At 45.8% G+C, this 56,781-nt stretch carries 56 protein-coding genes and 1 pseudogene (1 of these 57 running past the window's edge); 26 read left to right on the top strand and 31 right to left on the bottom strand.

The genetic code is table 11. From position 1 onward, the window contains the following. A pseudogene (locus QUA56_RS01010) lies at positions 1 to 475 on the top strand (hypothetical protein); the annotation flags it as partial. A gap of 68 nt (positions 476 to 543) precedes the next feature. Then, positions 544 to 1,299, top strand: a complete 756-nt coding sequence (locus tag QUA56_RS01015; protein WP_333352044.1) for a DUF4142 domain-containing protein — start codon at positions 544 to 546, stop codon at positions 1,297 to 1,299. Between the two features lie 292 nt (positions 1,300 to 1,591). Here the strand turns inward: QUA56_RS01015 and QUA56_RS01020 are convergent, their stop codons facing one another. Further along, positions 1,592 to 1,960 (bottom strand): Lin0512 family protein, encoded by a 369-nt coding sequence (locus QUA56_RS01020; RefSeq protein WP_333352045.1) that lies wholly within the window; start codon positions 1,958 to 1,960, stop codon positions 1,592 to 1,594. 286 nt (positions 1,961 to 2,246) lie between these two features. Between QUA56_RS01020 and QUA56_RS01025 the strand changes: the two genes are divergently transcribed. Next, complete coding sequence (locus tag QUA56_RS01025; protein WP_333352047.1) at positions 2,247 to 3,161, top strand: branched-chain amino acid transaminase; 915 nt, start codon at positions 2,247 to 2,249, stop codon at positions 3,159 to 3,161. Positions 3,162 to 3,359: 198 nt separating this feature from the next. Here QUA56_RS01025 and fghA read toward each other — a convergent pair whose 3' ends face one another. Together fghA and QUA56_RS01035 are read right to left on the bottom strand one after the other, a co-directional pair. After that, positions 3,360 to 4,211, bottom strand: coding sequence for an S-formylglutathione hydrolase (fghA, locus tag QUA56_RS01030; protein ID WP_333352049.1), 852 nt, complete (start codon positions 4,209 to 4,211; stop codon positions 3,360 to 3,362). A 126-nt stretch (positions 4,212 to 4,337) separates the two neighbouring features. Continuing rightward, positions 4,338 to 5,447: an S-(hydroxymethyl)glutathione dehydrogenase/class III alcohol dehydrogenase gene (locus QUA56_RS01035; protein WP_333352173.1), complete on the bottom strand. Its 1,110-nt coding sequence runs from the start codon at positions 5,445 to 5,447 to the stop codon at positions 4,338 to 4,340. 88 nt (positions 5,448 to 5,535) lie between these two features. Between QUA56_RS01035 and QUA56_RS01040 the strand changes: the two genes are divergently transcribed. From QUA56_RS01040 to sppA, 3 genes are all read left to right on the top strand, one after another. Further along, positions 5,536 to 6,219, top strand: coding sequence for an SDR family oxidoreductase (locus QUA56_RS01040; protein WP_333352051.1), 684 nt, complete (start codon positions 5,536 to 5,538; stop codon positions 6,217 to 6,219). Between the two features lie 146 nt (positions 6,220 to 6,365). Beyond that, a complete protein-coding gene (fni, locus tag QUA56_RS01045) occupies positions 6,366 to 7,415 on the top strand; it encodes a type 2 isopentenyl-diphosphate Delta-isomerase (RefSeq protein WP_333352053.1) in 1,050 nt (349 codons plus the stop codon). Between the two features lie 159 nt (positions 7,416 to 7,574). Continuing rightward, positions 7,575 to 9,395 carry a signal peptide peptidase SppA gene (sppA, locus tag QUA56_RS01050; RefSeq protein WP_333352054.1) on the top strand — a complete coding sequence of 607 codons (1,821 nt, stop codon included), beginning with the start codon at positions 7,575 to 7,577 and terminating at the stop codon, positions 9,393 to 9,395. 379 nt (positions 9,396 to 9,774) lie between these two features. On the opposite strand, the gene QUA56_RS01055 is transcribed toward sppA, so the two are convergent. After that, complete coding sequence (locus QUA56_RS01055) at positions 9,775 to 10,044, bottom strand: GlsB/YeaQ/YmgE family stress response membrane protein (RefSeq protein ID WP_172187816.1); 270 nt, start codon at positions 10,042 to 10,044, stop codon at positions 9,775 to 9,777. Between the two features lie 428 nt (positions 10,045 to 10,472). Between QUA56_RS01055 and QUA56_RS01060 the strand changes: the two genes are divergently transcribed. Continuing rightward, the gene (locus QUA56_RS01060) at positions 10,473 to 11,660 is read left to right on the top strand and encodes a tetratricopeptide repeat protein (protein ID WP_333352057.1); all 1,188 of its coding nucleotides are present in this window, start codon (positions 10,473 to 10,475) and stop codon (positions 11,658 to 11,660) included. 133 nt (positions 11,661 to 11,793) lie between these two features. Here the strand turns inward: QUA56_RS01060 and QUA56_RS01065 are convergent, their stop codons facing one another. Continuing rightward, positions 11,794 to 12,504, bottom strand: coding sequence for a carbonic anhydrase (locus QUA56_RS01065; protein ID WP_333352059.1), 711 nt, complete (start codon positions 12,502 to 12,504; stop codon positions 11,794 to 11,796). A 620-nt stretch (positions 12,505 to 13,124) separates the two neighbouring features. Here QUA56_RS01065 and QUA56_RS01070 point away from each other — a divergent pair. Next, positions 13,125 to 13,940, top strand: coding sequence for an MOSC N-terminal beta barrel domain-containing protein (locus QUA56_RS01070; protein ID WP_333352061.1), 816 nt, complete (start codon positions 13,125 to 13,127; stop codon positions 13,938 to 13,940). A gap of 246 nt (positions 13,941 to 14,186) precedes the next feature. Continuing rightward, positions 14,187 to 14,318 (top strand): hypothetical protein, encoded by a 132-nt coding sequence (locus QUA56_RS01075; protein WP_333352063.1) that lies wholly within the window; start codon positions 14,187 to 14,189, stop codon positions 14,316 to 14,318. Positions 14,319 to 14,385: 67 nt separating this feature from the next. Here QUA56_RS01075 and QUA56_RS01080 read toward each other — a convergent pair whose 3' ends face one another. From QUA56_RS01080 to QUA56_RS01090, 3 genes are all read right to left on the bottom strand, one after another. Then, the gene (locus QUA56_RS01080) at positions 14,386 to 15,999 is read right to left on the bottom strand and encodes an adenylate/guanylate cyclase domain-containing protein (protein WP_333352065.1); all 1,614 of its coding nucleotides are present in this window, start codon (positions 15,997 to 15,999) and stop codon (positions 14,386 to 14,388) included. 72 nt (positions 16,000 to 16,071) lie between these two features. Next, positions 16,072 to 16,929, bottom strand: coding sequence for a ribosome biogenesis GTPase YlqF (ylqF, locus tag QUA56_RS01085; protein ID WP_333352067.1), 858 nt, complete (start codon positions 16,927 to 16,929; stop codon positions 16,072 to 16,074). A 158-nt stretch (positions 16,930 to 17,087) separates the two neighbouring features. Next, positions 17,088 to 17,501 (bottom strand): universal stress protein, encoded by a 414-nt coding sequence (locus tag QUA56_RS01090; RefSeq protein WP_333352068.1) that lies wholly within the window; start codon positions 17,499 to 17,501, stop codon positions 17,088 to 17,090. Between the two features lie 184 nt (positions 17,502 to 17,685). Between QUA56_RS01090 and QUA56_RS01095 the strand changes: the two genes are divergently transcribed. Beyond that, complete coding sequence (locus tag QUA56_RS01095; RefSeq protein ID WP_333352070.1) at positions 17,686 to 18,885, top strand: phosphoglycerate kinase; 1,200 nt, start codon at positions 17,686 to 17,688, stop codon at positions 18,883 to 18,885. A gap of 182 nt (positions 18,886 to 19,067) precedes the next feature. Then, a complete protein-coding gene (locus QUA56_RS01100; protein WP_333352072.1) occupies positions 19,068 to 19,793 on the top strand; it encodes a pentapeptide repeat-containing protein in 726 nt (241 codons plus the stop codon). A 226-nt stretch (positions 19,794 to 20,019) separates the two neighbouring features. Here the strand turns inward: QUA56_RS01100 and QUA56_RS01105 are convergent, their stop codons facing one another. The 4 genes from QUA56_RS01105 to QUA56_RS01120 all read right to left on the bottom strand — a co-directional run bounded on the left by QUA56_RS01105 (position 20,020) and on the right by QUA56_RS01120 (position 25,192). Next, positions 20,020 to 20,685 (bottom strand): response regulator, encoded by a 666-nt coding sequence (locus QUA56_RS01105; protein ID WP_333352074.1) that lies wholly within the window; start codon positions 20,683 to 20,685, stop codon positions 20,020 to 20,022. 313 nt (positions 20,686 to 20,998) lie between these two features. After that, positions 20,999 to 22,345: an EAL domain-containing response regulator gene (locus tag QUA56_RS01110; protein WP_333352076.1), complete on the bottom strand. Its 1,347-nt coding sequence runs from the start codon at positions 22,343 to 22,345 to the stop codon at positions 20,999 to 21,001. 454 nt (positions 22,346 to 22,799) lie between these two features. Continuing rightward, on the bottom strand, positions 22,800 to 23,066 hold the full coding sequence (locus tag QUA56_RS01115; protein ID WP_333352078.1) for a hypothetical protein: 267 nt from the start codon (positions 23,064 to 23,066) through the stop codon (positions 22,800 to 22,802). A 230-nt stretch (positions 23,067 to 23,296) separates the two neighbouring features. After that, on the bottom strand, positions 23,297 to 25,192 hold the full coding sequence (locus QUA56_RS01120; protein ID WP_333352080.1) for a serine/threonine-protein kinase: 1,896 nt from the start codon (positions 25,190 to 25,192) through the stop codon (positions 23,297 to 23,299). A 303-nt stretch (positions 25,193 to 25,495) separates the two neighbouring features. On the opposite strand from QUA56_RS01120, the gene QUA56_RS01125 reads away from it, so the two are divergent. From QUA56_RS01125 to QUA56_RS01135, 3 genes are all read left to right on the top strand, one after another. Continuing rightward, on the top strand, positions 25,496 to 27,049 hold the full coding sequence (locus tag QUA56_RS01125) for a phenylacetate--CoA ligase family protein (protein WP_333352081.1): 1,554 nt from the start codon (positions 25,496 to 25,498) through the stop codon (positions 27,047 to 27,049). Between the two features lie 85 nt (positions 27,050 to 27,134). Then, the gene (locus QUA56_RS01130; RefSeq protein WP_333352083.1) at positions 27,135 to 27,551 is read left to right on the top strand and encodes a XisH family protein; all 417 of its coding nucleotides are present in this window, start codon (positions 27,135 to 27,137) and stop codon (positions 27,549 to 27,551) included. Beyond that, positions 27,539 to 27,874 carry a XisI protein gene (locus QUA56_RS01135; protein ID WP_333352085.1) on the top strand — a complete coding sequence of 112 codons (336 nt, stop codon included), beginning with the start codon at positions 27,539 to 27,541 and terminating at the stop codon, positions 27,872 to 27,874. The genes QUA56_RS01130 and QUA56_RS01135 overlap by 13 nt, the downstream gene beginning before the upstream one ends. 41 nt (positions 27,875 to 27,915) lie before the next feature. On the opposite strand, the gene QUA56_RS01140 is transcribed toward QUA56_RS01135, so the two are convergent. The 6 genes from QUA56_RS01140 to QUA56_RS01165 form a co-directional block, all read right to left on the bottom strand. Beyond that, a complete protein-coding gene (locus QUA56_RS01140; RefSeq protein WP_333352175.1) occupies positions 27,916 to 28,653 on the bottom strand; it encodes a Uma2 family endonuclease in 738 nt (245 codons plus the stop codon). A 153-nt stretch (positions 28,654 to 28,806) separates the two neighbouring features. Beyond that, a complete protein-coding gene (locus QUA56_RS01145) occupies positions 28,807 to 29,895 on the bottom strand; it encodes a Rho termination factor (modular protein) (RefSeq protein WP_333352087.1) in 1,089 nt (362 codons plus the stop codon). A 409-nt stretch (positions 29,896 to 30,304) separates the two neighbouring features. Next, entirely contained in the window at positions 30,305 to 31,234 is a 930-nt protein-coding gene (locus QUA56_RS01150) for a ParB N-terminal domain-containing protein (RefSeq protein WP_333352089.1), read from the bottom strand. Then, entirely contained in the window at positions 31,234 to 32,736 is a 1,503-nt protein-coding gene (locus QUA56_RS01155; protein ID WP_333352091.1) for an AAA family ATPase, read from the bottom strand. The genes QUA56_RS01150 and QUA56_RS01155 overlap by 1 nt, the downstream gene beginning before the upstream one ends. A 182-nt stretch (positions 32,737 to 32,918) precedes the next feature. Beyond that, positions 32,919 to 33,971, bottom strand: coding sequence for a fatty acid desaturase (locus QUA56_RS01160; RefSeq protein WP_333352093.1), 1,053 nt, complete (start codon positions 33,969 to 33,971; stop codon positions 32,919 to 32,921). Between the two features lie 258 nt (positions 33,972 to 34,229). Then, positions 34,230 to 34,511, bottom strand: coding sequence for a hypothetical protein (locus QUA56_RS01165; protein ID WP_333352094.1), 282 nt, complete (start codon positions 34,509 to 34,511; stop codon positions 34,230 to 34,232). A gap of 120 nt (positions 34,512 to 34,631) precedes the next feature. Between QUA56_RS01165 and thrC the strand changes: the two genes are divergently transcribed. From thrC to purU, 3 genes are all read left to right on the top strand, one after another. Further along, positions 34,632 to 35,756 (top strand): threonine synthase, encoded by a 1,125-nt coding sequence (gene thrC, locus QUA56_RS01170; RefSeq protein WP_333352096.1) that lies wholly within the window; start codon positions 34,632 to 34,634, stop codon positions 35,754 to 35,756. A 137-nt stretch (positions 35,757 to 35,893) separates the two neighbouring features. Then, a complete protein-coding gene (locus tag QUA56_RS01175; RefSeq protein ID WP_333352098.1) occupies positions 35,894 to 36,514 on the top strand; it encodes a Uma2 family endonuclease in 621 nt (206 codons plus the stop codon). 113 nt (positions 36,515 to 36,627) lie between these two features. Further along, on the top strand, positions 36,628 to 37,482 hold the full coding sequence (gene purU / locus QUA56_RS01180) for a formyltetrahydrofolate deformylase (protein ID WP_333352100.1): 855 nt from the start codon (positions 36,628 to 36,630) through the stop codon (positions 37,480 to 37,482). Positions 37,483 to 37,619: 137 nt separating this feature from the next. On the opposite strand, the gene QUA56_RS01185 is transcribed toward purU, so the two are convergent. Both QUA56_RS01185 and QUA56_RS01190 read right to left on the bottom strand, forming a co-directional pair. Next, a complete protein-coding gene (locus tag QUA56_RS01185; protein ID WP_333352102.1) occupies positions 37,620 to 38,606 on the bottom strand; it encodes a mechanosensitive ion channel family protein in 987 nt (328 codons plus the stop codon). Between the two features lie 309 nt (positions 38,607 to 38,915). Beyond that, entirely contained in the window at positions 38,916 to 39,551 is a 636-nt protein-coding gene (locus tag QUA56_RS01190; protein ID WP_333352103.1) for a hypothetical protein, read from the bottom strand. Between the two features lie 254 nt (positions 39,552 to 39,805). Between QUA56_RS01190 and QUA56_RS01195 the strand changes: the two genes are divergently transcribed. Further along, complete coding sequence (locus tag QUA56_RS01195; protein WP_333352105.1) at positions 39,806 to 40,831, top strand: YihY/virulence factor BrkB family protein; 1,026 nt, start codon at positions 39,806 to 39,808, stop codon at positions 40,829 to 40,831. 44 nt (positions 40,832 to 40,875) lie between these two features. On the opposite strand, the gene QUA56_RS01200 is transcribed toward QUA56_RS01195, so the two are convergent. Further along, a complete protein-coding gene (locus QUA56_RS01200) occupies positions 40,876 to 41,064 on the bottom strand; it encodes a hypothetical protein (protein ID WP_333352107.1) in 189 nt (62 codons plus the stop codon). Between QUA56_RS01200 and QUA56_RS01205 the strand changes: the two genes are divergently transcribed. Then, entirely contained in the window at positions 41,063 to 41,725 is a 663-nt protein-coding gene (locus QUA56_RS01205; protein ID WP_333352108.1) for a hypothetical protein, read from the top strand. The two genes, QUA56_RS01200 and QUA56_RS01205, sit on opposite strands and share 2 nt — an antisense overlap. A gap of 166 nt (positions 41,726 to 41,891) precedes the next feature. Here the strand turns inward: QUA56_RS01205 and QUA56_RS01210 are convergent, their stop codons facing one another. From QUA56_RS01210 to QUA56_RS01220, 3 genes are all read right to left on the bottom strand, one after another. Beyond that, positions 41,892 to 42,584, bottom strand: coding sequence for an MAE_28990/MAE_18760 family HEPN-like nuclease (locus tag QUA56_RS01210; protein ID WP_333352110.1), 693 nt, complete (start codon positions 42,582 to 42,584; stop codon positions 41,892 to 41,894). A gap of 112 nt (positions 42,585 to 42,696) precedes the next feature. Further along, positions 42,697 to 43,230, bottom strand: coding sequence for a DUF262 domain-containing protein (locus QUA56_RS01215; protein ID WP_333352112.1), 534 nt, complete (start codon positions 43,228 to 43,230; stop codon positions 42,697 to 42,699). A gap of 204 nt (positions 43,231 to 43,434) precedes the next feature. Beyond that, complete coding sequence (locus QUA56_RS01220; protein ID WP_333352114.1) at positions 43,435 to 43,668, bottom strand: hypothetical protein; 234 nt, start codon at positions 43,666 to 43,668, stop codon at positions 43,435 to 43,437. Between the two features lie 205 nt (positions 43,669 to 43,873). Between QUA56_RS01220 and QUA56_RS01225 the strand changes: the two genes are divergently transcribed. The 3 genes from QUA56_RS01225 (at position 43,874) to QUA56_RS01235 (ending at position 45,376) form a co-directional block, all read left to right on the top strand. Beyond that, positions 43,874 to 44,050, top strand: a complete 177-nt coding sequence (locus tag QUA56_RS01225) for a ribbon-helix-helix domain-containing protein (RefSeq protein WP_333352116.1) — start codon at positions 43,874 to 43,876, stop codon at positions 44,048 to 44,050. 569 nt (positions 44,051 to 44,619) lie between these two features. Then, a complete protein-coding gene (locus QUA56_RS01230; RefSeq protein WP_333352118.1) occupies positions 44,620 to 44,910 on the top strand; it encodes a hypothetical protein in 291 nt (96 codons plus the stop codon). 7 nt (positions 44,911 to 44,917) lie between these two features. After that, positions 44,918 to 45,376 (top strand): hypothetical protein, encoded by a 459-nt coding sequence (locus tag QUA56_RS01235; RefSeq protein WP_333352120.1) that lies wholly within the window; start codon positions 44,918 to 44,920, stop codon positions 45,374 to 45,376. 81 nt (positions 45,377 to 45,457) lie between these two features. Here QUA56_RS01235 and clpB read toward each other — a convergent pair whose 3' ends face one another. Further along, positions 45,458 to 48,073, bottom strand: a complete 2,616-nt coding sequence (clpB, locus tag QUA56_RS01240; RefSeq protein ID WP_333352122.1) for an ATP-dependent chaperone ClpB — start codon at positions 48,071 to 48,073, stop codon at positions 45,458 to 45,460. Between the two features lie 195 nt (positions 48,074 to 48,268). Between clpB and QUA56_RS01245 the strand changes: the two genes are divergently transcribed. Further along, a complete protein-coding gene (locus QUA56_RS01245) occupies positions 48,269 to 48,517 on the top strand; it encodes a type II toxin-antitoxin system RelE/ParE family toxin (RefSeq protein WP_333352124.1) in 249 nt (82 codons plus the stop codon). A 19-nt stretch (positions 48,518 to 48,536) separates the two neighbouring features. Continuing rightward, positions 48,537 to 48,758 (top strand): type II toxin-antitoxin system prevent-host-death family antitoxin, encoded by a 222-nt coding sequence (locus QUA56_RS01250; RefSeq protein ID WP_333352126.1) that lies wholly within the window; start codon positions 48,537 to 48,539, stop codon positions 48,756 to 48,758. A gap of 62 nt (positions 48,759 to 48,820) precedes the next feature. On the opposite strand, the gene QUA56_RS01255 is transcribed toward QUA56_RS01250, so the two are convergent. The 6 genes from QUA56_RS01255 to polA form a co-directional block, all read right to left on the bottom strand. Then, positions 48,821 to 49,204, bottom strand: a complete 384-nt coding sequence (locus tag QUA56_RS01255) for a hypothetical protein (protein ID WP_333352127.1) — start codon at positions 49,202 to 49,204, stop codon at positions 48,821 to 48,823. Between the two features lie 3 nt (positions 49,205 to 49,207). Further along, entirely contained in the window at positions 49,208 to 49,414 is a 207-nt protein-coding gene (locus QUA56_RS01260) for a hypothetical protein (protein ID WP_333261877.1), read from the bottom strand. An 85-nt stretch (positions 49,415 to 49,499) separates the two neighbouring features. Further along, a complete protein-coding gene (locus tag QUA56_RS01265) occupies positions 49,500 to 51,215 on the bottom strand; it encodes a HAMP domain-containing sensor histidine kinase (RefSeq protein WP_333352129.1) in 1,716 nt (571 codons plus the stop codon). Positions 51,216 to 51,469: 254 nt separating this feature from the next. Beyond that, positions 51,470 to 51,991: a hypothetical protein gene (locus QUA56_RS01270; protein ID WP_333352131.1), complete on the bottom strand. Its 522-nt coding sequence runs from the start codon at positions 51,989 to 51,991 to the stop codon at positions 51,470 to 51,472. A 553-nt stretch (positions 51,992 to 52,544) separates the two neighbouring features. Then, a complete protein-coding gene (locus QUA56_RS01275; RefSeq protein WP_333352133.1) occupies positions 52,545 to 53,117 on the bottom strand; it encodes a thermonuclease family protein in 573 nt (190 codons plus the stop codon). Positions 53,118 to 53,128: 11 nt separating this feature from the next. Then, on the bottom strand, positions 53,129 to 56,176 hold the full coding sequence (polA, locus tag QUA56_RS01280; RefSeq protein ID WP_333352135.1) for a DNA polymerase I: 3,048 nt from the start codon (positions 56,174 to 56,176) through the stop codon (positions 53,129 to 53,131). A gap of 137 nt (positions 56,177 to 56,313) precedes the next feature. Here polA and QUA56_RS01285 point away from each other — a divergent pair, with 137 nt between their 5' ends. Further along, on the top strand, positions 56,314 to 56,580 hold the full coding sequence (locus tag QUA56_RS01285) for a hypothetical protein (RefSeq protein WP_333352137.1): 267 nt from the start codon (positions 56,314 to 56,316) through the stop codon (positions 56,578 to 56,580). Positions 56,581 to 56,766: 186 nt separating this feature from the next. Next, a protein-coding gene (locus tag QUA56_RS01290; protein ID WP_333352139.1) for a hypothetical protein crosses the window boundary here: on the top strand, positions 56,767 to 56,781 show its start. The gene runs 252 nt beyond the window's last position; only the first 15 of its 267 coding nucleotides appear in the window; its start codon is at positions 56,767 to 56,769; the stop codon falls past the right edge of the window.

Raw genomic sequence — 56,781 nt, forward strand, 5'->3', positions numbered from 1 at the left:
CACTGGTACAAGCGGTACAACCGGTACGACAGGCACTGGTACAACGGGTACGACAGGCACTGGCACCGGCACCAGCGGTACAACCGGTACGACAGGCACTGGTACCGGCACCAGCGGTACAACCGGTACGACAGGCACTGGCACCGGCACCAGCGGTACAACGGGTACGACAGGCACTGGCACCGGCACCAGCGGTACAACCGATACAAGTGGTACCGGCACCAGCGGTACAACGGGTACGACAGGCATCGGCACCAGCGGTACAACCGGTACGACTGGCACGGGTACAACCGGTACGACTGGCACGGGTACAACCGGTACGACAGACGGTACGACATCGGCGCCGACTGAGACAAATTCTGAAGTTTTGAGTGTTCGGCGCGATCGCCCCAACAATTTGGGGTGGCTGGGTATCTTGGGCGCGTTTGGTTTGATCAACTTGTTTCGGAAAGGCGGTACACCCTCCCATCGCTAGTTTCGGGCGATTCCCTACGGGATAGCTTCGCTTCACGTAATTTTGAAAACTTAGAGGCTTAGAAATTCATGACTTCACTCAATCGCAAAAGTTTGTTCAATAAATTGGTAACAGTTGCCGGAATTGCCGGCGTTAGTTCCTTGATAGCTGTGCCGGGATTCGCAGAATTAAACCGCCAGACTCACAGCTTCAACCAGTCGGGCGATCGGGCTTTCGATCTTGCTAATAACGCTGCAGGCGAGCGTACTGCTCCTCGCCCTCCTTCTACCGATCTGAACAACAATAACAATCCGGGCCGTTCTCCCAGCACTCCAACTACTCCCAGCAATAACAATCCCGGTCGTTCTCCCAGCACTCCAACAGGCGAAACTTCGCCTAATTCTCTCAGCAGCACAGACACAAACTTTATCCTGCAAGCAGGTCAAACTGGTATGCTGGAAGTGCAGCTCGGCCGATTGGCCCTGCAGCGCGGTTCTAGCGCTGGTGTGAAACAGTACGGGCAAGAAATGGTTGAGGAACACACTCGGGCAAATCAAGAACTGATGCAGTTAGCAATGCAAAAAGGCGTAAAGCTGCCAACCGAAATGAGCAGCCAAAACAAAGCTGTGACCGATCGACTTTCGGGACTCTCCGGTACAAGTTTTGACACCGCTTACAAACAGGCTATGATCGACAGCCACAATCAAGCTATTGCTTTGTTTAAGGCTCAATCTCAAGAGGGACAAGATCCCGAGTTGAAGGCTTGGGCCACCAAGACTTTGCCGAACCTTCAGGCGCACTTGCAAATGGTTAACCAAATGTTGGCAGATACCATGCAGCCGTAATATGAGGTAGAGTTCGATCGGGTTTTAGCCGATCGGACTCGGGAGCATCTCAGTTTTGCAAAAAGCATTTTTTTTATTATAGTGCGAGCTTAAGAGCTCGCGTATTCTACAAATCGCGAGCTCTTAAGCTCGCACTATAAATGCAAAACTGAGATGCTCCCATCGCACTCTACCTTTGCCGATCGGAGACTTAGCCTAAATTAATCATTTTTGAACAGACAGGCGTTCGATCGCCCGATCGCGGAAACAAGCAAGTGCGATCTGGCGATTTATTCAAACAACAAACAATTAGTTAATCCTGAGTGTCCACAAAAACAGTCACAGCCGCCACAGCGATTAACATTTCATCATTTTTATCATTCAGAGAGGCGATCGCCCTGCCTGCTACAATCATGCCCCCTTGTTCGACAATCAGAGTTTTGCTGCCAAAAGGTAGCACCGCCAACACCTCCTGTTCCCGCACTTGTTCCGGGTAAGGAACCGCCACCTTAACCTCAACAATCATCTGATTCGGGTCAGTCAAACCCGCCACTTCCCAGACGCCTAGGAGAGCATTGTGGGCGATCGCATTCCGTACAGCCCTTGCACAGGCTACAGTCGGTTCCTGTCCGTGCTGGTCTATACCCATCCCCATTTCGATGATGAAACATTTACGTGCCATACTTGCCCTTTGGTTGATTTTTATTTTTAGTCGATCGGATTTTTTCCCAAAACAATTATCAACCCAAATGACCGCATTTTATATTATTTTATCGCTCTATCGAATCAGACAATAATCATCTCATTTAATAAAAAAAAGGTAACTTTAGACAACCTCTAAACTTATATCAAATCAGTCCTTGTAAATCTAAAATTTAAAATCTAAAATCTAAAATGGTATAACTTATGCTAATATAACCAAATTCAGCTTTCCTAGCGGACTGCAAAACTCATCGCCAGCTTGAATCATGGATAGTTTTCTGCCAATTGCCTACTTTCAAAACCAATTTCTCCCATTTACCGACGCCAAAATTTCCATAGCCACCCACGCACTGCACTACGGAACCGGAGTTTTAGGCGGGTTGCGGGGAATTCCCGACCCCCAAAATGCCGATCGAATATTGCTATTTAGATTAGACCGCCACTGTCAAAGATTAAGTCAAAGTGCCAGCTTCCTCCACTGCGATTTGCCAGCCAGCAAAATCCAACAAATAATTATTGATTTTGTCCAGAAAAACCAGCCAACAAAATCATTTTATATCCGCCCTTTTATCTACACATCCAGTTTAGGAATTGCCCCCCGACTGCACAACGTAGAAACCGACTTTTTTGTCTACGGATTAGAACTTTCAGACTATTTGCCCAAAGAAGGAGTCAACTGTAGAATTAGCTCTTGGTACCGCCAAGAAGACCGCAGCTTGCCTTTAAGAGGTAAAATTAGCGGTGCTTACATCACCTCAGCTTTAGCCAAAACAGAAGCAGTAGAATCCGGCTTCGACGAAGCAATTATGATGAATTCTCAAGGAAAAGTCAGCGAAGCTTCAGGAATGAACATATTTGTCGCCAGAAACGGTAAATTAGTTACTCCCGGTTTCGAGCAAGATATTCTCGAAGGAATTACCCGAGACAGCGTAATCACAATCGCCCGAGACTTAGGAATTGAAGTCATAGAAAGACCAGTTGACAAATCAGAATTGTTGATTGCAGACGAGATTTTCCTCTGCGGAACCGCAGCCAAAATTACCCCAATTAAGCGAGTGGAAAACTATCACTTGCCCAAAAACCGACCCATCACCGAAAAGATTTTGGACAAACTGACGGAGATTATCGAAAATCGCGACAGCAATTATAAAGAATGGGTATTTCCGATTAATCTTAATTAACGCGAGACTCAAGAATCAAGGAAGTAAATTAACCAGATTCACTCGTTACCAGGCTCTGCCTGGTAAAGCAGATCGGGAGGCTCTGCCTCCACATTTCAAGGCAGCCATTCGAGGCAGAGCCTCTGAATATCGGTTCCCAGGCAGAGCCTAAGAACCAGTTGTTGTGGAGCAGGCATCTTGCCTGCTTCCTGCTAGGAACTACCCGCACAAAACAGCCGCATGATGGCGAATATGATCCTCCATAAAACTCGCAATAAAATAATAGCTGTGATCGTAACCTTCCTGCATCCTTAAAATTAGCGGCTGTCCCGCTTTTTCACAAGCCTCCGCGAACACTTCCGGCAACAACTGCCCGTCAGCAAGAAACGAATCAGCAGTGCCGCAGTCAATCAAAATCGGACGATTGTATTGCGCTGCAACAACCAATTCACTAGCATCCCAAGCCCTCCAAATCTCTCGATCGCCACCGAGGTAGTGCCCGAATATTTTTTGTCCCCAAGGGCAGCGCATTGGCGCGGAAATAGGCGCAAAAGCGGAAACTGAAAGATAGCGATCGCCATTTTTTAAAGCGCAAATTAAAGCTCCGTGTCCGCCCATCGAATGACCGAAAATTCCCTGTTTTTCCGGTAGCGCTGGAAAATTTTCGGCGATTAAATTCGGCAATTCATCAACCACATAACTGTACATTCGATAGTGAGAATTCCAAGGTGCGGCTGTCGCATCCACATAAAAACCCGCACCACTTCCTAAATCCCAATCGTCATCTTCCCCAGGAATGCCAGTATTGCGCGGGCTAGTGTCGGGCGCAACCAGCATTAACCCGTATTTGGCCGCAAATTGTTGCGCCCCCGCTTTTGCCATAAAGTTCTCTTCTGTGCAGGTTAAACCTGATAGGAAATACAGGACGGGTACGGGTTGAGATAAAGCTTGCGGTGGCTGGTAAACAGCGAATTTCATCTCGCTGTTGCAAGCGGAGGATTGATGGCTGTAAAAGCCGAGTTTGCCACCGAAACTTTTATATTCTTTGTGCAGTTTTAGGGATTCAGACATGGGAATGGGGAATGGGGAATGGGGAATGGGGAATGGGGAATGGGGAATTGGCAATTGGTAATTGGTAGCCCTTGACAAACAACAAATAAGAACTAACAACTGCCAACTGCCAACTGACAACTTACTTCAAAATGTCAACACTGTACGAATTACTTCGCCTTTGTGCATTAAATCAAAAGCTTCGTTAATTTGCTCGATCGGCATTACCCGAGATACCAAACTATCAATATCAATTTTACCGTCCATGTACCAATCAACAATCTTAGGAACATCTGTTCTGCCTTTTGCGCCGCCAAAAGCCGTGCCTTTCCAGACTCTGCCAGTTACTAGCTGAAACGGGCGGGTACTAATTTCTTGACCGGCTCCCGCTACCCCGACAATTACGCTCACGCCCCAACCTTTGTGGCAGCATTCCAAAGCTTGGCGCATCACATTAATGTTGCCGATACATTCAAAACTGTAATCTGCTCCGCCTTTGGTTAAATCTACTAAATAAGGCACTAAATCGCCTTCGACTTCGCGGGGATTGACAAAGTGAGTCATGCCGAATTTTTCCGCCATCTCTCGCTTGTCGGGATTTAAGTCTACGCCGACAATCATGTTAGCTCCCACCATGCGAGCCGCTTGAATTACATTCAAACCCACGCCGCCCAAACCGAAAACTACCACATTAGAACCAGGTTCTACTTTCGCCGTATTGATGACAGCGCCGATGCCAGTTGTGACGCCGCAGCCAATCAAACAAACTTTATCAAAAGGAGCATCTTCGCGAATTTTTGCTACTGCAATTTCTGGCAATACTGTATAATTAGCAAAGGTAGAAGTTCCCATGTAATGGTAAATTTTCTGCCCGTCTATAGAAAACCTGCTCGTGCCGTCTGGCATCACTCCCTGGCCTTGAGTCACGCGAATTGCTTGACAGAGATTAGTTTTGCCGCTCAAACAATATTCGCAGTTGCGGCATTCAGGAGTGTATAGAGGAATTACCCGATCGCCCACTTTGACACTCGTTACTCCCGCCCCAACTTCTGCGACAATCCCGGCTCCCTCGTGGCCTAAGATAGCCGGAAACAAACCTTCAGGATCGGCACCGGAAAGAGTGTAAGCATCAGTGTGACAAACACCCGTGGCTTTAATTTCCACCAGCACCTCTCCAGCCCGCGGCCCATCCAGATCCACCGTTTCAATGCTCAAAGGTTGACCGGCACTGCGAGCAACTGCTGCTTTTACTTTCATGCTTTCTCCCTGCGATCGATTTGTTAATTGACACGTCAATATGTATTGTATTACTTAACGTCAAAAACGTCAAAATTGCAGCAACTCTATGACAAAATTAATTGTAATTACCGGAGTCAGTCGCGGTCTCGGTCTTGCCATGACCGAAAAGTTTATTGAATTGGGACATACAGTTGTGGGATGCGCCCGTTCTTCCGAAGCCGTGGAAAAACTCAACCAAAAATATAGTCCGCCACACCATTTTACTTGTTTGGATGTCACCAACGACGATCGAGTAAAAGCTTGGGCAACAGAAATGCTGGCAAAAAAGGAGCCTCCCGATTTGCTCATCAACAATGCAGGTTTAGTCAACAATCCCGCGCCGCTTTGGTTGGTCAGCAGCGAAGAATTTTCGCAGCTAGTAGATGTTAATATTAAAGGTACGGCTAATGTGATTCGCCACTTTGTCCCGGCAATGATTGCTCGAAAAAGCGGCATAATTGTCAACTTTAGTTCTGGTTGGGGAAGGTCAACTTCGCCGGAAGTCGCGCCCTATTGCGCTTCTAAGTGGGCAATAGAAGGACTGACGCGATCGCTCGCACAAGAATTGCCCCGAGGTATGGCGGCGGTTCCTTTGAATCCGGGGATAATTCACACGGATATGCTGGACATTTGTTTCGGAGAAGATGCGGCAAATTACACGTCTGTCAAAGCGTGGGTGGAAAAAGCAGTTCCTTTTTTACTGAAGTTAAAACCTTCCGATAACGGAATGCCGCTGACTGTTCCTGGATAACATAGCAACAGAAAGCAGGATTTGCAAACATCTCTCTTTTCTTCTCCTCTGCGCCCTCTGCGCCCTCTGCGGTTAAATAAAAAAACTCAAAAATGAAATAAAATTGGTATATTCCCAAATCAAAACTCTTTCCCCAAATAGCCACTGTGAACTTGCCACTAACCTCCCCGTCGCAAACCGAAACCCGCAAAGCAGACCACCTGCGGATCTGCCTCGAAGAAGACGTACAATTTCGCGAAACTACCAGCGGCCTCGAACGCTACCGTTTTGAACACTGCTGTTTGCCAGAACTCGATCGCACTGAAATCGACTTAACATCCACATTTCTCGGCAAAAAACTAGCCGTTCCCCTGCTAATTTCCTCGATGACCGGCGGCACAGAATTAGCCCAGACAATCAATTATCGCCTCGCCGATGTCGCGCAAGAATACAAACTGGCAATGGGAGTCGGTTCCCAGCGAATCATCGTAGAAAAACCTCAACTAGCTCCTACATTTGCCGTCCGCCGCCGCGCTCCTGATATTCTGCTATTTGCCAATATCGGAGCAGTTCAATTAAACTACAATTACGGTTTGGAAGAGTGCCAAAAAATTATCGATCTTCTCGAAGCAGATGCCCTAATTTTGCACCTCAATCCGCTGCAAGAGTGCGTTCAAACCGAAGGCGATACTAACTTTAAAGGACTGCTAGATAAAATTGCCACATTGTGCGATCGATTACCAGTACCAGTTATTGCTAAAGAAGTCGGCAACGGTATTTCAGGAAAGATGGCAAAGAAATTGCTCGCCGCCGGGGTAGGTGCGATCGACATTGCCGGAGCCGGAGGCACTTCTTGGGCGAAAATAGAAGGAGAGCGAGCTAAAGATGGCAAGCAGCGGAGGTTGGGCGCAACCTTTGCCGACTGGGGAATACCGACAGCCGAGTGCATTGTCAGCACCCGCGCCGTAGCGCCGGACGTTCCTCTGATTGCCTCTGGCGGCTTGCAGAATGGGTTGGATGCAGCGAAAGCCCTCGCCCTCGGCGCGGATATCGCGGGACTGGCGCGGCCGTTTCTACAAGCCGCAGCGGAATCGGAATCAGCCGCAGGCCTTCTAGCTGAGGTTTTAATTGCAGAAATCGCCACCGTGATGTTCTGTACGGGCTGCGGTAATTTGGATGAGTTAAAACATTCTGGGGTTTTGGAAAGGTTAAGATAAAAGTGAGTCAGTTGGCAGTTGGCAGTTGGCAGTTGGCAGTGGTTAGTTGTTATTTGTTATTTGTGAGTTGCTACCAATTACAATTACCAATTACAATTACCAATTACCAATTACTAATTACCAATAACCAATAACCAATAACCAATAACCAATTATCTAATGAGAGATTTCCTAAAATATACCTGTGCAAGTTTGCTGGGAACCTTCCTAGGACTGTTGCTGCTCGGCAGCATCGGATTGGGGGGACTGGTACTGCTAATTGCTGTCGCCGCATCGTCGTCTAAAGATTCAGGCCCGCAAGTTAAAGATAAGTCGGTATTGGTATTAGACCTTTCTTTAAATATCACCGACAGCAAACCGAGCCGCAGCACTAGCGCGGCGATTGAAGAAGTGCTTTCGGAAGATTCCGGCGATACAGTGACTCTGCGGACTGTTTTAGACGCGATCGAATCTGCTAAAAAAGACCCGAAAATAGTTGGCATTTATCTCGAAGGTAGCTCGGATTCGAGCAGCAGCGGGTTTGCCAACCTCAAAGAAGTTCGATCGGCATTGCAGCGTTTCCGAGATGCCAAAAAACCCATTTTTGCTTACCAGATGGACTGGAACGAGCGAGATTATTACCTCGGTTCCGTTGCTAATACAATTGCTGTCAATCCTTACGGCGCTTTGGAACTCAACGGTTTTAGCAGTCAGGCAATGTTTTTGAGCGGTGCTTTGGAAAAATACGGCGTGGGAGTGCAAGTGACTCGCGTCGGCAAATACAAGTCAGCCGTTGAACCGTTTTTGCTCAAAAAAATGAGTCCCGAAAATCGCCAGCAAACTCAAAAATTGCTCGGAGATATGTGGGGAGAATACCTGAAAACTGTCGGCCCGAGCCGCAAAGTGACCGTTCCGCAACTGCAAGCGATTGCAGATAATGGCGGAACTTTGATGGCTGACGAAGCTCTCAAAAGCAAATTAGTTGATAAAGTTGTATACTTTGACGAAATTACGAGCGAACTTAAAAAACTCACAGGAACAGATCGAGAAAACAAATCTTTCAAGCAAATTAGTTTGAAAAACTACGCGAGAATTGCTGAGGTTAAAAATTCAACTCGCGCTGACAAGAAAAACCAGATTGCTGTACTTTACGCCGAGGGAGAGATTGTAGACGGCGAAGGGGGCCCGACTCAAGTCGGAGGCGATCGCATCGCTGAAGAATTGCGGAAAATCCGGGAAGATGACGACGTAAAAGCAGTGGTTTTGCGCGTTAACAGTCCCGGAGGCAGCGCGACGGCGGCCGAAGTCATCGGGCGCGAAGTGGTGCTCACGGGCAAAAAGAAACCAGTTATCGTTTCGATGGGCAATTTAGCAGCATCCGGCGGCTATTGGATTTCGATGGGTTCCAGCAAAATCTTTGCCGAACCGAATACGATTACCGGTTCGATCGGCGTTTTTGGAATGCTGTTCAACGCCGAAAAGTTGGCTGCTAATAACGGCCTGACTTGGGACGTGGTGAAAACCGCCCGCTTTGCGGATACTAACACGGTTTCCCGCCCGAAAAATCCTCAAGAATTGGCGAATATTCAGAGGATAGTCGATCGCATTTACGATCGATTTATTACTAAAGTTGCCGACTCCCGCAAACTGCCGAAAAACAAAGTACAAGAAATTGCTCAAGGCAGAGTGTGGTCCGGTACGGCCGCGAAACAGTTGGGTTTAGTCGATGAAATTGGCGGCCTTGAAGATGCTGTTAGAGAGGCGGCGAAGCAAGCTAAACTCGGCGACGATTGGCAGTTGGAAGAATATCCAAAACGCCGCAGTTTGGAGGAGCGAATTTTGGAAAGACTTTCAGGCGTTCGCGTTTTGAAACCAGCCGCCAAACTCGACCCGCTGACTGCTGAAGTTAAGAAAATGCAGGATGAATTCGCTGCGATTAAGTCGATGAACGACCCGCAGGGGATTTACGTTCGCTTGCCTTTCAATTTGCGGATTGATTAATTAATTGATACCAAATCCGGGATTTTTACCCCTTGATTCTTCAGTCCCCCTCTGTGCGGACGAACGTTTTGCTCTTGAACCGTTGCAAGCGCTGAGTCTAATAGGGGTTTTTAACCCGGATTTGGTAAAAGTAGGCTGACCAAGAATTTCTTGATGGTACCCGCCACGTGATTTATCCGTGGAATCAATCCAAAATCCAAAATCCAAAATCCAAAATCCTCAAGCCCCCGCATTGATCCGTGGGGTCAATCTAAAATCTAAAATCTAAAATCTAAAATCGATTGACGCATCCTACAAACAAGTGAAAAACCCGGTTTCTTGAAGAAACCGGGTTTATGAATACCCTAAAAGTCGATCGACTGGGAATTGGCAATATTTGTTATGCAGCACGCTGAGTTAACAATCCCCAGATGAAAAGTACCACGATCGCACCTACGACTGCAAAAGCTATGCTGGGTAGAGATATTACTCCGAAGGAAGCTCCCCCGCTCGTCCCGAGCAAGACTTGACCTAGATAACCTCCCACTAGCGCGCCCACAATTCCTAAGCCTGTTGTGGCAAGAAAACCGCCGCCTTGAGTTCCCGGATAAATGGCTTTGGCGATCGCACCGGCAATCAGTCCTAAAACAATCCAAGCAATAATTCCCATTTCCTTTCTCCTGATATCTTTAACTTTTGTGGTGCCTTGTCTTAATGTATTTAGAATAACAACTCCTATCCCGCCCTTACCTCTACCGTAGGGAAGAATCGAAAGTGGTAGGATTTCTGATGAATCGTCCGAGTTTGAGGTTTTTTAATATCTCAAAAGAGTTAACCTCACATCTTGCACCATTCTCAACAACAGGGCCGACGGCCTGTGAAGCGAGAAAATTCACTCTTCGCTTCAGAGGTCGGAAAGCCTGTTCGTAAAAAGCTTATTGAGAATAGTGCAACATCTCAGTTAACCCGATTTTTCTAGGCAAGAAAGGTACTTGTGCTCAAGGCCAAAGGGAGATAGGAGAATCTTTTCTGGGACTTTTTGTGTTTTACTGGTAAAAAATTACAATATTTCTGTGAAACGAGGAAAGTTTGCGCCCGATGAATCTGACTCTGTGCACGATCGTGAAGAATGAAGAGGCAACACTGGCGCGGACTTTGGACAGCGTTAAGGGTGTTGTGGACGAAATGGTGGTGGTGGATACGGGATCGGGCGATCGCACCCGTGAAATTGCCCGAGGATATGGCGCGAGGGTTTATGACTTTGAATGGTGCGACGATTTCGCAGCGGCGCGCAACGAGTGTCTGAAGCACGCCCAGGGCGACTGGATTTTGGTGTTGGATGCCGATGAGGTTTTGGTACCGGAGATTGTACCTCTGATCGAACAGGCAATGGGGAGCGATCGGCTGCTGCTAATCAATCTCATCCGCCAAGAAATCGGTGCCTCTCAATCTCCCTATTCCCTAGTGTCGCGCTTGTTTCGCAATCGCCCCGACATCCGCTTTTCTCGCCCTTACCACGCAATGGTAGACGACAGCGTGGCTGAGATTTTGCAGAGGGAACCAAAATGGAAAATAGCTGCTCTCCCCGATGTGGCGATTTGGCACTCTGGTTATCAAAAAGATGCGATCGCAGCAAAAAGTAAATTCCAAAAAGCTCAAGCAGCAATGGAACGCTACATCGCTTATTATCCAAACGATGCTTATGCTTGTAGCAAATTAGGTGCGCTGTATGTAGAAACCGGGCAACTTGCGCGGGGAATTAATTTATTAACCAAAGGCTTGACTGCTGCGGCAATTGATGATTCTATTGTTTACGAACTCAACTATCATTTGGGAATTGCTTACCGCCAGCAGCAGCAGTTTGTCAAAGCAAAAGAACACTATCAAGCGGCAATTAATACAGATGTTTTCCCGGCACTCAAGTTAGGCGCTTACAATAATTTGGGCAATTTGTTCAAAGATGAAGGAGATTTGAAATCTGCTGAAAAAGCTTACAAAGCAGCCTTAAAAATTGACCCCAATTTTGCAGCAGGTCACTACAATTTGGGACTGACGCTGAAGGCAGCCGGAAATTTAGCAGATGCGATCGCCTATTACCGACAAGCCATTAAAATCGCTCCAGAACACGCCGAAGCTCATCAAAACTTGGCAGTAGCGCTGCTGAAAATTGGCAAAATGCCAGAGAGTTTAGCCGAATTCAAAAGAGCGATCGCCCTTCACGAACAGCGTCGCCCATTTGAAGCAGAACGCCTGCGCCGGGGACTGCAAGAAATGGGTTTGATGTAACTGAGATTATGGCTTTTATGGGCGGGCAGGATGCCCAACCCCTACTCCCCACAATCAAATTCTCGGATTGTAGAACAGGCCGGAAAGCCTGTTCATTAAAAATATTCCAAGATATGAGATGCAACAAGCAAAATCAAGCAATTATCTCTACTTTGCCGCTATCCAAATCGTAGCGGCCCCCAACAACTTTAAGCTTGCCCGCTTTGACTGCTTCAGCTAAAATAGGCGACGAGGATTGTAACTTATTTACATTGATTTTCACATTAGCTCTGACTGCGTTATCCCAGGCATCGCCTAGGTCACCTTTTGTGGCATAAACTGCCGGTTGAATCGCCGCCACCAAAGTGCTAATGTGACCCGGCACAGCTTTGCCATCTAAAGCTGCTTTAACAGCACCGCAGCGTTCGTGACCCAGAATTACTAATAGCGGCACGCCTAATTCTACTGCGGCATATTCCATATTCCCGAGCACCACATCGTCGAGAAAATTTCCAGCTACTCGGATATCAAATAAATCCCCCAATCCTTGGTCGAAAATAATTTCGGGAGCAACCCGCGAATCAGAACAAGCCAGGATGGTTGCAAACGGATGTTGACCCTCTGCTACTTCTACAATTCGCGATCGAGCTTGGTCGGGAAATGTCCGTTTTTGATCGATGTAGCGTTGATTCCCTTCCATCAATTTCTTGAGAGCACCGTCGGGAGTAAGGTCAGAGATTGCCTCTGCCTTTGCGACTTGGGCTTGTAAAAGCGCTGGTGCAAAGCTTGCCGCCAGCATCCCTGCACCAGCCTTCAACATTAAATTGCGTCGCGAAACTATGCCTGTTCTTTCGCTTTTAGTCATCAGAAAAATGGGTAGAAACCCCGTCCTTCTAGGACGGCTTTACATTGTTTTTTGATTTACTACCGCCTTGGAATTGGTTAATTCGGTGTACCTTTGTGTTGTACTTTCAACGGGACAGTTACCGTTTCAAATCTTCCAATCCTGTACGCATAGTATTTTGCTCTTTCGAGCCTCCCTTGCGGGGTAATGTTAGCTTCGCCAATGTTTTAAGAGCTTTTTATACTTGCAGCACTGTTTCAGGGACCTTAAAACTGTTTAACTGCAAATGACAGAGCGGAAAACTAGCTTCGCATTCTCCGGTGTCGTGACTCAAAAAACGTAGTCAGTTAAGACTTAGGCTGGTCAGGACGGCTTTTGAGATTTCTCTTCCAAGCCTCACGCCTGATAGCTGAGGTTCCTGACTGCTTGCAACTCGGTTCAATTGTTTGTATTTTTTAGCATAATATATACCGCAAGCTCAAGCAGACTTCTTTAATTTTTCTTTACAAGCAGCTCCGGCAAAATGTAAACTTCAAAAAAGTTGCCCCTTTTTCTTTGATAAAGCTAACTGCGGTCATCCTTCTGACGGCAGAGGATGCTAGAATGTATCTAAAACGACAATTATTTCTCAATAAATCGAAATGTCTTACGTCGCCAGCATTCATGTCTATCCAGTCAAGTCCCTTGACGGCTTAGCTGTCAGTCAAGCAACTATTCTGACCAGCGGAGCTCTAGAAGGCGATCGCTCTTTTGCAATCTGCGATGCAGCAGGAGAATTTGTTAACACTAAGCACAACAGCGGAGTCCCTTTTCTGCGCTTATCCTTTGACACCAAAAAGAGAATTGCCTGCCTGAAAATTCAAGACACCGAACAAGAATTTTTTTTTCATGTAGATAGAGAACGCCCGAGAATAGAATCTTGGTTGAGCAACTACTTCGGTTTCTCCGTCAAGTTAATTGAAAACTTGCTGACAGGCTTTCCCGACAATGCCGCTGCACCAGGGCCAAGCATTATCAGTACCGAAACAATTGCCGAAGTTGCATCTTGGTTTCCGAGAGTTTGCGTTAACGAGATGCGCCATCGCTTGCGAGCTAATATTGAAATAGGAGATGTCCCGGCTTTTTGGGAACACCAACTTTTTCCACAAGCCGATGAAATTGTCAGGTTTAAAATAGGGACAGTAATATTTGAAGGTATTAATCCCGGTCAGCCCTGTATGCTATCTACGCGAAATTATGCAGCCAAAGAAGCTTATCCAAATTTTCAAAATGTACTAACAGCCAAGCAGAAGGAAATCAGACCTGACTTGGTAAAAAAATGGCATTTAAATCACTTGAGTCGGCTGATAGTTAACACGCGAGTGCCACCTCAATCAGCAGAAAAAATAGTACACATAGGAGACGAAGTTCAAATTCTCAGATTCAGCAACTCCGTATTTAATACCATTTCTGATTAATTCAAAATATTTCATTAGGACTTGCATTCCTCACTTATAACTAAATCCTTCTGACTTAAACGTCACAATTACCAATTACCGATTCCATGACTAATTACTAATATCAATCATGAAAAAATACGCAACAATATTTGTAGGGTATGTCGCCATAAAAAATCCCTAAATTCAATCGACAATCTGACTGCGACGCACCTTACACTTCGGGCCAGGGGAAACAATCCCAAAAATTGTGTAGCAAGAGTTTTCATGAATTGTATAAGGTGCGTCGCTGCTCGAAAAGTCGATCTTTATTTAGGGATTTTTGGTGGCGACGCACCCTACGGCTACGAATTCCTAAATACTTCTGACTTAAACGTCGCAATGACTAATGACCAATGACCAATGACTAATGACTAATCACCAATGACCAATTACCAATGACCAATTACCAATGACTAATGACCAATTACCTTTGATTTCGGTTGGTATGATAGACTGCGATCGGTCTGTCAATTCCTTTAAAGCGGAAATTTCCCATCGGCTCAAAACTTTGGGGCAATCGCAGCAACTTGTAAGTAGCTTCGCTCACAACGCATTCCCCAGGCAGACAAATTCCCTCCATCCGAGCGGCCAGATTAATTGTCGAACCCAACACAGTATAATCAACTCTTTTAGAACTGCCGACATCACCAATTATCGCCTTGCCGCTGTTAATAGAAATCCGCAATTGCAGCGGTTCGCCCAAACTTTTATTGGCATTGAGTTCGTCAAGACGGTTGAGCATTCCCAAAGCTGCCACCACAGCGCGATCGGCATGATCCGGTTGAGGTTCCGGCGCGCCAAAAAATGCCATAATACAATCTCCAATAAACTTATCTAAGGTTCCTCCTTCCCCAAAAACTTCTTGCAGCATTTCCTCAAAAAAACTGTTGAGCAATCCCGCAATTTCAGGGGGACTCAACCGTTCCGACATCGCAGTAAAGCCAACAATATCTGCAAACAAAATACTGATTTCGCGTTCCACAGGTGGCAGGCGGTGATTAATTAAAGTTCCCGTATTCATTAAATGCTGCACCACAGCCGGAGAGTGATAGCGTTCCAATCTTTGCCGCATAGTTTCTTCGGTGCGGAGTTTCTGTGTCAGCAGCCACCGCTGCACGCTGGAAGCGACGATATTTCCTAATGCTGAAAAAAAGCTCAAGTCTTCATCTCCTCCCTGATACCACTCTCTAGAAGTTAATTGAGCGTCGCCGTAAAGCACTCCAAAAACTGTATTTTCATCCCAGAGAGGAACAGCTATCGCCGTGCGAATTCCTTTATCGATCATACTCATATTGTCGTCAAACTGTTCGTCAATCTGAGCGTCGGCAGTTTTGAGAGCAACTTGTTCGTCTAATACTTTGCGGCAAATAGTGCGGCCGATCCAACTGCCGTCAGCGGGAATATATTTATTTTTAGCTGTGGGTCTGGCGGCGGTTTTAACTACTTCCAGTTCGCCGTTATTTTGGAAGTCTATTAATAGCGCTAAACGTTCGATGTTTTTGATGTCGCGGAACACGATTTGCTGGACTTGTTGGAAAATTGCTTCGATGGATTCAGCGGTGTTTAAATACTTAGCGATATCGAATAAATATTTTAAACGCGAGATAGCTTGTTCGTAGTTTTTTTCAATTTTTGTGTCTGGTTCTATCCACTGTTTTTGCAGTTCTTTCGCTTTGCCGAGGATGGTAACTCCTTCGGGCATGGTGCCGATTTCGGGAAGTTGGGGGTCGGAGCGATCGGGCAAAACCACAATCAGATTGATCCGGTGTCCCAAATAAATAATATCGCCCTGATTGACTAAGTGAGGGTGGTTGATGGGACTGTTGTTCAGTAGCGTCCCGTTGGTACTGCCCATATCCTCAACTAGCCACTCGCCTGAAGCTATTTTAAACAAGCGGGTGTGGTGACGAGAAATGTCAGAAAAAGGCAGTTGTAAATCACATTCTAGCAACCTACCGATAATAAATTGCTCGCCTTCGACAGGCACGGTTTTTTCGATGATTCCATTAATTTGAAGTTCCAGATTCAGTTCATTCATAAACAGCACCGCTGTTGAATTTCTAAGGCTTTGATAAGACTTGATTTCCTCAGATCAAATCTCCCATGAGTCTTATCCAGCCGGCGGCAACTCCAAAGCAAGCTGACCCAACACACCCGTTCTAAAATCGTTTAACATCTGCCGCGCCGTTCGTTCGACATCTCCTTTATACCTGTCTTTTGCTACCTCGTGCAAATAATCTTCACCATTACTAGACCCTACATCTAATTTATACCTGGATTTGAAACCAGATACTGATATCAAAGTGTCATCAGCCGCCTCAAGCCCTAGGAGCAAATCTACCATCGCTGCTGCTACTACCTGATTGTCGTAAGCTGCTTCGCCAATATCTTCGCAAATAGCTAATTTTAGGGCATTTTCTTGATTGTTAATTCGGGTTGGGATGACTCCCGGGGCGTCTAATAATTCAATTTCGTCAGAAATGCGAATCCATCGGAGCGATCGAGTTACTCCAGCTCTGCGGGCACTGTCTACCACTCTCCGCCCTAACAGCCGATTAATTAAAGCAGATTTTCCGACATTTGGAAATCCCATCACCACAGCCCGGACTGGACGGGGCAGCATACCTCGATCGAACCTTCTTTGATTTAGCTGCACCCCAGCATTCTGCACGGCATCCGCCACAGCGTCTACTCCTTGACCGTGCTCGGCATTAGTAAAATACGCAGTTTCCCCCTGGGCATCAAACCATGTTTCCCACGCCTCGCGCGATCGAGCTGTAATCATGTCCATGCGGTTGATGACCAATACTCGCGCCTTGCCGCCCACCCAACTCGGCATTTGGGGGTGGTAAGTAGCCAGTGGAATGCGGGCATCTCGGACTTCGAGCACCACATCTACCCGCTTTAGCTGTTCTTTTAATGCCCGTTCAGCTTTGGCAATGTGACCGGGATACCAGTGAATTTTCATTAGTTATTAGTTATTAGTTATTAGTTATTAGTTATTAGTCAGTTGGCAGTTGGCAGTTGGCAGTTGGCAGTTGGCAGTTGGCAGTTGGCAGTTGTCATTCAACCAATAACCAATAACCAATAACCAATAACCAATAACCACTGACTAATGACTAATAACTAAGGCACAATCAAAACTGCACAAGGAGACAGATTGATCACCCGATTGGTAACGCTGTCAGACGCCCCATCATCGGTTAAACCCATCCCCCGACAGCCCATTACAATCAAATCGGCCCCAATTTCGTCAGCCACATCACAAATCGTGAAAGCCGGTTTGCCTTCTCGCTCAATGATTTCAGCTTCGATTCCCTTCTGGGAAAACATCGATTGAGCCTCAGACAACAGTTTGGCGACTGCTTCCGGGGAACTCATCACCTCTCGCGGCGGGGAGTCGGACTCCTCGGCTGGGGGTTCGACTACCGACAGAATAACTAAACGAGAGTCGTAGGTTTTCACAATATTGACAACCTTTTCCGCGGCTTCGCGGGCTTCTCGGCTTTGATCGACAGGAAATAAGACAGTCTTGAACATAGTGCGCATCTCCCGGACGCGGACTCCGATAAAATGTTTACGTTGAGCCAATCAGTGCCGTTTGTTTCATCTTCCGTTTTTTGTACGGACGCGGTTGAATGCGTCCGAGGCCCCAAGTGCAAGTGACCAGTGCCGCCATTTCAACGGAATTCGACAAGAACACACATATTAGGAGGTTAATCCTGTGACCAAAAAAACTGTAGCAAATTTATCGGCATCGGACTTATCGGGCAAACGGGTACTGGTGCGGGCGGACTTTAACGTGCCGCTCGACAACGGCAACATCACCGATGATACTCGCATCCGGGCTGCTCTGCCGACAATTCAAGATTTAGCGTCCAAGGGTGCTAAGGTCATTTTGTGCAGCCACTTCGGCCGTCCCAAGGGTGTGACTGAGAAGTTGCGCTTGACGCCGGTTGCTAAGCGGCTGTCGGAATTGTTGGGGAAAGAGGTCAAAAAGACTGACGACTGCATCGGCGATGAAGTTGCTGCGACAGTCGCGGCGATGCAAGATGGCGATGTGGTTTTGCTGGAAAATGTGCGCTTCTACCCAGAGGAGGAGGCAAACGACCCGGAATTTGCTAAGAAGTTAGCTTCTGTGGCCGATTTGTATGTCAATGATGCTTTTGGTACGGCTCACCGGGCTCACGCTTCTACTGAGGGCGTTACTAAGTATCTGAGTCCTTCTGTGGCTGGGTTTTTGATGGAGAAGGAACTGCAATATCTCGGCAGTGCGATCGACAATCCTCAGCGTCCTTTAGCTGCTATAATCGGCGGTTCTAAGGTTTCCAGCAAGATTGGAGTCATTGAAAAACTGCTCGAAAAGTGCGACAAATTGCTGCTGGGAGGCGGCATGGTTTTCACCTTCTACAAAGCTCGCGGTTTGAGCGTTGGCAAGTCTTTGGTGGAAGATGACAAGCTGGAACTGGCGAAGTCTTTGGAAGCTAAAGCGAAGGAACGGGGAGTTACTTTTCTGTTGCCTACTGATGTGGTAGTTGCTGACAAGTTTGCTGCTGACGCCAAAACTCAAACTGTCCCTGTTGAAAGCATCCCCGACGGTTGGATGGGTTTGGATATTGGCCCGGATTCTGTGAAAACTTTCCAAGATGCTTTGGCCGATTGCAAAACGGTTATCTGGAACGGGCCGATGGGCGTGTTTGAGATGGAGAAGTTTGCTGTGGGAACCGAAGGCATTGCCCATTCTTTGGCGGGAATTACTAAAACGGGTACTACCACAATTATCGGTGGCGGTGACTCGGTGGCGGCTGTGGAACAGTTAAATTTGGGCGAACAAATGAGCCACATTTCTACTGGTGGCGGTGCTAGTTTGGAACTGCTTGAAGGTAAGGAATTGCCTGGTGTTGCGGCTTTAGATGAGGCTTGATTGAATTGAGTAGGGCGGGCCATGCCCGCCTTGCTAAATTCAAGTCTAAATCGTTGGTTCCGAACGAGATTTTTTTTAATGAACCGCAGAGACCGCAGAGCAAGAGAAAACAGCGAAAAAAATGGGTTGCAATTCTACTGTTTACGAGTACGATATATCTGAAGTGGCAGTGAGGTTTGTTTGTGAAACTTAAAATATTGGCAAGTGTAACGGCAACTGTAGCAGTTTTAGCCCCGTTTTTGCTAGCAGCTCCCGTCAAAGCTCAAAATCCCGATCATGTCCGGCAATTGCTGGAAAGTAAAGAGTGCGAAGGCTGCGATTTGAGAAATGCTGATTTGTTTAAGGCGAGTTTGTACAGAGCTAATTTAAGAGGAGCTGATTTAAGCGGAGCAAATCTCTATGAAGCTAATTTGCTAGAAGCGGATTTAACTGATGCTAATTTGGCAAATACTAATTTAGTTAATGCCGAGATGTACGGGGCTGACTTGGAGGGTGCTAATTTGCGAAATGCGGATTTGTCTAATGCTTTTTTGGGGCGAGCTAATCTGACGAATGCTGATTTGCGCGGTGCTAAACTTTTTAATGCGAATTTGGGCGAAGCTTATCTGCTGCAAGCTAATTTGTCGAATGCGGATTTGAGGCGTTCGCTGCTGTTTAGAGTTAATTTGAATCGCGCGAATTTAAGCGGAGCGGATATGTCTTTCGCGGATGTGCGCGATACTAATTTACAGAATGCTATTTTGTCAAATACTAGGCTTCCGAGAGCTCAATTGACGGGGACAAATATCGATGCTGCTAATAACGTGCGGCAGGCTGATTTGGAACGTGCCAACTTGCGGGGTACGAATTTGGGGCCGGGGGTTTGTGTGGTAACTAATTTTCCTTATTGTGTTTTGAATTTGGAATAATCTGTCTGCTGAGTGCGTCAGCCTCCATTATTTGGCAGAAGAGAGGAGTTTTTGACCCCGCCCAAAAACGGATACAAGCCCCGGACTTAAGTCGTGGAAAGATCAAAATTTTAGGCCCTAGTTCAAGCTCCCAGATTCATTTGTGGAGTAAATCTCAAATCTCAAATCTCAAATCTAAAATCTAAAATCGACTGACTGGTTGGCGCACCCTAGGTTGAGATCCGAGCTAAGTTTGAGGTGGTTTGTATCCCCTTTCTAGGGCAAATCTCACAAGCTGTGCCCGATTTTCTAGCTGTAATTTGCTGAAAATGCTGCCTAAATGAGCTTGCACAGTCCGGGGACTAATAAACAGCCGATCGCTAATTTGTTTGTTAGTATAACCCTGGATCACCTCCCAAAAAACTCTTTCCTCGGCTGGTGTTAAAGGCAAAGGTGCAGGTGCGGGCAATACTACCAGAACTTTTGGTTCCACCGCCCTAGCGGTAGAAGTTTGAAGCAGTCGGACAATCTCGGCGTGAATGCGGTGAGAGCGCTCTAACTGCGACTTTACCTTAGCTAAGATTTCTTCAGACTGAAAAGGTTTTACCAGATAATCGTCAGCTCCGATCGAATGACCTTCCACTTTTGACTCAATTTCACCTTGACCAGACAAAAATATAAACGGGACTAACTGTCCCAAACGGGTAGTTCGCAAACGGCGACAAAACTCAAACCCGTCCATTTCCGGCATCATGACATCTGAAATTACCAAATCTAGCGGCGCATTTTCAAAAATCGATAGCGCCTCAACCCCTGAATTAGCGCATTCAACCCGATATCCTTGGCTTTCCAGGTACATTGCCAAGACTGTTTGACAGTCTGCTTCGTCGTCAACCACTAATATTCTTTCCATGACAGATTTGCACCAATTCCAGTTGACAGTTCTTGAAACTGCAGGTTCCAAAGTAGGAACTTAAATCAGTTTACCTGCTGCAACTTGATAAAGGCTCGCAATTTCAAGACGCGACAATTCCTCAAATATTCCAATTACGGGCGCCGATCGCCTAAAATTAGAAGAAGTAGAGGAATATTGGGTAAAATCTCCTTCTTTAAATTCGCTTATCCAAAAAAACTACAACTTTTTAGGAGGAGTCGTCAACTTTTTTGCATAAAATAGAAGGTAAAAGAAATAATTTTGTTTTATTATACAGAAATGTCGGTCGCACTTACACTATTCCTAGACCCGACATGGAAAGGTTTTTAGATTTTTCGGGTTCGGACACAGGTACAAAAGGGATAACGCGAGCAGGTACTGCTGCTAGAGGCTGCTCGAACAAACGCCGCTCGGCAACCAACATACTTTCAATTATCGGTGCGGGTTGGGGGGGGCTGAACAGATACCCCTGCATGATATCGCACTGGTGCTGTTTCAAAAAAGCTAATTCTGCTTCTGTTTCGACCCCTTCAGCAATTACTGTCATATTCAAACTGTGACCCAGTAAAATTACTGCTGTAGTAATAGCAGCATTTTGAGTATCTTCGTTGGCATTGCGGACGAAAATTCGATCGATCTTTAAACTGTCAAAGGCAAATTGCTTGAGATATCCTAAAGTAGCGTAACCGGTGCCGAAGTCGTCAATAGCAATCCGAATTCCTAGAGCTTTTAGTTCATTTAAAGTAGCGCCTGCGACTGTCGCATTTTCTACCAAAGCGCTTTCGGTCATTTCTAATTCTAAATTAGCAGGCTCCAAGCCTGTAGTTTCCAATATTTGCACGATTCGCGCCTTTAGTGCCGAGTCGGACAACTGCCGGGCCGACAAATTTACTGATATTCTAAAGGGCGAAAACCCTTCCGCCAGCCAACTAGCGGCTTGAGCGCAAGCTGAAAGCAGTACCCATTCGCCAATCTGAATAATTAAACCTGTTTCTTCTGCTAACGGAATAAATTCGCAGGGAGAAATTATGCCTCGATCGGGATTTTGCCAGCGCACCAAAGCTTCGGCGCCGACAACTTGTCCGGTAGCAATATCCACTTGTGGCTGATAGTAGACCTGAAACTCACCTTGTGCCAAAGCGCGGCGCAGCAGAGCTTCCAAAGCCAACTTTTCAGGAGAGAGGGTGGAAACCTTGGTCGATTCGTTAACTAAATCTTTGAGTCTGGCTTCTGCTTGGTGAAGCGCGACTGTCAGCGGTTGAGTAATAGTTTGGCGTTTCAAGACGCGAGAAGCAATGGCACCCAACAATTCAGCCTTGGTAAACGGCTTTGTCAGGTAATCGTCGGCTCCCAATTCCATCCCCCGACGAAAATCGGTTTTGTCACTTTGAGCCGTGAGAAAAATAAATGGAATTGTTGCAGCTAGGGAGTTTTGCCGCAGCGTCCGCAACACGTCATAACCGTCGAGTTCCGGCATCTGAACGTCGCACAAAATTAAATCCGGTATCTCCGAAAGTGCCACCTGCACCCCAAAGCGACCGTTTTCTGCTACAATCACCCGGTAGCTTTGAGATTCCAGGAGTTGCAGAAGAGTTTCCCGGATTAATTCGTCGTCCTCAATTACCAAAATTTTGAGCATGATACTTAGATTACAGATGGCACTATATATCAGAACCTGACTAACTCTAGCATATTCAAACTAGCGAATTACTGATTCGGCCAATTAGCCAATAAACCATTAGCCAAATGGCTGAATATTTTCCCTCGATTCTTAAGTCACAATAAAATAACTGGCAAAATAGGGAAAAGTTCGAGTTCTTTCAAGAGCAGAAAACTGCTGCGCGAGACTCGTTTGATAAATTTTTATTACAAAATATCCATAATTTATCATAAAAAAAATGCCGCCAACATTGTCACGGCGCGGATGGTGGCAATCACTCAGGCAATCATTTATATGATGTCCGGCTAATTGCTCGTAATTAGCCCGTGTTTGTACTGAGGACTTTTTATCTCGATGAATAAATTAGAACGCAGCGTCCTGGCGGAGAAATTAATTATGGTTGTATAACCGGACATCATAATTATGCACTGTTTTAATTCACAGGCTTAGTGGAATTCGCGCAAAATTTTTCATCTACAATTGCAGAAGTGATACTGACAGCCTGCATTGATGACGGAACGATCTGGTTTTGCGGAACTACCACAGTCTTTTTGCAAACAAGCTCGCTGCTGCCTACAGAGGCAAAGTTCCAAGCATAAAATTCGGGATTGCTGACTGTCGCATTGGCCGGATGTAAACCTAGTGCAGTCACCAATACTAATCCCAAAGTTACTAAAGCTACGATCGCGAATCTCAGCATATTCTTTTTTTGAACCGGACAACTTACCCGATCGGTATTGCCTTATTATTGCCTGGGTCGATCGAGAGCGTCAATCGATTTTAGATTTTAGATTTTAGATTTTGGATTAAAGAATTGAAGAAAGCGACCCCAGTAATAAATCCGGGGGCTGGTGAGGAGGATTCGGGTTTTTTTTCGCTTCAGGGATAAATCCGGGGATTGTCACTAAATTGCTGGATTGTCAATAGCAGTTATTCAGCGGTCAGGTTCAACTCGTAAGCGATCGGCTCGGATGCCTGAGAAACAACCACGAATTCATAATAACCAGCATCATCGAGCAATCCAGACCAACTAAGCCCCTCTGCATCTTCCAGCAAAGCTCGCGCGCCCTTTGTCCGCCCCGGAGTATAAATTGACAGCAGAGTAGATTTGCGCGGTGCTTGCAAATTCACGCGCAAAGTTTGATTTTGAGCGAACCGGGCAATGTAAGCTTTCCCTTCTCCGGGTTTGAGATTGCCTGTGAGAGTTTTGCTGTTCGAGCGGCGTTCAAATTCAACGCTTTCGACAGTGGCTCCAGCTTGCAAAGATGCGAGGGCGTCGGCAGTAATTGCTTGCCAAATTTGTCCGATCGGCAAACCGATGAGATTGCGATCGCGCGGCTGTTGTGGAAACCAATAAAAGAACTTGGCATCAGCCAAATCGTACAAAGCCCGACTGCTCAAATTCAGCTTGTTAACCTCAGTTTTCCAGCGATCGATATCGGCGGTGTTGTAACTGCCCAACCGCGCTCTAGCGTCGCTGCTGAGATTTTCCAGCTTATCGAGCAACTCGTCGCCGATTTTCTGCCACCTTTCGCGCCACTGGCGATCGTCCTCGCCTTCTTTTAACAATCGTCCGCCCAATTCCGGGTATTTGGCATAAAAAGTCTCGTCCACAAGATTGACGTAACCGCTATAGAATCGATCGTCAATTTTGAGCTTGACAAAGCGATCTTGCAAAGCATCTTCTTGCTGCTGCTTCGGGCTCGGACTCTGGGGAATTTTCTGCACTTTTGATTGCAGATTTAACAAATAATTGCCCGCAAACCAGCCAACTCCCCCCATACTTGAGAGCACCGCCACCACGAACAAAACCATTTTCCAAGCAGGCATCTTTTGATGATTGCCAATAGCAGCTCGCACCGGAGTTCCCGGCAGTTTCGGGGCGGGCACTGGTATAGGCGAGAAATCCGGCGGCTGCGTGGGCCCAAAATCCGGGGCTGCTGGCAAAGGTGGCTGTAAAGGCGGATTGCCGGAGAGAGCGAGCATTACCTCGCGAGCCGAGGAGTAACGCTGGCTCGGCTGTTGAGCAAGCATTTTATCCAGCACCAGGGACAAATTCGGAGACAGAGAACATTCCGCCCGCCAGTTCCAATTGAGCGTCTGGCTGTCGAGCAACTGATGCGGTTCCTTCCCCGTCAGCAACACCAAAACCGTGGCCGCCAGAGCGTACAAATCGCTGTGGGGATAGACGATGCCCATCTGCATTTGTTCGACGGGAGCATAGCCGAGCTTGCCGATGCGAGTCGCGGGGGCGGGAGTGCCGTTAGCCTCAGCGAACAGAGACTCTACGGTGGCGGCAAGTTGTTTTACTCCGCCGAAGTCGATCAGGACGGGCATCCCGTCAGAACTCCGCAGAATCAGGTTGTCCGGGGAGATGTCGCGGTGAATCACTCCCAAAGAGTGAATGTATTCGAGCACGGGCAAAATCTGGATCAGCAGTTGATTGATTTCTGCCTCGATGAACCGCAAACCCTGACGTTTGCGGGCGTCCAGCAGGAAGCGGTAAGTTTGACCTGGCACGTAGTCTTGAACGAGAAATAGGTAGCCTCGATCGCTGATACTGACGCGGAAGAGTTCGCGGAAGCGCGGGATTTGATTGTGTTGCAGCTTGTAGAGCACTCCTGCTTCCCGCTCGAACAGTTCCTCGGATTTTTGTAAAGCGTAACTTCCGTGTACTTGGGGCGCAAATTCTTTTAAAACGCAGGGTTCGTTAAATCGGTGGGCATCTTCAGCGAGGTAGGTGCGCCCGAAGCCTCCGTGTCCCAATTCGCGGACGATGCGGTAGTGGTTGTTGAGAGTTATGCCGGGGTAGATGGGATTGTTCATTTGAACTTGCTGCGTCGGATTTTCACGCTTGACTGAGACTGAGGATTTTGGGCGATCGCTGAATTAATCTTGCCATAGTGTGTCAGTGTTTATTAGTCGATCGGCAGCTTGGCTATCCCCTGTGGTTATTGTGAAAACAGCGGTTTCGTGCTATAGAAGTTTATCGACTGCGCCATCTTTTCGATCGACCTCAAAATGTGTTCAAATTTTTAGTGTCCGACCCAATGTGCGATCGGGGCGTTAGCGCTACTAATTTAATCTTGAGCGATCCAGGTGCAAAATACGCATTTTAAGGAGCAAATCATGCAGCCAGAACAGCGTCAGCGAGCAATTGGGGCGTTTGAAGAGTATTTGAGGGCGCCGCTTGAGGAACGATTGCAACAGCAGCAGAGTCGAGTTGCCGAAGCCGGGGCGATTCCCTACGGGATAGCTGCGCTTCACGCGCTTTTTCAAAAAGTCGCGGCCACAGTACCAGCTTACCAGACTTTCCTAACTGAACATAACATCAATCCCGCCTCAATTCAAACCTTTGAAGACTTCCAAAAATTGCCGCTAATTACCAAAGAGAATTATTTACGCTGTCACCCGCTACCTCAGTTGTGCCACCAGGGCAAATTAGAAACTTGCGATTTCATTGCTGTTTCATCTGGTTCGACAGGAAACCCGACATTTTGGCCGCGTTTTATCAGCGACGAGTTGCAAATTGCCGCTCGTTTTGAACAAATATTTCACGACAGTTTTTCCGCCGATACTCGCTCAACTTTAGCTGTCATTTGCTTTGCGTTGGGAACTTGGGTTGGGGGAATGTACACGGCCAATTGCTGCCGCTATCTAGCGAGTAAGGGTTATCCCGTTACAGTTGTGACGCCTGGGAATAATAAGACTGAAATATTGCGAGTTGTGCAGGAACTTGGGGAGCATTTTGAGCAAGTAGTATTGTTGGGATATCCGCCGTTTATCAAGGATGTGATTGATAGCGGAATTGCTGGGGGTGTGGAGTGGCAAAAATATCGAATTAAGATGGTGTTTGCGGGGGAAGTGTTTAGCGAAGAATGGCGGAGTTTGGTGAGCGATCGCACTAATTCTGACAATCTATATTACAACTCTGCCACCCTTTACGGTACTGCCGACGCGGGCGTTTTAGGGAACGAGACACCGCTGAGTATTTGCATCCGCCGCTTTTTAGCAAACAATCCCGAAGCAGCACGCAATTTATTCGGGGAATCGCGGTTGCCAACGCTGGTGCAGTACGATCCGAAAAGCCGCTTTTTTGAAGTTAATAATGACGGCACGCTGTTATTTTCTGGCGACAACGGCATCCCGCTAATACGCTATCACATCTCCGATAACGGCGGTTTAATTTCTTACGAAGCAATGCTCAATTTTTTGGCTGAATGGGGGTTTAACCCGGTGGCAAGTTTGCAGCAAGCAGCAGCTATGAAAGTTTCTGATTTCCCCAGAGGAATTCGCTGCTTGCCATTTGTTTATATATTTGGGCGATCGCACTTTACCGTTTCCTACTTCGGTGCTAACATTTACCCGGAAAATGTCACCGTAGGTTTAGAAGTTCCCACCATTCGGGAATGGGTGACGGGAAAATTTGTGCTGCAAGTCAAGGAAGATGCGGATCGAAATCGGTTTTTATCGGTGGTTGTGGAATTAGCAGCGGGGGTGGAGGGCGACGAGGAGATGCAGGAGGCGATCGCATCTTCAATTCTCGCACAATTGCGGCGGCTAAACAGCGAATTTGCTAATTACGTGCCGCCAGAATATCAGTTACCTGTGGTGACATTAACTGCGACGGGCGATGCGGAGTATTTTCCGATTGGGGTGAAGCACCGATACACGCGGCAGTAAGTAGTTTGAATTGATGAGTTATCAGTTTTCAAAAGTCTTGTGTTATTCTATAATAAGGGTGAGCTTTGATGGTTCAGCATAGAATATGCCAGCAAAAGACATCTACCACAATACTGTCAGAACAGCTCTAGAAAAAGACGGGTGGACGATAACAAACGATCCGCTACCCTTAGAAATTGGCGGTCGTTCCCTATTCGTCGATTTGGGTGCAGAAAAACTATTTGCTGCCGAAAAGCAAGGTCGCAAAATTGCTGTAGAAGTCAAAAGTTTTGTGAGTGATTCACCAGTTCATGACTTAGAAGAAGCTCTGGGACAGTATATTGTCTATGAAGATATTCTAGAGTTTTCAGAACCAGAACGGAATATATATTTGGCTGTTCGGGAAGAAGTTTATCTAGATATTTTCTCTGAGCCAATTGGGCAACTTTTGTTACGCAAAAAAAGACTCAAACTAATTGTTTTTGATTCATCAAAGGAGATAATTGTAAGATGGATAGACTAGATGAATATCGCCAATTTATTCACAATATTTTAGATAGTTATGCCAGGATTCCTAACAGTTACGGACAAGTTAAAAACAGCGTTATTGTCGATCGCGAACAAAACAATTTTTTACTGATGCACGAAGGCTGGCAAGGGCCTAAAAGAATTCACGATTGTATCGTTCATGTGGAAATTATCGACGGCAAAATCTGGATTCAACAAGATGGTATAGAAACGGGAATTACCGCAGAACTTGTAGAGTTAGGAGTGCCTAAAGACAAGATAGTTTTAGGGTTTCATCCGTATCACGTTCGGCAGCATACGGGATATGCGATCGCCTAAACCAGCTTACAATACAGGAAACTTGAATGAAAGGACGATCGCTAAATTGTATCGGGGTCAACATTTAATTCTCGCAGTTTCGCGGCCAGGCGATCGGCTCGTTGAGCTTCTTGTCCGGCTCGTTGAGCTTCTTGTCCGGCTCGTTGAGTCTCCCTTTCTGCAACCTCTTCTGAAGTAGGGACAAGCTCTCCTTCTGCAGTAAAGAAACGCAATTTTCCCCCACAAATTCCGAGACTCAAATCGAGCTGTTGACTCCGCAGATGCCCGGATTCGTTTGGTGCGATTGCTTCATATTCCCCGTCAAGTAAATGAAACCCAACTAATTCTAAAGTTTCTGGATCGAACCAAAAGTAATCGTGAGTGCGAAAAGTATCTTGATAGAGTTGTTTCTTAAAGTTTTTGTCTGTATCCGCTGTTTTGGGCGATAGGATTTCTACGATAATATTGGGGTACTTTCCGTCTTCATCCCAAACAACCCAGCTTTTTCGAGTTTTGCGTTCAGTTCCGAGTACCACAAAAAAGTCTGGGCCTCGGAAGTCTTTCGATTTGAGTTGCTTGGGACTGTAATAAATGGTGAGGTTTCCAGCAGCATAGAAATCATTTCTATCTCGCCACAGCCATTCTAGACAGTTGAGGAGTAGGATTATTTGTCGGAGATGCAGTTCTGTTTCCACGGGAGGTTCGTCACTGTATAAATCGCCTGAAGGAAAGATAACATTTTCCGGTATCTCTTGTTCTGGTATCTCTTGGGTAGTAGCTAATTCTGCGGTTGCGGACATGGCTGCTGGGTGAGGAGTAAGAGGTTGTGTGTCTATTTTAGCAAGCTTTTCATATCTCTGCCGAGGACTATTGTGAAAGCCCGATCGCGCTTTTTGCCGAAAAATGCGATCGAACACCAAAAAATTAGTCTTTAACTATTAGCAATTATCGTTTTATTGACCGTCAGTTTGTCTGAGAGCTACCAGAATTTCCGGTCGTTTCATGCGCGCGTAGCCCCGAATTTTCCGGTCTTTGCCGATCGCCTTCAAGCGCCTCAGCGAAAGACTTTCGTAGTCTTCCTCTGGGGACGGAAACGGCAACTCCAACTGCAACTGCGGTAGCTGAGGTTTCTGCTGTGCTTTCGACTGCTTCTTGGGCTGTGTTTTTGACGGCGTTTTAGGTTGTGCCTCGGGCTGTATTTCTGAGTGCGTCGCGGCGGTTCCCAGTTGGTGGCGGAGCGTTTCGATTTGATTTTTCAGGTCGTTTTCTACATCTTCGATCGCGTCGGAAACAAACTGATTAATTGTCTGAACTGTGCGTTCTAATTTTTTTGACAGTAGTTTTTCTAGTTCATCTAACTGTCTCAACGCACCTTCAAGATTTACCTCAGAAATAACAGCCGATGTCGGCGGACTGTTGCTGCTCGATCGTTCAATTTTTTTAGCCATTTTATCTACCTTTTCATGAAATGTTTTTTCAACTTGTTCGAGCAAACGCTTAATCTGTTCTATTTGCTCGCGATCGAAGTTATGCTCAGTTAGAGCTTTTACTTGCTTTTTAAGCAGGTCTTCATTTTTTTTTACAGATTGTTCTATTTGTTTTGTGAGAGTTTCTATCTTTTTTTGAAATGATAGCTCAAATTGTTGCAGTAGAGTCTCAATTTGTGCAGTTTTCTGAGTCGGTTGCGGAGCTAAATGTTCCATTTCTGCTCGAGCAACAGCTACCTCCTCGTCGGTCATTTCAAATACCCAAGCCCACATTTGCTCAATGCCGAGTTCTTTAGCAAGAATACACCAATCTGAGCCGCAGACAACTTCATATTCTTCTTCGTTGCTGTAAGCTTCAGTGCGACGCACAATTAAAGGAATCAAGTTGCTGCCTTGCTCGATGAGACTTCTCCTGATAGCTTCGCGGCGTTCGCGGGGAATTTCCCCCCGCTGAGGCTCTGGTACTGCAATTTGGGAAGTGTAAATCTGAGTATGACTAATTGGCTTAATCCGCAAATATTCAACTATGCGGTTTTGATCGGACGATCGATCCATCTTGTTACAAGTCCCCTTTTGTCATTTAAATCTGGTGTGTAGGTATTTATGTATATTTGTACTTTACAGCCTCAGTTTTAAGTGCTGCTGAACTAACCCAAGAACTCTAATTGTCGGGTGCGCCACAAGCACTTTACGAGAACTGCGATCGAACTCGGTTATCTGGGGAGATATCGCCTTGCTGCTGTACCTGTGCGGTGACAGCCCTGGCGATGGCGTCCCGCCCTCGCCCGTGCTACGGCAAAAGTTATTGCAATTCCTAAAAAAAACCGACTGTGATGAGTTTAACTGGCTGTGGGACACCAATGATACACTGCTTTACTCATCTTTACTTTTTTGGCGTCAGGGCGATCCTCTTCGAGGGCTTCGCTAACGGGCTGGCGTTGCGAGTTGCGGCAGGAGTTGCTATTTATGAGTATTTTTGCCACTTGTCAATTATTTTAATCATTGTTTTATCGGTTAACCCTTTAGTACGTTCCACCACATTTGCAAATGACACGAACGGCTGCACATCTCGCTCTTTGAGGATTATTTGAATTATTGGAGGCTTCAAGCCAGCATCTTTCAAATTCGCCGACAGTTGATTTTTATCTAGACTATTGAGTGCTTCCAACAGCGACATTGGTTGGGAAGTTACGTTTTTAACTTCTTGTACCCCTTCTAGCAAAGTCTGTTTTTCAGATGCAGAGTCTAATTTCAACTCATTAATTTTGTTTGCCAACTGCGCTTCAATTAACAGAGGTACTTGTTGTAATATTCGGTTTTCAAGTTCTTGTATACTCTGCGCTAAAACTTTTTGTTCGCGGGCGTACTCGGCTTTTAATTCATTAATTTGACTTGCAAACTGGGCTTCAATATTTGTTAGTCGCTGTTCTAAACTAGATGACTCTTGGGGAGTTTCATTTTCACATAAATTAGGGACTTCGACCAAACAAACCGGGTTTTTTATTGAATCTGCGGGCTGCGACGAAGTATTTTCGTGAAAAAACCCGGTTTCTTGATTCTCAACTAAATTCTCAGTGATGGCGGTTTTTCTGAGAATTTTAAGCTGTTCCAGTAAAATTTCTTCATTTTCTTCTTCCAGGATGAATGCTCCGATTGTCTCGCCTTTGAAAGGTTCTATTTCCTTTGCTCTCGCCGCCGCGTAGTATTCAAAATCTCCGTCTACTATTTCGTAGGCATCCATACCGTTTCGGCGGACAATTATCGGATTAATCAATCCTCCTGACTCTAAAATCAGTCTCGCTAATTTCTCCAAATCCGGCTCTGCAAAATTGGAACGGGGAACTGCGGACGTAATTCTTTTCACTGCAACCAGTGACGGAAATAATTTTTTCATTAGTTTTTACCTATTTTTTCCAAAACTTCGAGTGCTAGCATTTCAAATTCTTGGGATGCGGTGCAATCAGGCTTAAAGTCTAGCACTGAAATCGGATCGGCAATTTCCATATTTCCCACGATTTGAAATTGTTCTGCACACTTTGCTAAATCGTCTCTCTCGTAAATTACGCTGTCCATGATTTCAAGGTCGTACCGTTTGGGAATTGCCTCCCTCCGCTTGGCCAAACTGTACTGTACAAATTTAGCATTAGCTGAGATTTTGCAAGAGAGTACGCCTAAAATTGCGATCGGCTGTTTGCCTATTTGTTTTTTAAATCCATTGATTTTTTTGATAAAATCCTTGACATTAATCAGTCCTTGATTGGCAAAAGGTTTTAAGTCCGAAGGAATAATTAAATAATCTGCCGCAATCAGGGCAATTCTGGCGTAAAGATTCAAAGATGGCGGTGTATCGATCAGTACAATATCATATTTATCCTGTACTTCTGCTAGTTTCTGAATTAAAATCATTCGGCTGTAATCTAGTTGATTGAGTTCCGTTTCATATTGCATTAAATCAATATGGGAAGGAACCACATCAATTTCGGGATGGCAAAAATTAGACTTTCGAGCTACTTGTGCGATGGAAAAAGATTCTTGTGATTGCAAAACTTGAAGAATATTACTATCTTTCAAATCGTCTTGTTCTTCATCTTCAAATTTTACTAGACCAGTCGCAAAGGTTGTATTTGCCTGACTGTCTAAGTCTATCACCAAGACTCTCTTACCTTTCTTGCTCAGCGCAGCAGCTAAATTGACTACTGTTGTAGTTTTGCCGACGCCGCCTTTATTGTGGTAAACTGCAATGATTTTCATAGTATTTTGGCGTTTTTGGGGAACGGTTACATCTGATTTAACTTGAATATCAACTCGATTATTTTCAGGTATTTGTTCCGGTTCGGAGAGTTGACTGGGTTCAGGTTCTGCGGTGGCGGGATTGTTGGGCTGTACTGGGACTTCGCTAACTAACTCAGGACTAACCAAATTAATTTTACTATCTTCCAGTTCGAGATTATCTAAATTTTTTACAGGTTTTAAACTCTCTCTGCCAATTAAAGCGATAATTTCATCAATTCTAGTTTCAAGGTCTTGTCCGGCACACTTAAAGACTAGCTTAATATCATCGGGGCTTCTTGCATAAATTCTAATTTCTTTACCGTTAGTTATGAGGCCGTAGTGGATGTTCAAACTTGTTAAATAGCGATTGAGTTTTCGCAGGTGGCGGTCTAAATTTTCCTTCGGATGTTTAGCCTCCATGACTACACTCATCGGCGAGTCTGCATCGACAACTATGGGGATAACTTGGGTGGCAAATGAGAGGAAGTCTAGACGAATATTCCCAAATGCTATTTCTTGGTGCCAAGTGTCGGGGGTATAGCCTAACTTTGGCAGCAGATAGCTGACAATGAGTTTGCTTTCTACTTCGCTTTCGTTGCGACAGTTATGGGGATTGAAAGTCATTCGATTTTAGATTTTAGATTTTAGATTTTAGATTGGGAATGACTGATTTAATAATGGTAGGAATTGTGATAGTGACAGTTGGGCGCGCATTCCGCCCCTGACAAAGGCTACGGATTGTAATATCGAAAAACCCGGTTGTGTTTTACAAACCGGGTTTTTCTGGCATTTATCGCGTTGAAAACTTACTTTGTTTTAGCGTTAAATTCCTGCAATGTTTGATAGCCGCCAGCGGGATTGTACAAGTGACAGTTGTCGGCAATCCGCTTCATCAAAGACCAAGAAAACTCGGTTTCGTAGAGATGATCTTGCCAATTTTCCTTTAAGCTGCTGTGGGCGAGGCGCAAATTGTACCAGGGAATAGCAGTTGAAAGGTGATGGGGAACGTGGACGTTAATATCGTGACACAGAAACTCTACCCAGCGGGGATAATCGCAGTGAACTGTTCCCGATAGTTGGGCTTGGGCTTCGTTCCATTCTTCGGGTTCTTTAAAAGAGATATCTGGTGCTGTGTGGTGGACGATCGTAAAAGTGCTCATCCAGAAATGGTAAACCATCCAGGGGAGCAACCAAAATTTGACAAATCCCCAGATTCCTGTTGTGGCAATTAAAATCGGGAATCCGATCGCAGCACCGATTAAAACCACTAACACAGAAAATCGGACTTGTTCTTGTTTCTGTTTGCCTTTGAAGCGCCACCACATGAAGTGTACTTTTGCCCAGTGGGCGATCGAGCCGATCCACCACATCGGACCAAATATTAAACTATAAGCTATTTGTAAAGCCTTGGGCGCGCCAGCGTAGTCTGCTGCTGTCATCGGGTGCCAAGCATTATCCTCACCAAGTTTGTTGGTGTGTTTGTGGTGGTAATTGTGTCCGTGCCGCCATGCGTGAAACGGGAAAATTAACGGCAAAAATGCGAGATGTCCGACTAAATCGTTTACCCAGCGGCGGTTAGCAAATGATCGGTGGCCGCAGTCGTGGCCGATCACAAAAAAACCGGTTAATCCGGTACCTGTAAAAATCCACATCAGGGGCAGTAGATACCAAGGAGAGACTGCTATGCCCCAGTATCCGACAGCAACTAAAAGAACGTTGACGACGACTTTTGTCCAAGCTTTGCGGGGGTTTTTGACGAACACTTCGCGCGGCAGGGTTTTGAGGATATCTTTGAGGCGCAGGTTGGAAGTGTCACTTGCGGATGTCAAATTTAGTGGTTTTTCGATCGATGCTGTCATAAACTGATTTCGATTCTCCGTATGCTATGAGCATGGCTTAACAAAATTAGCGCAATAAAAAAGCGCCGTAAAATATCAGCTCGTTGCCAGCTTGTGGCAGACGAGTTGAGCTGTAGGCAAGCGCGTTTTAGCAAATGCTAGCGATCGCTATCCGCAGTTAGGAATTTCTAGCACTTTTGGCAAAAAATACTGCGGGTAGCAAAACATTCGTTTTTATAACACAGGGGCAGCACAATTAGCATTAGCGGCTGTTGTCTGCTAATTGCTGTTGCTGCCAGAAATCGGGTCGAGAGCCGGCAAGCCAGCGATCGAGCGTTGCTGTTTGAGGCTTTGCACTTCCAACAGCAAGGATTCGATTTCTGCTTGCAAGTGCAGGAACTTAACTTGCTGGTCGGCTTGGTAGGGGCACTTCACCGAATCTACTTTGCGGGCAAAACTGGTCGATAGGGTAGAAGAACTAGCCATTTCGGGATTGCTCGCGGTTACTTGAGGCCGGGAAAGAGTGGATGAATTATTTGACATTAGTAATTGGGTAGACATATCTACACATTCACACCATTAAGTTACTTTAACCTGAACCGATCGTATTAAACATCAAATTAACCGATCGAGCTAAAATTAGTGTAAATTCCTCGGCCATTGCCTAAAACCATTGACATCGTGACCCTGATTCTACCTGCTACTGACTCTTCTGCTAACTCCGCTGCCCGCGCAGCCGAGCCGAAACGCTACGGCTGGCCGGGCTTGATCGAAGCTTATCGCCCCTACCTGCCGGTGACGGAAACCACGCCGGTAGTGACCCTCCAAGAGGGCAATACTCCCCTGATTCCAGCACCGGCGATCGCCTCTCTCATCGGTAGAGACGTGCGCGTCCTGGTCAAATACGACGGCCTCAACCCCACTGGTAGTTTCAAAGACCGGGGGATGACAATGGCGATTTCCAAGGCAAAGGAAGCTGGTGCGGAGGCAGTAATTTGCGCCAGTACCGGCAATACTTCGGCCTCCGCGGCCGCCTACGCCAGACGCGGGGGAATGCGAGCTTTCGTGTTGATTCCCGAAGGTTACGTGGCTTTGGGCAAGTTGGCGCAAGCTTTGCTTTACGGTGCGGAAGTCATTTCGATTGGGGGAAATTTCGATCGGGCCCTAGAAATTGTCCGCGAAATGGCCGTTAACTACCCCGTGACATTGGTCAACTCCGTCAATCCTTACCGCTTGGAAGGCCAAAAAACCGGCGCTTTTGAAGTGGTGGACGCTTTGGGCGATGCCCCCGACTGGCTGTGCATTCCCGTGGGAAATGCCGGAAACATCACAGCATACTGGATGGGTTTTTGTCAATACCACCAAGCCAAAAAATGTTCGCGCCTGCCGCGGATGATGGGATTTCAAGCCGCCGGGGCTGCGCCTTTGGTAACGGGAGAACCCGTGGCGAACCCAGAAACCCTGGCGACGGCGATTCGGATTGGGAACCCGGCTAGCTGGAAACAGGCGATCGCAGCTTCCGAAGCCAGCCGCGGCAGTTTTGCAGCAGTCACCGATGCCGAAATTCTCGACGCTTACCGTTTGCTAGCATCACAGGAAGGAATTTTCTGCGAACCGGCAAGTGCAGCTTCTGTGGCCGGTTTGCTGAAGGTAAAAGACCAAGTTCCGACTGGGGCGACGGTGGTTTGCGTGCTGACTGGTAACGGTTTGAAAGACCCGGATACCGCAATTAATCACAGCAACAATCAGTTTAAAAGTGGCATTGCTCCGAGTTTGGATGCAGTAGCTGGGGCGATGGGATTTTAAGAAGAAGTCAGAAGTCAGAAGTCAGAGGGAAATATGAAAACTCTTTGTCATCTTCTCTCTCTTCTCTTCCTCTGCGTTCTCTGCGTCCTCTGCGGTTCGTTAAAAAAATTCTTAATTCATCACCAGGAGCAAACAGAATGGTTCAATCACCTGCCAAACTTCTAAGTGTTGATGAATTTATTGCCAACTTTGGCGACAGCGATCGTTACGAACTAATCGATGGTGAATTAACCGAAATGGAACCAACGGGGCCGCACGAACAAGTATCCGCCTTCCTCGGGCGAAAACTCAATGTAGAAATCGATCGTCTGGATCTACCCTACTTTATTCCCCCTCGCTGTCTCATCAAACTATTAGGAACAGCAACAGCGTTTCGCCCCGACGTACTTGTAGTAGATCGAACTCAACTAATTAATGAACCTTTGTGGCAACAAGAACCTGTTATTACATCGGGAAACTCAATTAAACTAATCGCTGAAGTCGTCAGCACCAATTGGCAGAACGACTACGCCCGCAAAGTTGAAGATTACGCACTGCTGGGAGTGCCTGAGTATTGGATTGTGGATTATCTGGGCATTGGTGGCAGAGAATATATTGGCAAACCCAAACAGCCGACAATTACGATTTGTATGCTGCAAGAAGATGAGTATCAAAAACAGTTGTTTCAAAAGAGCGATCGACTGATTTCTTCACTCTTCCCAGACTTGCAGTTAACCGCACAACAAATCTTCGGAGCAAGCAGTATTTTAAATTCCTGATTACCAAACGGCGGTAGTTCGAGTAACAGTACGCTGCGTAGCGTACACCCTACAGAATAACTTCAAAGAGCTTATATGGTGCGGAGCATCAATAAAACTTTAGCGATTATACAATGACTAAGCCTACTGCAACCCTGTTAATTGCCTGTCCCGATCGCAAAGGACTTGTCGCCTTACTTGCCAACTTTATCGCCTCCCACAACGGCAATATCATCCACGCGGATCACCATACAGATTTTACCGCCGGATTATTTCTGAGCCGGCTAGAATGGCAATTAGATGATTTTGAGTTAACCACCGAACAAATAACACCTGCTTTTAGTGAAATTGCCAAGGACTTACAAGCCAATTGGCAATTGCATTTTTCCCATAAAATTCGACGGCTTGCGATCTGGGTCAGCCGTCAAGATCATTGTTTATTAGACTTGATTTGGCGACAGCGATCGCAAGAAATCAGAGGTGAAATTCCGCTGATTATCAGCAACCATCAAAATTTAAAGCCCATTGCCGCACAATACGGTATCGACTTTGAGTATATTCCCATTACTAAAGACAATAAAGCTATTCAAGAAGCACAACAGTTAGAAATTCTTAAGAAGTATCAGATCGATCTAGTAGTTTTGGCGAAATATATGCAAATTTTGAGTCAAGACTTTATCATAAACTTTCCCAATCTGATTAATATTCACCATTCATTTTTGCCCGCGTTTGTGGGTGCAAATCCCTACGAGAGAGCTTATGAAAGAGGGGTGAAAATTATCGGTGCAACAGCCCACTACGTTACACCCGATTTAGATGCGGGGCCGATTATCGAACAAGATGTTGTGCGCGTCAGTCACCGCGATGAAGTGTCCGATCTGGTTCGCAAAGGTAAAGATTTAGAAAGGGTTGTGTTAGCAAGAGCCGTGCGATATCATTTACAAAATCGTGTTTTAGTTTACGGCAATCGGACTGTGGTTTTTGCTTGAAAATTAGGCATCATATCAATCGTGGTTTGTTACTCCTTTAATCGCTCGGCGAGTGATATCAATTCAGGTTGCACGATCGCAGTGCAGCGAATTCCAAATTTTTCTCAACTTGATATTTTTCATGAATTGTGACGCGGTTAAGATTGCCCGTTGTCGTCAAGTTGCGATCGCCCTTGGGCAACTTTTCCCACAGATCCGCCAATAGGGCGAGGTTTCGGAACTTTACTTTTACCCGCAGGCCATCCTTCGCGCTGCTGGGAGCGATCGCCGTCGGTTTCTTCGGTTTGGTCGTGAAACAAAATTTGTCGCGTGGGATAAGGCAAATCGATGCCGTTTTCCACAAGCTTTTTTTTAATAGCACAAATTACCTTGTCGCGCGATCGCATATCGTCAATTCGGCGCGGCGGAGCAATCCACCATCGAACGCGAATATTGACGGTACTTTCTGCTAGCTGAACCACCAGCACATCGGGTGCAGGATCTTTCAACACTTCATTTACGGTGTACAATGCTTCCAGCATTAACTGCTTGGCGCGGTCAATATCGTCGTTGTAACCAATACCAAAATCGTATTCCGTGCGGCGTTTATCGAAAGCAGTATTCACTGTCACCGCATTTGTAAACAATTCGGCATTTGGAATGACAATCCGACGACCATCATAAGTTTGGATTGTTGTAGCGCGCGTCTCAATATTTTCTACCGTTCCCTCAAAGTTTTTAAACACAATCTGGTCATCGATTCGGAACGGTTCAGTCAACAGAATTAGGATACCGGCTAAGAAGTTTTGCAAGATATCGCGAAAGGCAAAACCTATCGCCACCCCGCTAATTCCCAGCAATTGAATCAAATCCCCAGCTTTAAATGTGGGAATTATAATCGAAAGCGCAACAAACAGACCGACTAGAACGATCGTACCCTGCGCCAACCGTCCTAACACCAACCCCAAATTTCGTGCTTGGTGGTGGTTGCGGGTTACCCGCCTGACCGCTCTCTTAATTGCCCCACCCACACAGAAAAAGATTGCAAAGACAATTAACGCCAGCACAATATTGGGCAACATGATAATCAACCCGTCGATCATGCTCTCCATCTTTAACCAGACTGCGGATATCTCTGTCTTCATGAAGTTTCCTCGCGTATCAGTCGTTGTCGATATTACTAAAATTTAGCTCAGTTAAGTTCTATCTAAAGACTGTAGGTTGGTACGACGCGAGGAAGATTTTTGGGCAGTCCTCAAAATTTTGAATGCGGATTATAGGTTGAGATATAGTACAGTTACATCGATTAGTAGACCATCCGTAGATGCGGAATAATAAAAAAGCTGATAGATTAATTCAGCCTAATTGCAGTTAAGGCAAAAACAACGCATCGGTGACTGAATCCCACCTGCTAAGGGGACTCGCCATGCCAAAAATTCCTGAATTTTTAACTCCTAATTCCCAAAGGGCGGTAGATCGAGTAACTGATTTTTAGAAGGTGGAAGCTGCGCGGGATTTTTACCTGTTTGGGCTGAAGTTTGGCGTATTTCCAGAGCAGTTTCGCCAGGATTTGCAGTGCGAGTAGGTACTATCTCCAAAGAATATACTGTCTCGGTTTTTGCAGGGGCAGGATTTTGGGCTTTCGTGAGCAAGTCAACAGCATCTCCGAGGGCGGTGGTTAAATTTTTGCTAGTCTCGGCGTGGCGGGCTTCTTCTTGTTTGAGGGCTTGAGTGAGTTGTTTGATTTGTTCGATCGCCCGATCGCGCTCTTCGAGAACTTCTGTTAACTTAGCTTTAAGTTCGCCTACTGTTTGCAGTTGTTCGACTTCCTGCTGTCGGGCAACTCCAGCATCGTCGCCTTCGGGTACAAGGGGCGAAAAATTTTGTAATTGCTCTATTTGTGCTTCCAGAGAAGCGATGCTTTGCTGAGTTAATTTAGCATCATTCCGCCGCTGTTCGGCTTCGGTATTGTAGAGTTGGCGCCACTGAGCGGCACTTTCACCGGCTTCATCGCGATCGCGCGAAACTTCTGTTAACTGCTGTTGCAGCCGCTTGATTTCATCTAACCACTGTCTGACATCCTGAGCCATAATATTGATTTTAGATTTTAGATTTTAGATTTTAGATTTGGAATTGAGAATTGGCAATTGCGAGTTGATAATGGCTTAATTAATTAACGACTTGTTTCATATCAAATCCGGTGGCATCGGAATTATGTAGTGCGAGCGTCCCGCTCACGATTTGGGTAGCGAGCGGGACGCTCGCACTGACATCATCCAAATATATTATTCCGATGCAACCGTCCATGATATTACCTCATCTTTCGCCCCGTTTCCTATGCGCTATGAACATTTTTTACTGGCTGCGGTACCTGATTTTAGCTTTGTTTCAGGAATTTTTGAGGCTGCTGAGAGCTCTCAAAAGAAAATTTGGTAGTTTTTGGCTGTTTTGTCGGTGTTTGACTTGGGACACGCTGAAAGAAGTCGGCGCGAAGGCGGGAGAGCAGCGCTTGCCGGGGCTGTCTGCGGAAATGGCTTACAATTCTATGCTGGCGCTGTTTCCGGGGCTGTTGGCTATCTTATCGGCGATCGCCCTCTTTGAACCTTTGCAGTCTACACTGTATCAAATCGCCCGTCTTTTGGGCGAAGTCATACCCGATAACGTTCGGAATTTGATTGGCGGCTTAATCAAAGAAATTCTGTTAACTCGCAGTAAAGGGCTATTTTCGGTGAGCTTTCTTGCCTCGATTTGGGCATTTTCTGGGGTAATGAGCGCGGCGATGGCTGCACTCGATCGCATCCATGAAATCCCGAGCGCTCGAACTCGACCATTTTGGAAAGCAAAACTTATTTCTCTGGCGCTGAGTATCGGCACAATTATACTATTAATTCTGGCATCGGGAGTAGTATTTGTCAGCGACTTAATTGTACAAGCTATTGCCCGCCAGAGTTGCCTGCTGGAGTCCGTCGCCAATTGCGATTTAAAAGATGTTCAAAATTGCTTGCTGCTCGCCGGCACTTGCCCTTTGGAGTCGCAACTGTTAGGTGCTTGGCGGCTGTGGCGGTGGCCGATTTCTTTGGGAATTGTATCACTCGCTTTTGCCTTTATTTACCGCTACGGGCCTAGCCGCCGTCAACCAGATATTCCTATTTTGTCTGGAGCTGTTTTTGCTGCTATTTTGTGGGCGCTATTTTCAGCTTTATTTCGGTTTTATGTTTTGCACTTGGGAAATTACACTTGGACTTACGGCACGATCGGAACTTTTATTGTGTTGCTGCTGTGGCTCGATCTTTCTTCTTTGGTGATGCTGATCGGAGCTCAGTTGAATGTGACGGTGGGAAAGGCTATGAAACAATCAAAATTAAAATAATTTGTTAATCTTGAATTGTTAATTGTTATTTGCCGGATGCTGGCTTACCTGCGGAGTACAGTGCTGAGGATGCCCGCAACAAAAGAAAGCAAAATCAGTATCCAAATCACACCACCGGGAATGAATGTCAAGAGGCCAACACCTCTGAGAATCCAAACTAGCAAGGTGAGGCCCAGGATAGCCAAAAAGATGCGGGTAGATAGTCGCATTTGAAATCTAGGAGAATTAGTCATGTTGAATCTTAAAGTTTTGTCTGGATCAATGATAGCTGTTTTGCTGGCGATCGGCAGTTACCTCACTTTAATTTCGACTCCCGGTTCCGCTGTTGCGCCTGGGGCTGCAAATGTGCTGGGAGAAGCGGCAAATGCTGCTCAAAAAACACCTTCTGCAAGTTTAACAATTTCCGATCGCACAATTGGAGCGGCGAAGGTGGGGATGACTTTCGGACAATTGAAAAAAGCTCTGGGTTCCACGGCGCAGTTTAAGGTAGAGTCTCCTTTTATGGTAGACTTTGATGCTGTGGCTGTCAGCCAGTCGGGAAAAGTGCAATATCGGATTATTTATGCTGCGGGTACAAAGCTAAAAGATACGGATGTCATTGAACTTTTGATGACTGAGAATTCTAATTATAAAACAGTTCAGGGCGTCGGGCCGGGAATGACTCTGAAACAAGCTGAGGCAATTTACGGCAAGGCTACTTTATCTTATAACGTGGATAATGAAATGAGAGAGAATGTGGTTTTTGCCAACCAACCCACTAAAAAAATTATGTTTGCTCCCAAGGCTGAAGGGAAACAATTTGCGGGAGTTTACGTGGCTAGTCAAGGCAGTTTTCATGAGACTAATAAGTATCAGCCGAATGCTGTAATTAAGTCTGTGATGGTGCGGAAGTAAGTTATCAGTCCTGGACGCAAAAACCCGGTTTTTTAACGTAATTGCGTCATTTTAGGTTGATGGCGATCGCGAGAAACCGGGTTTTTTGCTGTTTCTGTCGGCTGTAGGAAGTATTCTCGCAAAAACCCGGTTTCTGGACACCTGCGCGGACTGAAGAAAACAAAAATTAAGGATTACCTGTGGGTAACTCCAAATACTCTTCGTTCTCCAGATAATCTCTGATATTTTCCAGTATTTGCGTCAAATACTCTACGACTTCTTCCTTCATTTCTAAGAGTTCCTCAATAGCCTGATCTCCGCCCACTTCCTCAAAAGACTTAATCCCGTGCGCTAAGTCATTCCTGTTGCTTTTAATAACTACAAGGTTTTGCCCGTTCTTTGTCTTAGCAAAGTCTGTTTGATATGAAAAACCGTATTTTTCTGCTATTTCTTTAATCAACCTAGCATCCACATTTCCTGAAAACAGTTCCTCGCGCTCAAATGTAGCTGTGATGATATCTGTAGAGATTTGGTTGATTGTTAAATGAATTTTCTTAGGAGAACGATTTTTAAGATTTTGAAGAACAACTATTTTGATTTTTGGTTTGAGATTGTCAAAAGAGATAGCTTTATTTTTTAACTCCTCGAATATGGCTTCAATCGCATTTCGCATAGTGGATTCAATTAAGTTATATAGTAACAAAAAACCATTAGCTCTCAGAGTTTTTGCTAACTCTGGATCGAGGCTTTGTATTTTGAATCTGCCAGCAGGATCGAATACAGCTAATTTCGTTGTCTGTTTTTCCAAGCTCTCCAGAAAAATGAAGTAATCATCCACATCTTTAGCGCGTGTATTAAAGTCGAAGAGTACAGTTTCCATGATTATCCTAGCAGTCGAGCGCAGACATATTCAATACACACAACAAAAATTTGATTTCCCAAACTAATACCCAGAGATTTTTGGCTCTCTTTAAAATGTATTTACTTTGCTATTAAAATGATTGTAGCCGCTCAAATAAATCTCTTCGGAATTCCTCATTTGCAGTTTTGCTTAGTTGGATTACCCGAAGTGTAGTTCGGTTGAAATGCCTCTGACGAGGCATGAGTAAATCACTAAACTTAAATCCATTCAAATGCTCTAATGTTTCCAGTCCACTTAAGGTTAATTCGTTGTTGACAAATCTGGTTAGAGTACGAATGCGTTCTGCACCGTCTACGATCTCTAAACGTGATTCATCATTTTTATCATCACCGATATCAGCAACGAATAGATAAGGTATTGGCAGCCCCAAAATTACAGATTCGATAAACTTTGATTGCCTTGCTTCATCCCAAGTCATTTCACGTTGGTAGTCTGGAATAAACAACTTATTAGTATCATCGTCAATTCCTTCCATATATTTTTGAACGAGTATTTCGAGTGGATACTGTTTGGTGTCGTAATTAATTTGCTGTCGCTTGTCCCGAATTTCGAGTTCAGCAGCATTTCTGTCTTGAAGCGTAATTTCTTCTAGTTTCGATCGCATATTTTTAAGTAACGAGAAAGTGTTGTGGATACGATCATTTTACCACAGCCCAAGGTTGATAAAGTCCTGTTCGGAGAATTTTAGTCTTGAGGCTACCGCAGTGTAAATTCTGATTTGGTTAAGATGGTACGACCGATCGCACTTACTAACAAAAAGTGCGATCGCAAATCTTTAGTTAACCGAAGTTGCCACGAAAATTAGCATTTATAACGCGCTGGTGACAGGATTGGAAGGACGGCCCAACGCAGATAAACGGTGACTGTCCCCACTGCGATCGAACACAACCTCAAACTTAACGTGGGGTATAGTTTGTCGCAAAAACTGAAAATGCCCGTCTGCATCGGAACGGCTGCGGAAGCGGGCAACAATTATCCATTGCTCAGAGGGTAACAAACGGGCGATCGCCCAACAACACAAGCGGTCTTTGTATGTCAACATAGAACTCGTCTCCATTGATATTTTTGGAGCCAGAGCCAGCCCGGAACCTTCCACAGTAAGGGGCTGGCTTCTGACTTTTTAGGGTCTGAACCCTATATACACTTATAGCATCATTTGATGTTATAAGATGCAAATAACATAAAAATATATAAAATGATGTTAGAGTGTAAAATTAAAGACAATTGAAGTAAAACCATGCCAGCCCATGCCTTCACGAATGCGAGTTACAGTTACACTGCCAGAAGACGTTCATCAAGCTTTGTCCGAATGGGCAGAAGAAGAAGATAGAACCCTTGCAAACCTGCTATCCCATGTGGCAGCTAAAGCAGTCAGAGAGCGTCAAGAACAGAAACAGGAAGAATCCCGGAGCGATCGCCCTTAAGCGATGGCCACAGTCTATAGCGCGTCGCGTGAGAACCCCGGTCTTTCAAGCTCTTGATGAAACGCAGTTGCAGTCTTTAGGCTGCGAGTGATCTGTGCTATACTCCAACAATGCGGAACAAGTAGGCGTATCAACTACGTGTTGAACCATTCCTAGAACGGTGAAATTCCAGGCAGTAAGACACCCTCAGCATTTTTATTATTGTCTGAGAAAGACTATGGCACAGCCAAGCAGCGCAGGATGGGGAGCGTACCGAACTGGCAAGAGTGTTGAAAAGTACGAACGAAAGCATGAAGTAAAAAAGTGAGCGTAATTGCAACACCAAAAGGTAGTTGTTTTAAACGTCTAGAGGTGTTTTGACAGCGCCTTCAAGAATTACCTTTTGGTAGTTTCTTTAGAATCCCTGCTGCTTCAGCACAGGGAGTGTCAAATCTTTAACCACCGAGGAGACAACACTGCCAGAAGACTACACAGAAGCAGAACTTTTCAGCAATCCTGAAGGCATTGCCCGAACGCGAGCGATCGCCTTACAGCAAGCTCTATCACCACCCGCGCAATCTAGAGTAACAATGGGTGCTGGGGTTGTTGAAGACGCCCAAGAAAACCGCAGAGTAGCGATCGGAACCAGCGAACCCAATGGTTACTTGCGTCCGGGAGTAAAGTCTGCACTCCTATTCGGAGAAACCGTTATTCCCGGTTTTGGCCATGCAGAAGCTAACATAGTTGCTTGGGCCGTTAACAATGATTGTAAAGTAATTGCAGTAGCAGCAGGGCGTCCTATTTGTGAAAACTGCGTCCAAACGATAGAAGGCGCTGGCGGCTTAGTCGCAAGTCCCCAAAAATCTAATCCAAGGAGTTAATTACACAATGACAGAAAATCGCTTAGAAATTATCGCTCCTGAACAATCGGAAATGCTGAAACAAGCAACTATTTCCGAACAGCGAAATGCAGCCAAAGCCGCTTGTAAATTCGCAATTGAGCGCACTAGCTTGAGTCACCCAATTCTTGACGAAGGATTAGAAGCGCTAGAAAAAGGTCAATGTGGTGATGTTTCACTTCAAAACAAACTTCAATCCTTGGTCGATCGACTCGATGAGATTCAGTGGGACTTGCAAGAAAAAATGGGAGAAGGCAATATAAAATTATCAGATTATTTAGCTGCATTTCACACAGCGCGCGCCGTTAATTCACTCTATTTTGCCCTAAATGCAGATCCTTTTGTAGCAGCATCTGAAGCTATTTATGAAGCTCATGCAGCTACAGAGGAGTTAGTTACTTTGAAACAAAAGATTTTAGAAGTTTTTCAATTACCTACCATAATTTAGAAAAAAAAGTGCATGAAGCCCAGCTATCCCGTAAAGAATCGCAAAAAAAAATAAGGTGGGCCGCAGCCCACCCTACCCAAATTATTTCGCAGTCACCAACTGAGCCGGCAGGCGCTTAAACGCCAACCTTTCATTCTCGATATCCACAAAAATCGTATCGCCGTCAGCAAAATCTCCCCGCAAAATACCCTTCGCCATTTGCGTTTCCAACTCGCGTTGAATTCCCCGCTTCAGAGGCCGCGCACCGTACACCGGATCGTAACCAATTTCTGCTAAGAAGTCGATCGCAGATTCCGACAATTTCAGAGACATTTTGCGATCGGCTAAACGACGTTCCAACCGCTTCACTTGCAACAGCACAATCTGCCGCAATTCGCGCTTGCTCAAACCGTGGAAGATAATCATCTCATCAATCCGGTTCAAGAATTCCGGGCGGAAAGTTCCCCGCATCGCTTCCATCACCCGACTCCGCATTTGTTCGTTATCTCCCGCCACATCTAAAATGTATTGAGAGCCGACATTCGATGTCATAATAATCACAGAATTCTTAAAGTCTACTGTGTGACCTTGAGCATCGGTAACGCGGCCGTCATCCAGAATTTGCAGCATGATATTGAATACATCCGGGTGCGCTTTCTCGATTTCATCGAATAGAATTACCGAATACGGACGGCGGCGCACAGCTTCAGTTAGTTGTCCGCCTTCATCGTAGCCAACGTATCCCGGAGGCGCACCAATTAACCGCGAAACTGCGTGTTTCTCCATGTATTCCGACATATCAATGCGGACGATCGCCTCTTCGGTATCGAACAGATAAGCCGCTAATGCTTTCGCCAACTCAGTTTTCCCTACACCCGTGGGGCCGAGGAAGATAAAACTCGCAACCGGACGATTTGGATCGGCTAAACCTGCGCGCGATCGTTGAATAGCATCTGCAACCGCCGTCACCGCTTCATTCTGTCCGATTACCCGTTTGTGCAGTTCATCTTCCAAGTACAAAAGTTTCTGCATTTCCGATTCAACTAACTTGCTAATCGGGATTCCCGTCCACTTAGAAATAATTTCGGCAATGTCAGATTCCGTGACTTCTTCCCTGAGTAAAGTTTTACCAGTGGTTTGAGTTGCTGTCAGTTGAGCTTCGGCTTCTTGCAGTTGTTTTTGCAACTCGGTCAACTTGCTATATTTCAACTCAGCAGCGCGGTTCAGGTCATATTTTAATTCAGCTTGTTGAATTTCAATATTTACCTTATCAATCTGTTCTTTAATCTTTTGAATGCTGCCGATGACATTTTTTTCAGATTGCCATTGGGCGTTCAAACCGCTTTGCTGTTCCTTGAGGTTGGCTAAGTCTTTTTCCAGTCTTTCCAAGCGTTCGATCGAAGCTGTGTTACTTTCTTTTTGCAGCGACAGTCTTTCCATTTCTAGCTGCAAAATCCTGCGGTCGATTTCGTCTAGTTCTTCCGGCTTGGAGGTAATCTCCATTTTGAGTTTAGCTGCGGCTTCGTCCACTAAATCAATGGCTTTGTCGGGGAGGAAGCGATCGCTAATATATCGAGTAGACAAAGTAGCCGCAGCCACTAGCGCGCTGTCAGAAATTTTGACCCCGTGGTGAACTTCGTACCGTTCTTTCAAACCGCGCAGAATTGAGATAGTATCTTCAACTGTTGGCTGGTCAACATAAACTTGCTGAAAACGGCGTTCTAGTGCTGCATCTTTTTCAAGGTACTTGCGGTATTCGTCGAGAGTTGTAGCGCCGATACAGCGCAATTCTCCCCTCGCTAACATGGGTTTGAGCAAGTTGCCGGCATCCATCGAGCCTTGAGTTGCACCCGCACCGACAACGGTGTGAATTTCATCGATAAATAATATGACTTTGCCGTTGCTGTCCATCACTTCTTTGAGTACCGCTTTCAAGCGTTCTTCAAATTCTCCCCGGAATTTTGCCCCGGCAATTAATGCGCCCATATCTAAGCTGATTAATTGTCGGTCTTTGAGAGATTGCGGCACATCTCCGGTGATAATTCGCTGGGCGAGTCCTTCGGCGATCGCAGTTTTTCCTACTCCCGGTTCCCCAATCAGTACGGGGTTGTTTTTGGTGCGGCGGCTCAATATTTGAATCGTCCGGCGAATCTCGTCATCTCTTCCGATTACCGGATCGAGTTTGCCTTGACGTGCGGCTTCTGTCAAATCTCGGCCGTATTTTTCCAGCGCTTCGTATTTGCCTTCTGGATTTTGATCGGTCACTTTGTTGTTCCCCCGGACTTGGGCAATTATTTCTTTGAGTTTAGCTTCATCTAGTTTAAATTCTTGCAGGAGATTTCTGCCAAAGCGATCGTCCTTAACGTACCCTAGTATCAAATGCTCGATCGAAATAAATTCATCGCCGTACTCTTTTCGGTAAGTTTCGGCGCGATCGAGCAAAGTGTCGAGAGAACGACCGAGATACACGTTGCCGCCGCTTCCAGTGATTTTCGGCTGGCGGCTGATAAACTCATCAGTGCGATCGCGCAATTTTGCTACAGAAACTCCCGCTTTGTTAAATAAGCTGCTAGCAAGTCCCGATTCTTGTTCCAGCAAAGCTTTCATAAGATGTTCGCTTTCTAGCTGCTGCTGCTGGACTGCTTTGACAACTTCTGGGGTACGCGCCAGCGCTTCCCAAGCTTTTTCTGTAAATTGGTTTGGATTATTCGGTTGCATAAAATTTAATTCCCTGAATTGAAAACCATTGATACTGTAGAGGCAATTGCTTAATTGCCCGTACAATCATCATTCTAGGGAGTTGCGGACGGGGGGCGGATCGGTGTTCCCCTCTCTTGAGATAGGTATTTCCGTCCTATGTAGCAGTCCCTGGCAGGGAAAAGGTAAACTGTCGGGTCTAAAATTTGCACTTTGATGAATTACCAAGTTGAGTTTAAGCCGAAAGCGATCGAAGATTTACAATCTTTGCCAGCGGAAGTACAAAGCCGAGTTTTGACTAAAATTGAGTTGATGCAAAATAACCTGACGGGGGATGTGAAACGCTTAACAAACTATACGCCAGAATATCGGCTGCGGGTAGGAGATTACCGAGTTTTATTTGAAATCGAGGAAGATGTTTTGGTAATCTACCGCGTCAAACATCGAAAAGATGCTTACTCTTAAACACCTGGAGGAAATATCCATGATTCAGTTACATCCTGAGTTTATTACCAAAAACGGCAAAAAAGAATTTGCAGTGATACCTTACGAAGAATTTGAAGCACTGCAAGCATTAATTGCTGACATAGAAGATTTGATGGACTTGAGGGCGGCCAAAGAGGAAGATGCAGATCGGCCTTCTGTGCCCTTAGCAGAGGTGAAGAGAATGTTAGGATTGTCTAGAGAATTGGATAAACCTTCATAAAATTGCATTGGTCAAGCGCGTTGAGGAGTTTTCCCGATCGCTCAACCTTGAAAAAATGCCTCCTAAACCTGTGTTTCCTGCAATATGGGGGCAACTTGAATCTGTGGCATCGGTTCGAGGGGAGTATTTACAGGTGCAAACCTGCAATAGCACACGACAATTGTCTCAAAGTCGCTGCTAGGTAAATCTTCCGAGTAAGTCTGAACTCTGACGACTTCCCAGTCTCCTACTCGGCTGTGGGTGTTCGCAGCGGGAAATTTTGGATCGGCAAACTTTTCTATCCGGTGAAATTCTCGAAATCTGTACCCCGGTTGAGGAATTGGTCGGTTAGAAGAGTCGAAGTGTTCGGCAAGAATGTCAGTGAGCATTCCCGTATGCGCTAGCAGTCTGTTTTCTGCACCTTCTTCTTCAGTCAAATCAGCTCTAAAAACGATATACTTGCCCATTGCTTATTCCTCCTTGTCGTCCATATAGTCGGGAAACTGAGTTTCGCCTTCAAATACGCAATTGTACTTGAGGGTGTCGTCTCCGGTTCGTTCTATTCCTAGCAACTTCCAGCCGTACTTCTCCTGCATTTTCCTACACCGCCAGCGCTCAGTTACGGCGTGCCTAGAGGTGTTGTCTTCTGGATTGGGTTCGGAACGACCGTTAGTCATTTTCCATTTTCCACTTTCTATTTTACTGATTTATGATTGTACGATCACCCGATCTAATTTCACTCTAATTTCACTCTGATATCCTTCATGCTTGCATCACCACCCGTTCCGGGAGACTGACAATAAAAGTTGAACCTTTACCGTCCTCGCTTTCAACCCTAATTTCGCCGCCGAGAATTTGACACAAACGCTGGCTAATTGTCAATCCCAAACCCGTGCCTCCGTACTTGCGGGTAGTCGAGGCATCAGCTTGGGTAAAAGGTTTGAATATCTGCTCTAATTGCTCGTCCGTCATGCCGATGCCGGTGTCGCTGACTCGAAAAATTAAAACTTGAGAAGTGTAGTTTGAACCCGAGTAAAAATCATTATTTTTATTTTGTTTCGCCGACCTTGATTTTTCAATTATAATTCTTTCGACGCCGATAGTAATGACGCCTTTTTCGGTAAACTTGGCAGCATTGCTGAGCAAATTGAGGAGAATTTGCCGGACTTTCGGTTGGTCGGCGTACATGGTGCCGAGTTCGCCTTTGGCTTTCAGCGCTAAAGCATTGCCTTTTTTTTCTACTAGCGGTTGAGCTGTAGTCATCACTTCTTCAATCATGGTCGCCACGTCGAAGTTTTCCAAATAAAGGGTGACGTGACCGGCTTCTATTTTGGAAATGTCGAGGATGTCGCTGATCATATCGAGCAAATGTTTGCCTGCGGTTTGAATTTTTTCTAAGTCCGGGAGAAAGTCTTCTGAACCGGAATCTTGAGCATCTTCTTGCAGCATTTCGCTGTAGTTAATGATGGCGTTGAGGGGGGTGCGGAGTTCGTGGCTCATGTTGGCAAGAAATGCACTTTTCGAGCGGTTGGCAGCTTCGGCTGCTACTTTTGCTTCGTGCAATTCTTCTGTGTATTCCGCTACCCGCTGAATCAGTTCGTTGAGGGAAGTTGCTAGCATTCCCACTTCGTCGGAAGTAGTGACGGGTACTTGCAAATCAAAGTTCGATTCTTCTGTCACTCGCTGAGCGATGAGGGTTGTGGCTTCTAAGGGGCGGGCGATCGCCCTGCTGGTGTATGCTGCTAGAATTGCTGCGATCGCGGCTGATATCAAGAGAGAGCCAACGAGAATCAGAGTTCCGAGTTTTTCTGCTTTCTCGTAGGTTCTAAATGCCTCGTCTGCTTTCTCGCGAAAGCTGGTGGCCAGTTGGGCTGAATCCAGGGAAAACTGCTCGAGTTTCAAAGCAGTTTCGCTAGTGACAAAATTGTTTAAGTTCCGCTGAAAACCTAGTCGCTGTTTCGGGTTCAAACCAGATAATTTTGTACTTCCCAACAGATTCTGTACTTGTTGGAAGTAAGCTTCTACTGTTTTGCCGTTGACTTGACTGAATTCTTGAAGCAGTTGGTAATCTTGGGCAACTGCGGAATTTGAAGTCAGCGACTGGGTTTGAAGTTGTTCGAGTTGTCCGCTCATCTGGGCGACGCGGGTCAGGAATTCCGAGCGTTCGCGATCGAAAATTTGCGGTTTTGCCGTCAGACTAGCCAGCTCTTGCTGGTGAATTCTGACTTCCTGCACCGTATTATTTAGGTTGGTCAGGATTTCGGCTTTATCTCGGTCGATCGCTAGTTTTTCTCTAACTTGCTGTTTGTGATAGGATTCTACTCCCCGTCCCGCCACAGCACCCAAAATGGCAATACCAATGACCAAGGCGTATCCGCAGCCGATTTTCTGCCTGATACCCAAGCGACTGAACAGATTTCTCAACTCTGTTTGAGGAGAGTTCTGGGGTTGATTTTTTGAGGCTAAGGTTGAAGACATGGGCAATATACTCGTCACCCTGAGAGGCACTATCTATATTCTAATTGATGCCTGCGTGAGGGTAAATAGAGTTTTTCATCCTCAACCAAATTTCGGCACTTTCGGGTCGGTGCAGGGTTCCACTGCTTTCTCTGCTTGACAGTTTGGCGAAGTTGTGAATAACTAATTAAAAATTACGAGTTATAAGTTGCAAGTTATGAGTTAGATTTGTTATTCACAACTCTACTCACAACTCACAACTTGTAAGTTCTCCTCTACGGGCAAAGTCGAAATTGTGCTATCTCAGTAGGAATTTTTGAAGCATTAGGTACATTTGCAGAGGCAGGAACGAAGATTCCCATGCCGAAATTGCAACCCTCTGCCTTCGTGCATTCGCCCGGTTTAGCACTGATTTGATATTCGCCTTGGGATGGGGGAGTAAAAGAGATTGACGCCAGTTCGCCTGTTTTTTGACTTACAGCGATTTCCTGGCCGCTTGCATCCTTGAGAGATAAGTTTAAATCCTGGCAATTTCCGTCGCAAGCGGCAACAAAAACATACTCCACATTAGGATGCAGCGTCGCTCTAAAAGGAGATGTAACTTGCTTGCGAACTTGGCCCAGCAACGGCACAAATACTAATTTTTGACCGTTGCCTTTCCGCTGGTCAACTTCTGTTTTCAAGCGACAAACAACCGTTTTTTGGTCGTCGGTCAGTTCTTGAGCAATCGCATTTCCTACAATTGCAGTACCGAGGATCAGGGCAATGCCGGAAATAACCAGATGTTTGAAATTCATTGATGTCCCTTAAACTTAATGTTGGGTGATTGCAATAGACCGCTTTTGTCAGCAGTCTATTGGTTTATCTGGAGCCTATCACATTTGTTGACTTTTCCTAAAAAACAAGTCGGAGAAAAGTGCGATCGAACTCATGTCTGGTTTTAGATGAATCTGGCGTCAGCTATCGCCGAAACTCCACAGATTGCGGACGTTAGGAGCAGAACCTCGTCCTGATTGTATTGTACTAAATTAGGGCGATCGGCATCGGGATCTAGAAACCGGGTTTCTGGGCGGATGCGGAGCAGCTAAACCTAAGATTTATAGTAGAGACCGGGTTTAACAAGACCTGAATGAGTCCAAGACTGTAAATGTCTGATACAGGTTCCCAAATTCCCGACCAACAACATAATACCAATTTAAAAAAGTCTTGCTACAATCATCAATCTTATACCAATTCTTAAAAGTCGTAGCTCCCCGTAAGGACACGGCAATGCCGTGTCCCTACTCAAAATCCACCCGTTAAATCCGTTAAATCCGTTCTACAATCCCTTGCCTAACTTCCTGCTTCCCCTCATTTATCGCTGTTCCGAAAATTCCACGCAGGAACAAACTTAGAATCACCCCAAACGCCGCGGCGATTTTTCTTAGCTTCGGCCTCCGCTTGTTCCAAAATACTTGCACTCGGACAGTTTTTCAAGTAAGGACGGTAAACCATTGCTAATCCTTCGCGGATCAAAACTTCTTGGGCAAATGTGCCGTTTGGCAAGCGAACTTCGCTCACTTTGCGGCCGTAGCGGTCAGTATCGGTGACGGTCAAAACAACGCGATCGCCCCCTTCTTTGACTAGCTGCTGCATTCTTTGATGCGCTAGATTTCCCCACTTAAATTGATTTTTTTGTGCTGCTGCTTTGCTATTTTTCTCAGCATTTGTGTGCGCGACTTCCGGCGCATCTACACAGGCAAAACGCACTTTGATATCTTTCCCGGCGCTATCGCTGGCGACAAGGGTGTCGCCGTCGCTGACTCGCTTTACAGGATAGTTGTTGGGCGCTAACTTTGGTTGACACCCGAAGGTTAACAACAGCATAGCAACTGCGCTAAAGGTTTTTATTTGTGAGAAAATCGCGATTTTAGTTTGGCTCATATTTCTGTGTTTTATTTAGTTTCCATCCAATTCTGCCCAGCGTGGATGTCAACTATCAGCGGTACGCTAAGTGGCAGAGCATTTTCCATCGCCGTTCTAATTTTAGGCTGCAATTCTTCCCATTCATCGGGAGGTACTTCAAAGATTAATTCATCGTGAACTTGCAGCAGCAGCCGCGCCTGATAGTTTTGCAAAATTTTGTGTACCTCAATCATGGCAAGTTTAATGATATCAGCACTGGAGCCTTGAATGGGAGCGTTGGCGGCCGCCCGCAAAGATTGGGCATCATCTCTGCTGATAGATTTAAGTCTATCGGAGTGAATGTCTTGGGGATTGCGGCCTTTTAAGTCGCGGAGACTTTCGCTCTCGAATTTTAAATAGCGGCGGCGGCCGAGTATTGTGGTAACGTATCCGAGGGCGATCGCCTCTTTTTTTACTTTCTCCAAAAATTCAAAAACCTTACTGTAACGCTCGTTAAATCGCTTAATAAACTCTTTGCCGTCTGCTGCGCTTTTACCCATCGATTTGCCAAACTTAATCGCCCCCATACCGTAAATTACCCCAAAATTAATCGTCTTGCCAAACCGTCTTTCGTCCGGCGTTACTTCCTCTTTTTCAAACAGCAGTTGAGCCGTCACGGTATGCACATCTCGGTTATTTTGATAAGCTTCAATTAACACAGGTTCTTGACTCAAGTGAGCCAAAATCCGCAGTTCAATTTGAGAATAGTCAGCCGACACCATCACCCAACCTGGCTCCGGTAAAAAAGCCTTGCGAATTTGCCGCGAAAACTCGGTGCGGATGGGAATATTTTGTAAATTTGGATTGGAAGAAGAAAGCCTTCCCGTACCCGTTGCAGTTTGGTTGAAATCTGTATGCACTCGCCCGGTATCAGCACGCACTAACTGCGGCAAAGCATCGACATAAGTTGATTTCAACTTGGATAATGTTCGGTGTTCTAATAAATCGTCTACAATCGGGTGGTCTCCTTGCAATTTATCCAATACAGCGGCGTCTGTAGAGTATCCCGTCTTAGTTTTGCGAGACTTTTTCTGAAACTCATCCGGGATTTTTTCTAACAATATTTCGCTGAGTTGTTTCGGGGAACCTAAATTAAACTTTCTCCCCGCTGCTTGATAAGTTTTTTCTTCTATTTCTGTTAAGCTCTTTTCTAGCTGCTGTGACAGTTCTTGCAGGTAAGCTGAATCAATGCGAATTCCGCAGTATTCCATTTCTGCTAAAACTGGTTCTAGGGGCTGTTCTACTTCCAGCAATAACCCCTCCAAAGTTTTTCCGGGAAAGCTAGATTTATCAGCTTCCTTCAATTCTGCTCTAAGTTTATTTACTAACCCAAATGTGGTGTGAACATCCATACCGCAGTAGTCGGCTACCGCCGGAATACTGATGTCAGCAATTGTTTTGTTTTTCGGCACTAATTCATTGTAACTTTTGGCGACAATGCCTAAGTATTTCCTTGACAATTCGCTGAGACTGTGGCTAGTTTCTGGGTTGAGTACGTAACTGGCTAGCATGGTGTCGAAGACGACTCCGGCTAGTTTGATTCCCTGACAGCGCAGGATCGATCGATCGAACTTAGCATTTTGCAGCGCTTTCGGATAATTCTCGCTTTCCAAAATCGGACGCAAAGCATTTAAAACTGCGGCTTTGTCCAAGTTTTTGCCCGTTTTATGTCCCGTGGGAATGTAAGCGACATCCCCTTCACCGGTTCCCCAACAGCAGCCAATTCCGACTAATTCGGCGTCTCGCGGTTCGATCGCGGTGGTTTCGGTATCCCACGCCACGGGTGAGGATTTGTCGGTGCAGGTTTGCAGCAGTTGGACTAATTCGTTTAACTGTTCGGTTGTTTGAATTATTCGGGGTTTAATGGGTAATTTGTTTTGCTGCTGGGCGGCTAGCGTTTCTGCGGGACTAAAAAACGACAAGTCGTCGTCTTCGTCTTCTGAACTTTCAGAAGTTTGAGGTGACTTATCTATTGTGGGGTGGGCATCTTGCCCGCCCTTTGCAACAGGCAAGATGCCTGTTCCACTGTTCATTGAATTGATTGTGGGTTGGGCATCTTGGCCGCCCTTTTCCAATGGTTGTTCTACACCGCCAAACCGTTTTTGAATTTGTTTTACTTTGTTTAAAAATGTCTTAAATTCCAATTTTTCCAGCATCGGAATCAAGGCTGATTCGTCAAAACCTATAAGTTGGCAATCCTCTAAGTTGATTTCCAAGGGCACTTCTTGGACAATTGTCGCCATGCGCTGAGAATGATAAGCAGCTTCTTTGCCTTCTTCTAGCTTTTTCTTAGTTGCGCCTTTAATCTCGTCGATGGCAGCATAAATTCCTTCGAGGGAATTGTAAGCTTCCAGCAGTTGCAGGGCGGTTTTGTCGCCGATGCCTTTAACTCCGGGGATGTTGTCGGATTTGTCGCCGCACAAAGCTTTGTAATCTACTACTTGTTCTGGCAAAATGCCGAGTTTTTCTTTGACTGCTTCCGGGCCGTATTCTTGGGATTTGCCTTTTCCCGATCGCCTGAGCTCATCGGTACTCAAATACAATACGCTGATTTGTTTGTCGGTTTCTACTAATTGAAACAAATCTCGATCGCCCGTGAGGATTTTGACCTGATAACCTGCCGCGCTGGCTTTGTTTGCCAAAGTTCCCAAAACATCGTCCGCCTCGAAGCCGGGAGCAGTAATTGCTGGTAAATTCAAATAGGTGAGGAGTTCTTGCAGGTTTTTGATATCTGGGATAAAATCTTCGGGAGTTTCCGCACGACCGGCTTTGTAAGTTTCGTCGGCTTCGTGGCGAAAAGTGGGCGTGGCGAGGTCAAAGGCGATCGCCATGTACTGGGGGTCGTGGGCGGCCATAACTTCCAGCAGCGACTTGAGAAAGCCAAAGCAGACGCTGGTGGGAATGCCCGTCGTAGTTCGCAAGCCTCCGTCTCGACTTTTGGCGAAGGCGAAGTAGGAGCGAAAGGCCAGAGAGTGACCGTCAACTAGGATGAAGGTGGGTGCTTGATTTTCCGACACAGACACAGATCCCGATCGCACGAAAGTATTTTCTCATTGTAGCTATAGCAGAAGAAGGACTTGCGTAAACACGCAATATTATTTGCGCTTACTCCCCTATCAACCGGAAGACTTGAATGACAGAATAAAACTATCAACTTTACAAACAGGTCTGAATCATGAACAAGGTAATGGTTACACTCATCTCTATAGCTACCCTTGGGCTAGGCATTGCTGTTCCCCTCCAAGCCAATGCTCAGACTATGAAGCCAACAACAAAAGTTGCGCTTGAATCCCAACGTCACCATGAATACCGCGTCCAGTATCACCGCCCCAATCAAAAAAAATGGATAAATGCTGGCACTTTCCGAGCTCGTGCATCTGCTAACAAAGAGGTTCAAAAACTAGAGCATAAAGGTTATAAAGCCAGAATTGTAACTCTGTAGGCTTACAGAATAGAGGGAGAAAATATGCCATTGATAATTTGCCGCTTTGTCCAGAGTGGAGGTCGAGTTTTCTTCTTCTGAGACGGACTTGCGTAAACACGCAATCTTATTTGCGCTTACTTCCCTATCAACCGGAAGACTTGAATGACAGAATAAAACTATCAACTTTACAAACAGGTCTGAATCATGAACAAGGTAATG

The sequence above is a fragment of the Microcoleus sp. N3A4 genome, assembly GCF_036701805.1.
Lineage (GTDB): Bacteria > Cyanobacteriota > Cyanobacteriia > Cyanobacteriales > Microcoleaceae > Microcoleus.

What these genes read in the sequence shown, in the direction of transcription:
- QUA56_RS01015 (WP_333352044.1), top strand. Translation starts at nt 544, where the DNA reads ATGACTTCACTCAATCGCAAAAGTTTGTTCAATAAATTGGTAACAGTT.
- QUA56_RS01020 (WP_333352045.1), bottom strand. Translation starts at nt 1,960, where the DNA reads ATGGCACGTAAATGTTTCATCATCGAAATGGGGATGGGTATAGACCAG.
- QUA56_RS01025 (WP_333352047.1), top strand. Translation starts at nt 2,247, where the DNA reads ATGGATAGTTTTCTGCCAATTGCCTACTTTCAAAACCAATTTCTCCCA.
- fghA (WP_333352049.1), bottom strand. Translation starts at nt 4,211, where the DNA reads ATGTCTGAATCCCTAAAACTGCACAAAGAATATAAAAGTTTCGGTGGC.
- QUA56_RS01035 (WP_333352173.1), bottom strand. Translation starts at nt 5,447, where the DNA reads ATGAAAGTAAAAGCAGCAGTTGCTCGCAGTGCCGGTCAACCTTTGAGC.
- QUA56_RS01040 (WP_333352051.1), top strand. Translation starts at nt 5,536, where the DNA reads ATGACAAAATTAATTGTAATTACCGGAGTCAGTCGCGGTCTCGGTCTT.
- sppA (WP_333352054.1), top strand. Translation starts at nt 7,575, where the DNA reads ATGAGAGATTTCCTAAAATATACCTGTGCAAGTTTGCTGGGAACCTTC.
- QUA56_RS01055 (WP_172187816.1), bottom strand. Translation starts at nt 10,044, where the DNA reads ATGGGAATTATTGCTTGGATTGTTTTAGGACTGATTGCCGGTGCGATC.
- QUA56_RS01060 (WP_333352057.1), top strand. Translation starts at nt 10,473, where the DNA reads ATGAATCTGACTCTGTGCACGATCGTGAAGAATGAAGAGGCAACACTG.
- QUA56_RS01065 (WP_333352059.1), bottom strand. Translation starts at nt 12,504, where the DNA reads ATGACTAAAAGCGAAAGAACAGGCATAGTTTCGCGACGCAATTTAATG.
- QUA56_RS01070 (WP_333352061.1), top strand. Translation starts at nt 13,125, where the DNA reads ATGTCTTACGTCGCCAGCATTCATGTCTATCCAGTCAAGTCCCTTGAC.
- QUA56_RS01075 (WP_333352063.1), top strand. Translation starts at nt 14,187, where the DNA reads ATGAATTGTATAAGGTGCGTCGCTGCTCGAAAAGTCGATCTTTATTTA.
- QUA56_RS01080 (WP_333352065.1), bottom strand. Translation starts at nt 15,999, where the DNA reads ATGAATGAACTGAATCTGGAACTTCAAATTAATGGAATCATCGAAAAA.
- ylqF (WP_333352067.1), bottom strand. Translation starts at nt 16,929, where the DNA reads ATGAAAATTCACTGGTATCCCGGTCACATTGCCAAAGCTGAACGGGCA.
- QUA56_RS01090 (WP_333352068.1), bottom strand. Translation starts at nt 17,501, where the DNA reads ATGTTCAAGACTGTCTTATTTCCTGTCGATCAAAGCCGAGAAGCCCGC.
- QUA56_RS01105 (WP_333352074.1), bottom strand. Translation starts at nt 20,685, where the DNA reads ATGGAAAGAATATTAGTGGTTGACGACGAAGCAGACTGTCAAACAGTC.
- QUA56_RS01110 (WP_333352076.1), bottom strand. Translation starts at nt 22,345, where the DNA reads ATGCTCAAAATTTTGGTAATTGAGGACGACGAATTAATCCGGGAAACT.
- QUA56_RS01115 (WP_333352078.1), bottom strand. Translation starts at nt 23,066, where the DNA reads ATGCTGAGATTCGCGATCGTAGCTTTAGTAACTTTGGGATTAGTATTG.
- QUA56_RS01120 (WP_333352080.1), bottom strand. Translation starts at nt 25,192, where the DNA reads ATGAACAATCCCATCTACCCCGGCATAACTCTCAACAACCACTACCGC.
- QUA56_RS01125 (WP_333352081.1), top strand. Translation starts at nt 25,496, where the DNA reads ATGCAGCCAGAACAGCGTCAGCGAGCAATTGGGGCGTTTGAAGAGTAT.
- QUA56_RS01130 (WP_333352083.1), top strand. Translation starts at nt 27,135, where the DNA reads ATGCCAGCAAAAGACATCTACCACAATACTGTCAGAACAGCTCTAGAA.
- QUA56_RS01135 (WP_333352085.1), top strand. Translation starts at nt 27,539, where the DNA reads ATGGATAGACTAGATGAATATCGCCAATTTATTCACAATATTTTAGAT.
- QUA56_RS01140 (WP_333352175.1), bottom strand. Translation starts at nt 28,653, where the DNA reads ATGTCCGCAACCGCAGAATTAGCTACTACCCAAGAGATACCAGAACAA.
- QUA56_RS01145 (WP_333352087.1), bottom strand. Translation starts at nt 29,895, where the DNA reads ATGGATCGATCGTCCGATCAAAACCGCATAGTTGAATATTTGCGGATT.
- QUA56_RS01150 (WP_333352089.1), bottom strand. Translation starts at nt 31,234, where the DNA reads ATGAAAAAATTATTTCCGTCACTGGTTGCAGTGAAAAGAATTACGTCC.
- QUA56_RS01155 (WP_333352091.1), bottom strand. Translation starts at nt 32,736, where the DNA reads ATGACTTTCAATCCCCATAACTGTCGCAACGAAAGCGAAGTAGAAAGC.
- QUA56_RS01160 (WP_333352093.1), bottom strand. Translation starts at nt 33,971, where the DNA reads ATGACAGCATCGATCGAAAAACCACTAAATTTGACATCCGCAAGTGAC.
- QUA56_RS01165 (WP_333352094.1), bottom strand. Translation starts at nt 34,511, where the DNA reads ATGTCTACCCAATTACTAATGTCAAATAATTCATCCACTCTTTCCCGG.
- QUA56_RS01175 (WP_333352098.1), top strand. Translation starts at nt 35,894, where the DNA reads ATGGTTCAATCACCTGCCAAACTTCTAAGTGTTGATGAATTTATTGCC.
- purU (WP_333352100.1), top strand. Translation starts at nt 36,628, where the DNA reads ATGACTAAGCCTACTGCAACCCTGTTAATTGCCTGTCCCGATCGCAAA.
- QUA56_RS01185 (WP_333352102.1), bottom strand. Translation starts at nt 38,606, where the DNA reads ATGAAGACAGAGATATCCGCAGTCTGGTTAAAGATGGAGAGCATGATC.
- QUA56_RS01190 (WP_333352103.1), bottom strand. Translation starts at nt 39,551, where the DNA reads ATGGCTCAGGATGTCAGACAGTGGTTAGATGAAATCAAGCGGCTGCAA.
- QUA56_RS01195 (WP_333352105.1), top strand. Translation starts at nt 39,806, where the DNA reads ATGAACATTTTTTACTGGCTGCGGTACCTGATTTTAGCTTTGTTTCAG.
- QUA56_RS01205 (WP_333352108.1), top strand. Translation starts at nt 41,063, where the DNA reads ATGTTGAATCTTAAAGTTTTGTCTGGATCAATGATAGCTGTTTTGCTG.
- QUA56_RS01200 (WP_333352107.1), bottom strand. Translation starts at nt 41,064, where the DNA reads ATGACTAATTCTCCTAGATTTCAAATGCGACTATCTACCCGCATCTTT.
- QUA56_RS01210 (WP_333352110.1), bottom strand. Translation starts at nt 42,584, where the DNA reads ATGGAAACTGTACTCTTCGACTTTAATACACGCGCTAAAGATGTGGAT.
- QUA56_RS01215 (WP_333352112.1), bottom strand. Translation starts at nt 43,230, where the DNA reads ATGCGATCGAAACTAGAAGAAATTACGCTTCAAGACAGAAATGCTGCT.
- QUA56_RS01220 (WP_333352114.1), bottom strand. Translation starts at nt 43,668, where the DNA reads ATGTTGACATACAAAGACCGCTTGTGTTGTTGGGCGATCGCCCGTTTG.
- QUA56_RS01225 (WP_333352116.1), top strand. Translation starts at nt 43,874, where the DNA reads ATGCCTTCACGAATGCGAGTTACAGTTACACTGCCAGAAGACGTTCAT.
- QUA56_RS01230 (WP_333352118.1), top strand. Translation starts at nt 44,620, where the DNA reads ATGGGTGCTGGGGTTGTTGAAGACGCCCAAGAAAACCGCAGAGTAGCG.
- QUA56_RS01235 (WP_333352120.1), top strand. Translation starts at nt 44,918, where the DNA reads ATGACAGAAAATCGCTTAGAAATTATCGCTCCTGAACAATCGGAAATG.
- clpB (WP_333352122.1), bottom strand. Translation starts at nt 48,073, where the DNA reads ATGCAACCGAATAATCCAAACCAATTTACAGAAAAAGCTTGGGAAGCG.
- QUA56_RS01245 (WP_333352124.1), top strand. Translation starts at nt 48,269, where the DNA reads ATGAATTACCAAGTTGAGTTTAAGCCGAAAGCGATCGAAGATTTACAA.
- QUA56_RS01250 (WP_333352126.1), top strand. Translation starts at nt 48,537, where the DNA reads ATGATTCAGTTACATCCTGAGTTTATTACCAAAAACGGCAAAAAAGAA.
- QUA56_RS01255 (WP_333352127.1), bottom strand. Translation starts at nt 49,204, where the DNA reads ATGGGCAAGTATATCGTTTTTAGAGCTGATTTGACTGAAGAAGAAGGT.
- QUA56_RS01260 (WP_333261877.1), bottom strand. Translation starts at nt 49,414, where the DNA reads ATGACTAACGGTCGTTCCGAACCCAATCCAGAAGACAACACCTCTAGG.
- QUA56_RS01265 (WP_333352129.1), bottom strand. Translation starts at nt 51,215, where the DNA reads ATGTCTTCAACCTTAGCCTCAAAAAATCAACCCCAGAACTCTCCTCAA.
- QUA56_RS01270 (WP_333352131.1), bottom strand. Translation starts at nt 51,991, where the DNA reads ATGAATTTCAAACATCTGGTTATTTCCGGCATTGCCCTGATCCTCGGT.
- QUA56_RS01275 (WP_333352133.1), bottom strand. Translation starts at nt 53,117, where the DNA reads ATGAGCCAAACTAAAATCGCGATTTTCTCACAAATAAAAACCTTTAGC.
- QUA56_RS01285 (WP_333352137.1), top strand. Translation starts at nt 56,314, where the DNA reads ATGAACAAGGTAATGGTTACACTCATCTCTATAGCTACCCTTGGGCTA.